We start from the raw sequence: 57375 nt of genomic DNA, 5'->3' as shown, positions 1-57375 counted from the left end.
TGGGTGCGGTGGTGCATCAGGCCGCCAAGCTGACCAAGGCGGGCGAGCGAGTCGAGTTCGTGCGCAATGAATTCCGCGCCGCGAATGTGCGCGTCTCGTCCGATGTCGTCCAGGCGATCATCGAATCGGTCGGTTCCGAACTGCGCGAATTGGCCGCGGCCACTTCCCAGTTGGCCGCCGATACCGGCGGCAAGATCGATGTGGCCGCCGTGCACCGCTACTACTCGGGCAAGGCCGAGGTGACCGGTTTCGACGTGGCCGACCTCGCCGTCTCCGGCGATCGTCCGGCCGCCATGGAGGCATTGCGCTGGGCCACCGACCGCGGTGTCCCCGCGGTCCTACTGGCGGATGCCCTGGCCGATTCCGTGCACACCATCGCCCGCGTCGGCTCCGCGGGCCGCGGTGATCCGTTCAAACTCGCGGGCGATCTCGGCATGGCGCCGTGGAAGGTCAAGAAGGCGCAGGCCCAGGCCCGCGGCTGGACCGGCGTCACCATCGGTGCGGCCCTGCAGATCGTCGCGGGCCTCAACGCTGACGTCAAAGGCGGTGCAGCCGACACCAACTACGCCCTCGAACACGCGCTGGCCCGCATTCTCGACCTTCGCGAATCCGCCTAGCTGTTCGGCGACCAGGTGATTTTGCCGCCGCTGAAGTCCTGGGCCTTGCCGCCCTTGTAGTCGTATTCGTCGCCGGTCGGGTAGCCGTAGCGGCCGTTCTCGGCGCCGTTGCGGACCCACTCGTCGCGGATGGCGCCCCAGGTGATGTGCGTGCCGGCCTTCTGCGAGGAGTAGATGGCGCCGCCCTCGAACATCATGTAGCGGGCATCGCCCTTATTGGTATTGGCCTCATCGGAGATGGGGAAGCCCAGCGGGCTGTTCTCCCAGCCGACGGCCGCGTACTTGTCGCGAATGGTGCCGTTGATCATGTGGGTGCCGGACCCGATCGACCAGTAGATCGACCCGCCCTGGAAGTGCTGGAAACGGCCGGGCTTACCGGTCGCGCCCTCATCGACGGTCGGGTACTTCAGCACCCCGGACTCGGAGCCCAGCGCGCGCCACTTGTCGCGGATCGCGCCGCCGATCGAATGCGCATCGGTTGCCGGTGTCCAGTAGATCGAGATGCTGTTGGTGAAGTCCTGCTTCTTGCCGCCGGCCGCGGCATCGCTCTCCGGACTCGTCGGATCGCCGAACATGCCCGGCCCCCCGGCCTGGTCGTACTCGACCTCGATCGCCCCGCCCACATCGAACGGCCCGATCGGCCGCGCGGCGGCCGTACCGCTCATACCGACAGCGGCAACCCCGAGCCCGGTCGTCAGCGCGACCGCGACCGCTCCGGCGGCCACAGCACCACGGTTCCAAGACGATTTCATGCGGCGTACCGATGACAAGAGAACTCCCAACGCAGGTGGTATCGAATGCCCCCGACAGTCGCAGCCATCCTCCCGGGAACCGCCCGGCTCAGCAAGTTCCCAGAGCAAATGTCACACATACAACAAAAACCGCCGTGGTCGTCAAAGCCACGGCGGCTGTTCGAAGCAATATTTACCCGATATGTATACCGGGGTTGTCAGCTGACCTTGTAGAAGGAAATCAGCCGAGCTTGTTGACGGCCAGCGACAGCGCCGACTTCTTGTTGGCGGCCTGGTTGGCGTGGATGACGCCCTTCGAGGCAGCCTTGTCGAGGCTCTTGCTCGCGGACTGCAGCAGCTCGATCGCCTTGTCCTTCTCGCCCGCAGCAGCGGCCTCGCGGAACTTGCGGATCGAGGTACGCAGCGCGGACTTGACCGACTGGTTACGCAGACGCGCATCCTCGTTGGTGCGGATCCGCTTCATCTGGGACTTGATGTTGGCCACGCGTGTTTCCTCGTGTTCCTTCGTTTGGTGGTTTATGCGGGAAGCAAAGTCTCCGGGCGCACTACGCAGTCGTAGCGCAGCACCGACGAACGAGGTTACCAGGCAACGACTCGGGCATGAAATCGACCCCGTTCGCAATGGGGCTGATGCGAGAAATTTACCCCGGTCCAACTGCGTGTCGCTCCTGCGTGATGGACCATTTTGGCATGACCCCCGCTGCAGCCGCACGATCGGCCGCGGCCGCTCACCATTCGAACGGCCGCGTCGAGACCGACGATGCGGCGGTGGGTGTCTTCGCGGGATACCGGCCCGGCCGCTACGCCGAGGCTTATGACGAAATGTTCGACCCCACGGGACGGGCACGCGCTCCCTACAAGGGCATCTATGCCGCCCTGGCCACCATCGACGCATCCGATCTGGCGGCCAGGGCCGAGGCGCTGGCCCGTGCCTTCGTGGACCAGGGCATCACCTTCTCGCTGTCCGGTCAGGAGCGGCCTTTCCCGCTCGATCTGGTACCTCGGGTAATAGCCGCCACCGAATGGACCAAACTCGAGCGCGGCATCAAACAGCGCGTGCGGGCGCTCGAGGCGTTTCTGGCCGATGTGTACGGCGAGCAGACCATCCTGCGCGATCAGGTCATCCCCAAGCGGCTCGTCACCTCGTGCGCGCATTTCCACCGCGAGGCCACCGGCCTGGTGCCGCCCAACGGTGTGCGCATTCACGTCGCCGGCATCGATGTGGTCCGCGATGAGCACGGCGATTTCCGTGTGCTGGAAGACAACCTGCGTTCCCCGTCCGGGGTGTCGTATGTGATGGAGAACCGCCGCACCATGGCGCGGGTGTTCCCCGATCTGTTCGCGTCCCACCGGGTGCGGGCCGTCGGCGACTATCCCAGCCATCTGCTGCGCGCCCTGCGCGCGGCCGCCGCGCCCAATGAGGCCGATCCGACCGTGGTGGTGCTCACCCCCGGCGTCTACAACTCCGCCTACTTCGAACATTCGCTGCTGGCCCGCCAGATGGGCGTGGAATTGGTCGAGGGCCGAGACCTGTTCTGCCGCGACAGCACCGTCTATATGCGCACCACGGCGGGGGAGCGGCAGGTCGATGTCATCTACCGCCGCATCGACGACACCTTCCTCGATCCCATGCAGTTCCGGCCGGATTCGATGCTGGGCGTCGCGGGCGTGCTGAATGCGGCGCGCGCGGGCACGGTGGTGCTGGCCAATGCGGTCGGCAACGGTGTCGGCGACGACAAACTCGTCTACACCTATGTGCCCGCGTTCATCGAGTACTACCTGGGCGAGAAACCGATTCTGCCCAATGTGGATTCATATCGCTGCTGGGAACCGGACGAGCGCGACGAGGTGCTCGACCGGGTCGCCGAACTGGTGGTGAAACCGGTGGAGGGCTCCGGCGGGTACGGCATTGTCATCGGTCCCGACGCCAGTCAGAAGGAATTGGATGCCGTGCGCCGCAAGGTGCGCGCCGATCCGCGCGGCTGGATCGCCCAGCCGGTGGTCCAATTGTCCACGGTGCCAAGCAAAATCGGTGGCCGACTGGCGCCCCGGCATGTGGATCTGCGCCCCTTCGCGGTCAATGACGGCGACGATATCTGGGTATTGCCGGGCGGTTTGACCCGTGTCGCGCTGCCCGACGGTTCCCTGGTGGTGAATTCCAGCCAGGGCGGCGGCAGTAAGGACACCTGGGTCCTGGCCCCGAGAACCTCCGTGGAAGAGCGCGAACTGGCCGGCACCCAGCTGGTGAGCGAACAGCACATCTCGCGTGATCGTGAGCAGTCGCGAGAACCCTCGCCCACTCGGGCAAGTCAACAACAGCAATAGCAACGGCGCTGCTGAGCAGGTGAAGTAATACGTTAGGCGGTCGAATTATGCTGGCGCGCAATGCCGAATCTCTTTTCTGGATCGGCCGTTACGTCGAACGCGCCGAGTACACGGCGCGCATCCTGGATGTGGCGGTGCATCAATTGCTCGAGGAGGCGACGGTCGACCCGGATCGAACATCCCGGGTGCTGTTGCGGGTACTCGGCATCGAATCTCCCGAAGAGGAACTCGATGTGTGGTCGGTGACCGAGCTGGTCGCCTTCGGCCGAGAGCATGACGGCTCCATTGTCGATTCCGTCAGCCGGGCCCGTGAGAATGCCCGGGGCGCAAGGGAAGTCGCCTCGACCGAAATGTGGGAATGTCTCAATTCCACCTATAACGGCCTGGCCGCGGCCGAACGAGCCGCGCGGGCGCTCGGCCCGCACGAGTTCTGCCACTACATCACCGACCGCGCGGCCATGTTCGCCGGACTCTCCGATTCGACGCTGAGCCGCGACGACGGCTACCGCTTCCTGCTCCTGGGCCGTTCCATCGAGCGCGTCGATATGACTGTGCGCCTGCTGCTTTCGCGCGCGGGAGATCGCACCTCCTCCCCGGCCTGGGTGACCGTGCTGCGGTCCGCGGGTGCGCACGATCCGTATCTGCGCACCCAGCGCGGTGTGCTCGACGCCAATCAGATCGCCGAATTCATTCTGCTGGACCGGCTTTTCCCGCGTTCAGTCTTCCATTCCCTGCGGGTCGCGGAAACCTGTCTGCAGGAACTGGATCAGCGCCCCAACAGCCGATTCGCGGCCCGGCAGGAAGCTCATCGACTACTCGGCCGGGCCCGCAGCGAACTGGAGTTCCTGCCGGCCGCCGTACTGCTCGAGGATCTGCCTGCCCGGCTGCTGTGGTTGCAGGAGACCTGCCGGGAGGTCGGGGAAGCGGTGGCGCTGCAGTACTTCCACGCTGAAACCTGGGTGGCCTGGACCGGTCTGCACGGCCGTAACGGCGTTCTGGTGGAGGAGACGATATGAGCTGGCGGATGCGAGTGGTGCACACCACCGGTTATGTGTACGACGCGCCGGTCTCCCGCTCGTTCAACGAGGCGCGGCTCACCCCGCGCGCGGACAGCCGGCAGAACGTGATCCTGAACCGGGTGGAGACCGTGCCCTCGACCCGCTCCTTCCGCTACGTCGATTACTGGGGCACCGCGGTGACCGCCTTCGATCTGCACGCTCCGCACAGCGAATTGGAGATCACCAGCGCGTCGGTGGTGGAGACCGAGCCGTTCGCGGGCCCCGCCGAGGAACTGTCGTGGGAGGAGCTGCGCGGCGACGACATCGTCGACCGATTCGACGAATTGCTCTCGCCCACCGAATATGTCCCGCGCGAGCGCCGGCTGTCCCCGATCGCGCGGCAGCTCTCGCGCGGCGTTCCGCCCGCCAAAGCCGTTGTGCGCGCGGCGGAATGGGTTCATCAGGAAATGACCTACCTGGCCGGGAGCACCTCCGTGCACACCTCGGCCGTACAGGCTTTCGCGGAAAGGCAAGGCGTATGCCAGGACTACGCGCACCTGACCCTGCTGCTGTTGCGGACCATGGGGATTCCCAGCCGATACGTCTCCGGCTATTTCCACCCCGATCCCGCTGCCGAAGTGGGCAATACCGTCGCCGGGCAGATGCACGCCTGGGTGGAGGCCTGGACGGGGCAGTGGTGGGGTTACGACCCGACCAACAATATCCCCGTCACGGAGCAACACGTTTCAGTTGGTGTCGGGCGTGATTACGCGGATGTGCCGCCTCTGAAAGGTATCTTCAGCGGGAGTGGCTCGACCGATCTCGAAGTCGTGGTGGAGATCACCAGGCTCGCATGACCGTAAGTCGGCAGGACACAGATGCTCTCCGCGGTAGGCGGGGACGATCCCGGAAGGTGGCTGATGTCTCCCACAGCTCAGGAAGTCGTCGAGGATCTCACCGAGTTACAAGAGGTATCGCTGGCGCGCAAGCTGCTCGCCGAGACGTTCGGCACCTTCGTGCTGGTACTCGGTGGTGTCGGCACCGCGGTCATCGCGGGTGACCGGGTGGGTGCGCTCGGAGTCGCGCTGGCCTTCGGTTTGACCCTGCTGTTCCTGGTGTACGCCATCGGCCCGATCTCCGGCTGCCATGTGAATCCGGCGGTCACCGTCGGCCAGCTGCTGCTGGGCCGGGTCACGGCGGGCGTCGCCGCGGCCTACTGGGTGGCGCAGGTGATCGGCGGTCTGATCGGCGGTGCGGTGATCTACGCCATCGCCAAGAATCTGCCGTCCTACGACCGCGCCACCAATGGCCTCGGCGCCAACGGCTGGGGCGCGCACAGTCCCTCGAAGGCGGAGCTCGGCGGCATCGTCACCAATGGTTACGGCCTGGCCGCGACCATCACCGTGGAGATCATCCTGACCGGCCTGCTGGTGTTCGTGGTGCTGGCCTCCACCGATCAGCTCTCGGATGTGCCGCTGGCGGGTCTGTCGATCGGCTTCACGCTGGCCGTCATCCACCTGATCTCGATCCCGATCGACAACACCTCCGTGAACCCGGCGCGCAGCCTCGGTGTCGCCTTCTATCAGGACGGTGCGCTCGCGCAGGTGTGGGTCTTCCTGGTCTTCCCGCTGGTCGGCGGTGTACTCGGCGCCCTCGTCTACAGCGGCATCTTCGGTCGCTCCCGCAACCTGGTGAGCTGACGGCTCTTTCGTGATTCGAGTGCCCCGTTCCCATGGAGCGGGGCACTCGCTCTGTTCGGTGCCGGTGGTATTTCAGTGCCAGTGGTATTCGGCGCACAGCCGGTGCGCGACCCGGTCGAAGATCTTGCGGGGGACGATGGCGCCCTCGCGGCGGATGCCGTCCTCGGGGACATCGAGCACCCGATCCAGGCGCACCCAGCTCGGCCGGCCCTCGTGATCCCAGGCGCCGGGCCCGATGCCGACCCAATTGTGGTGGTGCTCATGGTCTTCGTTGGAGGAGAGCATCAGCCCCAGCAGCGTCCCGCGCTCGCGGCCGACGACCAGCACCGGCCGGTCCTTGCCATTGCTGGGGTCCTCCTCGTACGGCACCCAGGTCCAGACGATTTCGCCCGGATCGGCACGACCGTCCAATTGCGGGCTGTAGACGATCATCCGGGCGCGTTCCCCCGACGGCACCCCGGCCGAGGAGGTCGGCCGGACCGAGACCGGCGGTGCGGGCCGCGCGGCCACCGCGCGCAGGGCCCGGCCCCACATCGAGGAGTTCTGCATCCGCCCGAACAATTTGGGCGCCTGCTGCTTGACGATATGCGTGCCCTGCTCTTTTGCCACGATCCCCAACTGCTTCCCCAGAGCGTTCCACCTGCCGGCCATCTCGGCAGCCTAGTGGCGGATGTCCGGTTTCTCATCCGGGCCGGATTCGCCTGTGCTGAGCGGCGGTTCGCCGTCCGGGTGCTCCACTGGCGAGAGCGGTCCGGCGCGCACCGTAGACTTCGGGGTTGACATGCCGCTGTTTCGCCATGCCGAGGAGTGACTCCGATTAGCAGTTTCGCCGATACGACGTTCACCGATCCGTCCCGGATCAGGAACTTCTGCATCATCGCGCACATCGACCACGGGAAATCGACCCTGGCCGATCGCATGCTGCAGCTCACCGGGGTGGTCGACCCGCGGCAGATGCGCGCCCAGTATCTGGACCGCATGGATATCGAGCGTGAACGCGGTATCACCATCAAGGCCCAGAACGTGCGCCTGCCGTGGGTGGTCGATGGTGAGGAATTCGTCCTGCACCTCATCGACACGCCCGGTCACGTGGACTTCACCTATGAGGTGTCGCGTGCGCTCGAGGCCTGTGAGGGCGCGATTCTGCTGGTCGATGCCGCACAGGGGATCGAGGCGCAGACGCTCGCCAACCTGTATCTGGCCATGGACAAGGACCTCACGGTCATCCCGGTGCTGAACAAGATCGACCTGCCCGCCGCGGATCCGGACCGCTATGCCGCCGAGATCGCGCACATCGTCGGCTGTGAGCCCGACGACGTGCTGCGCGTCTCCGGTAAGACCGGTGTCGGTGTTGCCGAGCTGCTGAACAAGGTCATCGCGGAGATTCCGGCGCCGGTCGGCAAGGACGACGCACCCGCTCGCGCACTGATTTTCGACTCGGTCTACGACACCTACCGCGGCGTCATCACGTATGTGCGTGTGGTCGACGGCAGGCTGACCCCGCGTCAGAAGATCAAGATGATGTCCACCGGCGCCACCCACGAACTGCTGGAGATCGGCATCGTCTCGCCCGAGCCGAAGCCCACCGTGGGTCTGGGCGTCGGCGAGGTCGGCTACCTGATCACCGGTGTGAAGGATGTGCGGCAGTCGAAGGTCGGTGACACCGTCACGACCATGCGCGACGGCGCGACCGAGCCGCTGACCGGTTACCGCGAACCGCGGCCGATGGTCTACTCCGGTCTGTACCCGGTCGACGGCTCCGATTACCCGGATCTGCGCGATGCCCTGGACAAATTGCAGCTCAACGATGCCGCGCTCACCTATGAGCCGGAAACGTCTGTGGCCCTTGGCTTCGGCTTCCGCTGCGGCTTCCTCGGACTGCTGCATATGGAGATCACCCGAGAGCGGCTCGAGCGCGAGTTCAATCTGGATCTGATCTCCACCGCGCCCAATGTGATCTACCGCGTGGTGCTGGAGGACGGTTCCGAACAGGTTGTCACCAACCCCTCGTACTGGCCCGAGGGCAAGGTCCGCGAGATCTACGAGCCCATCACCAAGTGCACGGTGATCGCGCCCAGCGAATTCATCGGCACCATCATGGAGCTGTGCCAGAACCGTCGCGGTGAGCTGCTCGGTATGGACTACCTGTCCGAGACCCGCGTCGAGATGCGGTACACGCTGCCGATGGCGGAGATCATCTTCGACTTCTTCGATTCGCTGAAGTCGCGCACCCGCGGTTACGCCTCGCTCGACTACGAGGAGGTCGGCGAGCAGGCGGCCGCTCTGGTCAAGGTCGACATCCTGCTGCAGGGTGAGGCGGTGGACGCGTTTTCGGCCATCATGCACAAGGATTCGGCCCAGGCATACGGCCACAAGATGACCAGCAAGCTGCGCGAGCTCATTCCGCGGCAGCAGTTCGAGGTGCCGATCCAGGCGGCCATCGGCTCGAAGGTCATCTCCCGCGAGAACATTCGCGCCATCCGCAAGGACGTGCTCGCCAAGTGCTACGGCGGTGACATCAGCCGTAAGCGCAAACTGCTGGAGAAGCAGAAGGAGGGCAAGAAGCGGATGAAGACCATCGGCCGCGTCGAGGTCCCGCAGGAAGCCTTCGTGGCGGCGCTGTCCACCGATTCGCCGTCGGACAGCAAGACCAAGAAGTAAAACTCCCCCGCGTCCCCGAACCTTCAGCGCACAGCTGAGAGCCGTGGACGGGTGATGCACGCGTGCCGGCGGTCGAGTGCCAACTCCATTTTGGACGTACCCGACGAGTTACCCGGCCCGCACGAAATCAGGAGTCCAGCTCGATTCACACAAAATCTGGGGCTTCCGTCCCGATATGTCGGATGACAAGCTATGTGTCGCACCACTGGCACACCAGCTTCTACCTGGTGGATGTGACAGACCGGGTATCCGGAAATAGGGTGTGAAACGAGTTGAGAACGGCGGTCCGCCACTGGCGGACCGCCGATCCTTGAGAGTGGAGCTTGTATGACGCGTGACCTGCCCTTCGGCGACGCACCGGGTGTCGGCGGCGATGATGCGGGTGACGCCGCGTATCGGATTGCCGACGGGGTCGCGCGCGTGGCGAGGGCGGGCGCGTATGTCACCGGCGGAGCTCTCATCGCCTCGGCCGGCACCCGCGGGGGCGCCACCCCGGCGATCGATCACGACAGCCGCAATGTGGGCTGGTCGCAGGTCGATGATCCGCAGCCGGACGTGCCCAGCCCGACCCTCACCTTCCCGGATCTGACCATCGATCGCATGCCGCCCGCCCACGGCGGTTACGGCGGCATCGCGCCGGTCGTTGCTCCGGACGATCACTTCGGCACCGATGCCGGGCTGCTGCCTTCGCATTTCGATGCCAGCTCGATGCCGGATCCGAGCATGGCGGGCTTCCACGGCGTGGGTCTGCCCGATACGGATCTGCCCGCGACCTTCACCTTGCCGTCCACCCACGACTACCAGCCGCAGTCCGGTTTCGAGCTACCCGGCGACGGACAGTCCGCGGGCCTGCCTTTCGGGGCGCAGCCCGGTCTGGCCGCCGAGGATCAGCAGTTCCAGATTCCGGGCGGCTTCCATCTGCCGGACTTCGATGGACTGCACCTACCCGGGCTGAGTGACGACGGCTTCGCCACACACGGTTTCGACGGCCTGCACCTACCCGGGCTGCCCGGTGGCGGTTTCGGTCAACCGGGTGGTGGGTTCGGCCGGCCCGGCGGTGGTTTCGGGCCGCACGGCAGCGGCGCAGGCTTCGGCGGTGGCGAAGGTTTCGGAGAGGGCTCGCACCCAAGCATTTTCGACGGTATCGGCAATGGTCCCGTCGGGGTGTACGTGAGCACCGACTGGGCCGTCGATATGCACGTCGGACTCGACGGTGTGCAGTTCGAATCGGATTTGAAGGTCGATGTCGCGGTCGGCAATGTCGGCCACCAGCTCGATCAGTTCACTCAGGATATGGGACAGGGGATTTCGCATATCCCCGCCGGTCTGCCGGGCACGCCCGTCGACCCGAACAACCCGTTCGCCTCCGCCGCGGGATTGACCGGCGGTCCGAGCTCGGCCGCGAATCCCTCAGGCCAGCAGGCTAATTCGCAGGCGACCGGCGCAGCCGGTCCGGCGAGTGGCCTGCCCGGTTCTCCGGTCGCTGGTGCTCCCGGCCTCGGCGCTGCCGGTACTCCCGGAGTCGCCGCCGGTGCCCCCGGACTCGCTGCTCCGGCCGGTGCTCCCGTGTACAGCGCCCCGAGCGCCCCCGCCTTCGCTCCGGCCCCGACTGCGCCGATGCCCGCCGCTGCCGCCCCGATCGCCATCGCCCCGATCGCGCCCGTCGCGGCCGCGCCGGTCTTCCTGCCGCCGGTGGCAGTCGCGCAGCCGGTGGTCACCACGCCGCTGCAGACCACGATTCAGCCGGATGCCGCGACGCATCCGATCGCGAATCTCTTGACCACGCCCGGCCAGTCGCCGTTGACCGCCTCGGCGGCGAATGCCCCGGCACTGTTCAACCACGCCGGTCCGGTGCTGCTCGCCTCGGGCGCGCACGGTGATTCCGAGCATCCGGTGAGCACGATCGCCAAGCCGCTGCCGCTGACCACCGCGCCCGGTGGGTCGGTGCCGCAGATCAGTGTGCCCGCGAAGCCCGACCCGATGCTCACCACGGCGCCCTCGGTCCCGCCGGTCACCAAGCTGCCCGGTATCGATCCGGTGACCAAGATGCCGGTGCTGACCACGGCTCCCTCCGTGCCGACGACACATGCGCCCGTCACGGTCGCCCCGGTCACGCCGGATCAGGACTCCGATACCACCACGCGCCCGCACTATCCGTCCGATGACAGCGACACCCACGGCACCGTCCCGCCGGTCACCGTGCCGAGCGATACCGATTCGGCGCCGACGCATCAGCCGCCGGTGACCAATCCGTCGCAGCCGACCACGCAACCGGATCTGCCGACACACGGTGGGCAGCCCAGCATTTCGCTGGATCCGGTGCCGGTCATGCCGAGCGTGGTGCAGCCGCCGACCACACAGCAGCATGTGCCGGATGTACCCAAACCGGTGAAACCCGCTGGGGACCCGATAGATTCGAGTCTGCACGTGATGCCGATCGCCGATGATTCCACGCTGCACTCGGTCTTCCTGATGCATGACGGCGGGCTCACGAGCGGGCTCATGCCGGCCGACACCTCCTTCGCCGACACCCACTATCAGGTACACGGCCCGTTCGACCACACGCTCCTGTGAGCGGTGTCGAACGCCTTGTCGCAGTGAAGAATCCGGATGCGATGGCGCCGCTGCTCGGGCTGCTCGACGAGCTGCTGGAGCCCATCCATGCGGCGGGTCGCGCGGATCTGGCCGGACGCCTCGGCATCGCGCGCGCCCGGCTCGCCGATCCCCGGGTGCGCCTGGTTGTGGTGGGCGAGTCCAAGAGCGGAATGAGCACGCTGGTCAACAGCCTGGTCGGGACGACGGTCAGCGCCACGGAGAATGCCGTCAGCGTGCCGGTGATCGCCGAGTACGGGCCGCAGTCCACGGCGACGCTGGTGCGGGTCGGTCCGGGCGGCACCACCGAACGCCTGCCGATCGATCCGGGTAACGCGGTGTCCGCCATGGATGCCGAGGGTGTGATCCGGGCCGAATTCACCGAACCCAGCCCACTGCTGGCGGAGGGTTTCGTGGTGCTGGACGCGCCCGGCTCGCCCGCCGACACCCCGGCCACCTGGTCGCTGCTGGCGGTCGCCGATGCGGTGCTCTATGTCGCGGACGCCGCCGCACCGTTCACCAGTGGGCAGATCGGGCAGCTGCAGCGCATTCAGCAGGTGTGCCCGACGGTGGTCTGCGTACTCAACAAGATCGATCAGTCGCCGCAGTGGCCGGAGGTGCAGCAGCACGATCGGCGGCTGCTGGACGCGGCCGGACTGGCCTTCGCCGTCGCGCCCGCTTCGGCGCGGCTGCACGAGCAGGCGATCGCCACCGGTGATCAGCAGGCGGATCTGGAATCCGGTGTGCCGCAACTGCTCGACCACCTGCGCAGCTATGTGCTCGGCAATGCCGATGCGGTGGCCGTCGATGCCGCGGTGCGCGATATCGGGCTGATCACCGACCATCTGGCGCTGGCCCTGCGGACCGAGGCCGAGACGCTGCGCGATCCGCGCCGCTACGGCGTGATCACCGAGCAGCTGCGGCGCACCCGCGAGGAGGCCGAGCAGCTGCGGCAGCGCAGCGCCAATTGGCAGGTCACCCTCGCCGACGGCGCGGGTGAGCTGATGGCCGATACCGAACACGATCTTCGGCACCGCCTGCGCAGTCTGATCCGTGATGCCGAGGCCGACATCATGAAGCGTGATCCGGTGCGGCGCTGGCACGATTTCGGCGCCGATCTGGATGCCAAGATCTGTGAGGCGGTGGAGGAGAACTTCGTCATCGCGCACTACCGCTCGGTCGAGCTGGCCGAGCAGGTGGCCGCGAAGTTCCCGGACCGCGGTATTCCGACACCTGAACTGCGCCTGGACAATCCGGGTGAGGTGGGGGCGGTGCTGGAGCCGGTGACCTCGCTGGAAACACTGGACAGCGCGAAAACGGCGGTGACGCAGACGGCGCTGAACACGCTGCGCGGGTCCTACGGTGGCATCCTGATGGTCGGTCTGGCCACCAGCCTGCTGGGCATGTCCCTGGTCAACTGGTATTCGGCCGGCGCGGGCGTGCTGCTCGGCATCAACGCCCTGTGGGACGACCGCAAGAACCGCCGCCAGCGCCGCCAGTCCGAGGCCAAGGTCGCGGTATCGCGCCTCATGGACGATGTGATCTTCCAGGTGAGCAAGGAATCGCGCTACCGCCTGCGGGCCGTGCAGCGCAATCTCCGCGACCATTTCACCGAAATCGCCAATGAGACACTGCGTTCGGTGGATGCCTCGCTGCGCGCCGCCGAGGAGGCCGCCGCCGTGCACTCGGGCCAGCGCCGCGAGCAGCGCCTCACCGAAATCGAAGCCGCTCTTGTCCGCCTGCACGACCTCCGCGAACGCGCCGACGCCCGCGGCGGAAACGCCGAGTACTAGTCGGGGCCTGTCCTCGTCGTTCCCGCGTAATCCGCTGGGCTGTAGTGGATCCCGGCCGAACAAGCGCCGGGACGACCGAGCCACGAGGTCGGCCGAATCGCGAGGTCCTGCAGCCGGCGGGGTGGTGCGCGCTGGACATCGGCAGGGGTGCGGCCTCGGCGGCGGGCGGGATGATGGCGAGCGGACCATCGGTTCGGGCGACGGTGTGGTCGCCCCGCGGTTTACGCGGGGCGACCTGAAATCGTTTGCGAGCGAACGACTTACCGACCGGGGTGGGCCGGGTGGAACTGGCCGGAGCTGTGTGATTCCTCGGCACGGATCACATGCATGACCGCATTGATCAGGGCCAGGTGGGTGAAAGCCTGGGGGAAATTGCCGAGGTGCCGGCCGGTGCGGGTGTCGATTTCCTCGGCGTAGAGCTTGAGCGGGCTGGCGTAGCCGAGCAGGCGCTGGCAGAGCTGTTGTGCGCGTTGCAGTTCGCCGATTTCGACGAGTGCCGATACCAGCCAGAACGAGCAGATGGTGAAGGAGCCCTCCACGCCGATCAAGCCGTCGTCGGTGGTTTCGGTGCGGTACCGCAGCACGAGCCCGTTCTCGGTGAGCCGGTCGGCGATGGCCAGCACGGTGGCGCGCACGCGGTGATCATCGGGCGGCAGGAAGCGCAGCAGCGGCACCAGCAGCAGCGAGGCGTCGAGGCTATCGCTGCCGTAGGTCTGGGTGAACACACCCTCGGCATTGACGCCGTTGTCGAGGATGTCCTGCCGGATCTCGTCGGCGATATCGTGCCACTTCTTGGCGTAGTCGAATTCGCTGTGCAGTTCGGCCAGTTTCGCACCGCGATCGAGCGCGACCCAGCACATCACCTTGGACGAGGTGAAATGCTGTGGCTCGCCGCGCACCTCCCAGATGCCGCGATCGGGATTGCGCCAGTTCTCGATGGCGGCCTGCACCTGCCGTTCCAGCATGGGCCACAGCGTCTCCGGCACCTGCTGGCGCGACTTCACGTGCAGGTAAACCGAATCCAGAATCGTGCCCCAGATATCGTGCTGATCCTGGTTGTACGCGCCGTTGCCGATGCGCACCGGTTGTGCGCCGTCATAGCCGGACAGGTGCGGGAGTTCGGTCTCGGTGATCTCGCGTTCCCCGCCGATGCCGTAAAGCACCTGCAGCGGAAGGGCTCTGCCGTTTCCGTCGGTGGCGACATCGTGCAGGAAGGCGAAGAAGTCGTCGGCCTCCCGATCCAGGCCGAGGGTGTACAGACCCCACAGCGCGAAGCTGGAGTCCCGCACCCAGGTGTAGCGGTAGTCCCAATTGCGTTCCCCGCCAGGTGTTTCCGGGAGCGAGGTGGTGGCCGCCGCCAGTAGCGCGCCGGTCGGCGCGTAGGTGAGCCCCTTCAGGGTGAGCGCACTGCGCTGCAGATATCCGCGCCACGGATGATCGGGGAAGCGCCCCAGGGTGATCCACTGCCGCCACGCCTCGGTGGTCTGCCACATCTTGTCCGCGGCGGCCTCGAAGGTCTTGGGCGGCGGCAGATCCGACCAGGACAGCGCCACGAAGATCTGATCGCCCTCCTTCATGCGGGTGCGGGCCCGAGCCTCCCGGCCTTCCAGCCCGAGGCGCAGATCGGTGGTGATGGTCAGCGTCGGGCAGCTCTCGATATCGCAGGTGGCCGAGGCCTGTTCGTACACATCGCCGCTGTATTCCCAATTGGCCGCCTGCTGGTGGTAGTCGAAGGCCGGTTCGCAGCTCATCTCCAGTTCGACGACGCCGTTCACGCACCGCACGGTGCGCAGCAGCATGTGCTCGGCATCCCAGTCCATCGGAGTGCGCCGATGACTGCGGCTGCGCGATCGATTGTTGTGCCAGGGCCCCATGACCAGCGCATCGCGCACGATGATCCAGCCGGTCTCGGTCTGCCAGGTGGTCTCGACGATCAGCCCGCCGGGCAGATACCGGCGGGCGGCGGGCACATTGCGGCCGTAGGGGCCGAGCCGGAAGTGCCCGGCGCTGCGGTCCAGCGCGGCGCCGAAAATGCTGGGGGAGTCCGGCCGCGGGATGCACATCCACTCCACCGAGCCGTTGCGGGCGATGAGGCAGTTGGTCTCGCAGTCGGAGAGGAATGCGTAATCGTCGATCGGCGGGAAGTTCGAATAGTGCGCCTCACCGATGGCGGCCGGAACGTAGCCGTCCGAAAGCTGGGCGTCGGGCCGGTCGAGCGCATCCCGGGGCGGGCCGAGCGTCTCGGACTCGATATCGGCCGCACCGCTACTCAGCGGGCGGTCGTACGACTCCGGTTCGTCATAGGACTCCATAGTCACCATCTTCTGTCCTGTCGGCCCGAATCGTCCACCCGCGGGCTTTCGGCCTAGGCTGGTGTCGTGCATGCGATCGCAGGATGGTGGGACGGCGTCGAACTATGGGTGGCCGGCCTGCCCTTCGTCCCTCAATTCGCCGTGGTGCTGGCCGCCATGGTGCCGGTCTGTTTCGCCATTGCCTATGTGCTGGATCGAGTGTTGCGAGTTGCGCTGCGTGCGCTGGGCCGTGATCGAGTGGTCGCCCAGGAGGCCGCGGCGCCCGCCGCGCAGCCGCGTCGCATGCGTAAGGAAGCCGCCTGATGCCTCGTTCCCGTGTTCAGCTCGCTCTGGTCGCGCTGCTCGTTCTCGTTGTCATCGCCTGGCTCTTCACGCGCTGAGTTCGCCTGCTATTCATCGGGCGAATCGGACTTCAGACCCGCACTGTCGGATGCTGCGCGTACGCTCCTGCACCATGTCAACCGATGAAGGCTTGGAACTGGTGACGTTGCTGTCCGAAGAGGATTTCGAAGAGGACGAGCCGCGTCTCATCGCGACTCACTACACGGGCCCCGAAGAGGCGCTCGACATGGTGAAGGCGGCGCAGCTGCTGGGCCTGGGCGTCCGGCTCAGCAACCGCATCCGCCCCGACGAGGATGATGCCGAGAGTGCCACGGAGGAGTGGGTTCTCGACATTCTGGAGAACCCGCCCGTGGTCGAAGGCGACGAATAACCGATCAGTACCGACGGCGAATAGCTACGCGGGCCGCACGCCGGTAGCTATTCGTCGTCCCGCTCCCGCCATTCGCTGAACCGCTTGCCGATCTTCGATACGGTCTCACCGACTTCCTGCCCCACGGTGCCCACCGCGGATCCCACATCGCTGCCGAGATTGCGCACCGCGCGAATGAGCGGGTCTTGCGACTGATCGAAGTTCTGCCGATAGGTGCGCGCCGCCTCCTTCACCTGATCGCTGATGCGGGCGTTCTTGTCCTGCTCCCGCAGCGGGTAGCGGCCGTCCAGAATCCGGTCGTATTCACCGCCGGCGATCCAGCGCCGCAGTTCGGCCGCCCGCAGTACCGAGAACGGGTGCGTCTGCAATTCCAGATTCAGCAGTTTCAGCACCCCGTCGCGCAGATCGCCCGCGCGGTCGTAGGCATCGGCCTGCTCCAGGAACGACGCATGGCTCATCTCGTCCACGCGGGAGCCGCCGGCGAGCTTCATATGCACCCGCACCGAGGCGTCCACGTCCTGCCCGCAGAGCAGCCCGGCCCGGTCGCCGGACAGTTCGGATTTGCGGCTCCATTCCATCAGCGCGGCGACAATGGCGCGTAATGCCCAGCCGCCCAGCGGAATCCAGCCGACGCCGTCGGCCAGTCGCATGAGATGCATGAGCATGGTCCGGTACACCGCATGCCCGGACAGGGCGTGCCCGAGCTCGTGCCCGACCACGAAGCGCAGCTCCTCGGGATCGAGCAGATCGAGCAGTCCGGTGGTCAGGACGATGAAGGGCCGATCCATGCCGATGGTGAGGGCATTCACTTCCGGGTCCTGCAGGACGAACATCTCGGGCGTGGTGCTCGCGTCCAGGATGCGCACGGCGTCCTCGCGCAGCTGGTGCACCTTCTTGAACTGCCGCTCGTCCACCCGCACCGCGGTCGCCAGATACATCAGCCGATACTGACGTTCGGCGAGCAGTCCGGAGAGCGCGCGCAGCAGCGTGTCGAAGCCCGACAGTGAGCGCAGGGTGACCAGTGCGGTGCGGTCGGCGGGATGTTCCCAGGTGCGAGTCGAAATGCCGGGAAAGGTCCGGCGGACCCGATCTGGAGCAGTCATTTATTTCCCCCGTGGGTATGTTCACAGTGATAGGCGGCCCGCTCCGTTTCCTGTGAGACGTTCCGCCCTGCTACAGTCTGCCCCGTGTCGTCGAGTGTTGTGCCCCAGGTCCGCCATGAATTGGCGTTGATCGCGGTGGGCTGCCTCGCGGTCGCGGACATTCTGTGTCGTTGATTGCCTCCCGGGCACTGCTGCACGTCTGAGTAGACTGGCGCGCGAACCTTTTCGCAGTCGTGTCCGATTCCCGACGGCCTTCGGGCTGTGGCGCCACCGTCGCCTTTTCGCCGTGACGGGTCTACGGCATTACCTCCTTCATCCGCCCACTTGTCCCCGGCGGGTTTCTCGAAAGGTCCACCCCGATGTCTCGCAGCTCCAGGCTCTCTCGTCGATCTATCGCCGTCGTGATGACTGCGGTCGCCGCGACCGTTCTCGCGGCGTGCAGCGGCGGTTCGAGCGACTCCACCGACAAGGGCGCGGTTGCCGACGGTAGCGGCGGCACCTTGAACCTCTACGCCTACTCGGTCCCGAAGCCCGGTTTCGACAATGAGATTTCGGCCTTCAACAAGACCGATGCCGGTAAGGGCGTGAAGTTCCAGCAGTCCTACGGCGCCTCGGGCGATCAGTCCCGCAAGGTGAAGGACGGCGCCGAGGCCGATATCGTCAACTTCTCCGTCGAGCCGGACATCACCCGCCTGGTGGACGCCGGTCTGGTCGACGCGAGCTGGAATGCGGACGCCGACAAGGGAACTCCGTTCGGCTCGGTCGTCGTGATCGCCACCCGCAAGGGCAACCCCAAGGGCATCAAGGACTGGGACGATCTGCTGAAGCCGGGCGTCGAGGTCGTGACCCCCAACCCGTTCTCCTCGGGTTCGGCCAAGTGGAACCTGCTGGCCCCGTACGCGGCCAAGAGCGACGGCGGCAAGAATCCGCAGGCAGGTCTGGACTACCTGTCGCAGCTGATCACCAAGGATCATGTGAAAGTGCAGCCGAAGTCAGGCCGCGAAGCCACCGAGACCTTCTTGCAGGGCACCGGTGACGTGCTGCTGAGCTATGAGAGCGAAGCCCTCTTCTCCGAGCGCAACGGCGATCCGATCGAGCACTTCATCCCGCCGACCACGTTCAAGATCGAAAACCCGGTTGCGGTGACCAAGAACAGCAAGAATCCGGCCAAGGCCGTGGCGTTCAAGGACTTCATGTTCACCCCGGACGGCCAGAAGGCGTTCGCGGCGGCCGGCCTGCGCCCGGTCGACCCGAAGGTGGCCGCAGACTTCGCCAAGGACTTCCCGGCCCCGCAGAAATTGTGGACCATCGCGGACCTGGGCGGCTGGAAGGCCGTGGACAAGGATCTGTTCACGCCCAACACCGGCAGCGTCGCGGTGATCTACGACAAGGCCACCAAGTAGCCGGGTGACCTGGGACACAAGAGATACTCGATACCGTGAGTGACAGCAGCACGACCGCCGGGACCACCTCGGGTCCCGGCGTTTCGGTAGACAAGCAACCCAAGCGGGCCCGGTCCTGGCTTCGGGTGACCGGGTCCGTGGGCCCGTTCGGCATCGCCACCGCGGCGCTGTGGCTCAGCATTATCGTGCTGCTGCCGTTGGCGGCGCTGACCTACAACTCCTTCGGGAACGGCTGGTCCGGATTCTGGGACGCGGTGAGCGCGCCCACCGCCGTGGATTCGCTGAAGGTGACCATTTTCGTCTCGGTCATCGTCGCGATCATCAATGTCTTCATGGGCACCCTCATCGCCTGGGTGCTGGTGCGTGACGAGTTCCCCGGCAAGTCGATCGTCAATGCGCTCATCGATCTGCCGTTCGCACTGCCCACCATCGTCGCCAGCATTGTGCTGCTGGCGCTGTACGGGCCAGAGAGTCCGATCGACATCCACCTCAATGCGACCCAGCCGGGTCTGATCGTGGCGCTGGCCTTCGTGACGCTGCCGTTCGTGGTGCGTTCGGTACAGCCGGTGCTCATGGAGGTCGACCGGGAGGTGGAGCAGGCGGCCGCCTCACTGGGCGCGGACAACTGGACCACCTTCCGCAGCATTGTGCTGCCGACGCTGGCGCCGGCCATCATCAGCGGTGGCGGGCTGGCGTTCGCGCGGGCCATCGGCGAGTACGGGTCGGTGGTGCTGATCGGCGGCAATATTCCGCGTGAGACCCAGATGACCTCGCAGTACATCCAGCAGCAGATCGAGGTGGATCGCCCGGTCAATGCGGCGGCGGTCTCGGTTGCGCTGCTGCTGATTTCGTTCGCGACCCTGCTGGTGCTGCGATTCATCGCGGACCGGTCCGCCCGGAAAGAGCAGGAGTCCCGATGAAACTTGCTCCCTGGACTCGGATTTCGCTGCGCACGGTGGCGCTGGTGTATTTGGCGGTGCTGCTGATTCTGCCGCTCGGCATCATCCTGTGGCGCACCTTCGGCCGCGGTGTCGGCGAGTTCATCACTTCGATCAGCACGCCGGCCGCGGTGTCGGCGTTCAATCTGTCGATTCTCATCGTGGCGATCGTGGTGCCGCTGAACGTGGTGTTCGGCGTGCTCACAGCCCTCGCGCTGGTACGCGGAAAGTTTCCCGGCCGCAACCTCATTCAGGGTCTGGTCGATCTGCCGTTCGCGGTGTCCCCGGTGGTGGTCGGTGTTTCGCTGATCATGCTGTGGGGTGTGAACGGCTGGTTCGGCGGGCTCGAAAACCACGGCCTGAAGGTGATTTTCAATCTGCCGGGCATGGTGCTGGCCACCATTTTCGTGACGCTTCCGTTCGTGGTGCGCGAGGTGGAGCCGGTACTGCACGAGATCGGCGACGATCAGGAGCAGGCGGCCGCCACCCTGGGCGCCTCGCGCTGGCAGACCTTCTGGCGGATCACGCTGCCCGCTATCCGGTGGGGTCTGACCTACGGCATTGTGCTGACCGTGGCGCGTGCGCTCGGCGAATTCGGTGCGGTCATCATGGTTTCCACGGCGCTGCCCGGTAAATCGCAGACGCTGACCCTGCTGGTGGAGGGCCGCTACACCAATGACCACAACACTTTCGGCGCGTACTGCGCGGCGACCCTGCTCATGGGTATCGCCCTCGTTGTCCTTCTGTTCATGACACTCCTCGAACGCAAGCGGGGCACAGCCAAATGATCACCGTGACCAATGCCAACAAGCGCTACGGCACCTTCGCCGCGCTCGACGACGTCACCCTGGACATCCCGTCCGGCGAACTGACCGCCCTGCTGGGTCCGTCCGGATCCGGTAAGTCGACGCTGCTGCGCTCGATCGCCGGTCTGGAATCGCTGGACGGCGGCATCGTCACCATCGCCGGCCGCGATGTCACCCGGGTGTCGCCGCAGAAGCGCGATATCGGGTTCGTGTTCCAGCATTACGCGGCGTTCAAGCACATGACGGTGCGCGATAATGTGGCCTTCGGGCTGAAGATCCGCAAGCGGCCGAAGCCGGAGATCAAGAAGAAGGTCGACGACCTGCTGGAGATCGTCGGATTGGACGGCTTCCAGCATCGGTATCCCACACAACTTTCCGGTGGTCAGCGGCAGCGCATGGCCCTGGCTCGCGCGCTGGCGGTCGATCCGCAGGTGCTGCTGCTGGATGAGCCGTTCGGCGCGCTGGATGCGAAGGTTCGCGCGGATCTGCGTACCTGGCTGCGCCGGCTGCACGACGAGGTGCACGTCACCACCGTCCTGGTCACCCATGATCAGGAGGAGGCGCTGGATGTGGCCGACCGGATCGCCGTGATGAACAAGGGGCGGATCGAGCAGGTCGGTACGCCCGAAGACGTATACGACCGTCCCGCAAACGATTTCGTCATGTCGTTCCTGGGTGCGGTGGCCAAGCTCAATGGGCATCTGGTGCGGCCGCACGATATTCGCGTGGGTCGCGATCCGAGCATGGCGCTGGCCGCGCACGAAGGGACGGCGTCCTCCGCCGGTGTCACCCGGGCCACGGTCGAGCGCATCGTCCACCTGGGCTTCGAGGTTCGGGTGGAACTGCGCAACGCGGCCACCGGCGATATTTTCACCGCCCAGGTGACCCGGGGCGATGCCGAGGCGTTGCATCTCGCCGAGGGTGAGACCGTCTACGCCCGCGCGACGCGAATTCCGGAGCTCCCGGTCTCCCGGGTTCCGGAAGTCACGGATTCGCCGGAACTTCCGGTCGCATAGGACCCGACACACCGCTGTCGGGGGTGCGAAGCTTTCGCATCGCTTTCCCTTTGCCCGCTGCTGGGCGAGGCTGGTATGGCACCGGCTACCGAGCCGGTCGCGCACCGCCCGCCCAGCAGAAGGCGCACCTCATGGCCTTGACCGAACCCGAAGCGAAAGTGCTTGCCGCCCTTTCCCTCCCGGACCTGCCCGCCGCCCGCACCGTCCGGCAGCTGTGCACCGCAACAGGTCTCACCACCGGGGCCGCCCGCCGCGCCCTGCACCACCTCTCCGGCGCGGGGCTGGCGCTCGCCACCCTGCACACCCCCGCCACCTGGCAGGCCACCCGTCGCGGCCGCCTCACCATCCACACCCCTGCCTACCGCGACTACCTGCCCCGTAATCTCACAGTGCCGGAACACCGTCCCCGCACCAGGAGGTCCTCGCCATGCTCGCAGCTTTCTCCATCACCCCGATCGGCGCAGGCGAAGACGTAGGCGAGCCGGTAGCCGCCGCCATCCGGGTAATCCGGGCCAGCGGCCTCCCGAACCGCACCTCGGCCAGCTTCACCGAAATAGAAGGCGACTGGGACGAAGTCTTCGCGGTGATCAAACAGGCCACCGACGCCGTCATGGCCATCTCCACCCGCTGCAGCGTCGTCATCAAGGCCGATATCCGCCCCGGCCACCCGGAAATGCTCACCGCAAAGGTGGAAACCGTCGAGCGCTACCTGGCCCAGGACTAGCCGATCGGTCGCCGGTGCGGGTGGTCCGCGACCTGGATGCCGGTGGGGTCCCTCCGGCATCCGCCCGGTGGTCTTGCTGAGTCGCTACGCGATCGGAGTGGAGTCGGCGACGTAGCGCCAGATGGGAAGTAGGGCTTGCTCGTTCAGAGGGGTGGGGGAGGTGTGGATGGTGGATTCGAGACGGGTGGTTATCGAGCCTGAGTCCAGGCCGGTGCCTATGAGGACCAGGTTGCTGGTGCGGGATTCGCCGCGGGACCAGGTGGTGGGCTCGATGGTGATGTGACGGCCGACCATGTGGAGGAGGAACTTTCGGGAGTCTTCGGGGACGGCGAAGGCCAGGACGCCCTTGGCTCGGAAGAGGCCGTTGGGTGGGTCTTCCAGGACTGCGATGAGTTCCCGGGGGTTGAGGTCGGTGGGGCTGGTGAACGAGACGCTTTCGTACGTGTCGTGCAGATGATGATGACGATGGCCGCTGCCGCAACGATGGTCGCCGTGGTTGCCGCCGCAGTGCTCGCTGTCGTCGCCCCCGCCGTCGCTGCCGCGGCACTCCTCATCGGATTCGTGATCGTCGAGGAGTAACTCGTCGAAGCTGAGTTGTTGGCCGACTCGGGGTTTGCTCGGGTCTCGGGTGGGGATGTCGAAGAGCAGGGCGGGGTCGATGTGGCCGTGGCTGGTGGCGTAGACGGGGACCTGGCCCACCAGGGCGCGGATTTCGGTGTGGAGTTTTTCGAGGGCGGCGGCTGGGACCCGATCGGCTTTGTTGAGGACGACGAGGTCGGCCATGCGCAGGTGGGTGTCGAGTTCCGGGTGCTGGGCGCGACTTTCGAGGAAGTGCTCGGCGTCGACCAGTTCGATCAGGCCGCCGTAGCGGATGCGCGGGTTGTCGCTGGCGGTCACCATGCGGATCAGATTGCGGGGTTCGGCGAGGCCGCTGGCCTCCACCACAATGACGTCGATGCGCTGTTTGGGCTGGGCCAGGCGGTCGAAGAGCTCATCCATTTCGGTGACATCCACCGCACAGCAGACACAGCCGTTGCCGAGCGAGACCATGGCGTCGACCTGACCGGCTACCAGCATGGCGTCGATATTCACCGCGCCGAAGTCGTTGACTACCACGCCTATGCGCAGGTCACGACTGCGCAGTAGGCGATTGAGGAGGGTGGTTTTGCCGGAACCCAGGAAACCGGCCACGATCAGAACGGGTATGCGCCGACTCACCCGGCCCACCCTACCGAGGGGCTGTGCGGAGGACGCAGCATGGCGGAAACGGGCCGGAAATACCAGCGTCCTACCGTGGCGGGCAATCGATCGATCCCGGAGGTGGCGCAGTGCTGGTGCGGGACATTCTCGACGCGCCGCAGTTGCGCATGCAGCTGCTGCACGGGGACGACGCCGAATTGGCGCGACCCGTGGCACGGGTGTGCGCAACCGATATGCCTGATCCGCGACCGTTCGTGACGCCGGGCGCGCTGGTCTGCACCGGCTTGATCTGGCGGCAGCAGGCGCAGGATTCGGATCGGTATGTGGGACTTCTCGCCGCGGCGGGAGTGGCGGGCATAGTCGCGGGTCAGGCACTGCACGGGCATGTTCCCGAAGATGTGGTGGCGGCATGTGAGCGCCACGGATTGCCGCTGCTGTCCGCGCCGCAGAGCGTGCCGTTCAGCCGAATCATCGAATACTTGGCCGAGCAAGCCGCCGAATTGCGCTGGCGGCGTGTGCAATCGAGGGTCGATCGGCAGCGCCGACTGCTGGCGGCCGTCGCGGGCGGGAGCAGTGTCGGTGATCTGATCGCCGATATTGCCGTGGAGCAGGAGATTTCGGCGTGGCTGGTGACCGCGACCGGTCACGTCGTCGCCGGAACCGCACCGCTCACCGAGGCCGACCGCGACCGGATCGTCGCGACCGCGCTCACCGCGCCCCGGCTGCCCGCCGTCACCGGGGGAGCCATGCGGGTACTGCAGGTCGGCGGCGGCGATCGAATCACCGCCTGGTACCTGGTGGTTCGCCCGGCGGCCGCGGAACCGGAGACATTCGCCGCCGATCTGGCCGCCGTCATCGAGTTCTATCGGCAGCGCAGCACCGACCGCCTGCACCTGGATTGGGAACTCGTCGACCGGTTCCCGGCCCCGGTGGTGGATCTGCCCGGCAGATCGGCCGTGGCGGTCGTCTGCGATATTCATCCGGCCGAGACCCCGTCATCGGTCGGGCTCCCCGAAGTGCGTGTGGCACTGCATGATGTGCTGTCCGGCGTCACCACCTCGGTGGACCGGGAGGGCAGGCTCGTCGCCGTGGTGCCGGGCACCCAGGATGACATCGCCGGCAAGCTGCGTCACCGCATGGGACGACTCGCGCCTGCGCTCAACGGTATTCGCCTCTCCTTCGGTGTCAGCGCTCAGCAGCGCGACGAATCCCTCTCGGGAGCCATCGCGGCCGCCGGGGCAGCCGCCACCGCGGCAGGTGACGACGATACCGCCGTGGCCGTCCGCATTGCCGATATCGACACGGCCGTAGGCCTTTTCACCGCAGTCCCCGGAGGACTGCAGCGCCGTTTCGCCGAACGCGTGCTCGGCCCCGTCGTCGACTACGACCGCAAGACCGGCGCGGGACTACTGGAAACCCTGGAGGTATTTCTCGGATGCGAGGGCTCCTGGCGACAGGCCGCCGACCGAATGCACCTGCACCTCAATACAGTTCGCTACCGTATCGGCCGCGTAGAGGAACTCACCGGCCGCGACCTCGGCCGCATAGACGACCGCCTCGACCTCTACCTCGCGATGCGCACCCTCACCAGTCACACCGCAGCCTGACCGCCTGCCTGCCCCGCCGCAGCGCCTGCCTATCCCGCCATCCCGGCGTGCTTTCGGCCGGAATCCATTGCGCTGAGGGAGAGCCCGGCCAACAGCCCGCCGGGATGACGAGTGGTGTCAGTGCCAAGAGGTCAGGTGGTGGTGCCAGTGCCGGTTTGACAGATGCCGGTGCCGGGATGACAGGTGGTGCCAGTGCCGGATCAGCAGATGCCAAAGCCTGGATGGCGGGTGGTGTCGGTGCCGGGAGGCAGTTTGGGTTTCGGTCGGCGGGCCCGGGTGGGTCAGACCGCGCCGGTGTAGGGGTCCCAGGAGGTTCCGGCGTCGGGGGCGTCTTCGCGCAGGACTGCGGCTTGGATCAGGCCGTAGGGCCGGTCGTCGGCGTAGAAGACCTCACCGTTGTTCTCGACGCCGAAGCGCGAGAGGTCGAAGTACCAGTGGTGCTTGTTCGGGGCGGACATACGGATCTCGGCGAGGCAGGGGTAGGCCTCCAGTGCCGCCTGTCCCATCTCGAAGAGTGTCTGCTGCAACGCCTTCGAATGCTGCGTGGCGAATTTGGCGACCATGACGGCGCGAATACCCGCATAGGTGGCGTCCCAGTCGTCCGGTGCGGTGGCGAAGCGCCAGCGAGCGGTGAGGCTGGTCGCGAGAATGCGGTCGTAGGCGGGCTCGAGCACGGTGAATTCGTCGGTGAGGAAGTCCGCGAACTCCGAACCGGTGGACTTCAGGATGACCAGATCCTTGACGCCGCCGATCACCCACTCCTGCTGGGCCGCACCGGTGCCGCTGACGGTGATGGCGGCAATGCGCACTTCCGGACCGACCCGGGTCCAGGTGTGATCATGCCCGGTCCCGTCGACCGGAACCCGTTGCCACGCATACTCTTCGATCTCGATGCGCGCCGAATCCACCGTCTCGATGTCATCGACGAAATGCCGGGCCAGCGCCTGCCCGTAGGTTTCGATGCTCCCGTCGCCGTGCGATTTGGCGTACGTGAAGATGGTCTGCTTCTGCGAGTCCGTCGGCAGCACCCCGCCCTGATCGCCGACGGTATGCGCCTCGTCGAAAGCCCCACGCAGGCAGGACGATACGTTCAGATCGCGAATCTCGTGCCGCGCGAGGTCGCGGTAGATGCGCACCACCCGGTTCTCGGCCTTGCCGTACTGGTGCGGGCCGAGCACGATCTTGCCGGTCAATTCGGTCATGGTCGCCTCCCGTGGTCGATGAACACCTTGCCCCACTGTGGCCTACCCGAGCCGCCGCACACGCTGGTTCGGCGGACAAAACATCGCCCGCGACACGCCCCGCGGTTGGCGAATCAGACAAACCCTCGGGTGGCCGCGGCTGCCTAGCCTGACCATCAACCGATGCGCCGCAAGGAGCTGCCATGACAACGCCTCATTCCGTCGACACCCGACTGCCCTGGCATCGGCTGTTGGCGTTCGGCATTCAGCATGTGCTGATCATGTACACGGGATGTGTGACCGTGCCGCTGGTCTTCGGTGCGGCGGCGGGTCTCGGCAAGTCCGCCGTCGGCCTGCTGATCAGCGCCGATCTGCTGGTGGCGGGCATTATCACGCTGGTGCAGAGTCTCGGGCTGGGCCGGTTCGCGGGCGCTCGGCTGCCGATCATCACCGGTGCGACCTTCGTGGCCATGAGTCCGATGATCTTGATCGCCAAACAGTACGGACTGCCCGCCGTTTACGGCTCCATGCTCATCGGCGGTCTGGTCGGTATCGCCCTGGCCTGGCCGTTCGCCATGGTGGTGCGCTTCTTCCCGCCGCTGGTCACCGGTACCGTCCTCACCGTCGTCGGTGTTTCGCTCATCGGTGTGGCGGGCGGGCTGATCGTGGGCAGCGATCCCAAGTCACCGTCGTTCGGTGCGATCTCGAATGTCGTGCTGGCCGCCGTGGTTCTCCTCATCGCGCTGGCGGGCACGGTGCTCGGGCGCGGGGTGTGGTCACAGCTCGGCATTCTCATCGCGCTCGTCGCGGGTGTGCTGATCTCCGTCCCGATGGGGCTGATCAAGCTCGACGGTGTGTCGAACGCGGCATGGCTCGGTGCGCCGCACGTATTCCACTTCGGCGCACCGCAGTTCCCCATCACCGCGGTGGTGGCCATGAGCATTGTGATGGTGGTGGTCTTCGCCGAGTCCACCGCCAGCATGCTGGCCATCGGCGAGATCACCGGAAAGCCTTTGGAGCGCGCCGATCTGGCGCGCGGCCTCATCGGTGACGGTCTGTCGGCCGTACTGGCCGGCGTCTTCAGCTCGTTCGTCGACACCGTGTTCAACCAGAATGTCGGCGCGGTCGCCAGCACCCGGGTGCACAGCCGCTATGTGACGGCCGTCAGCGGTGCGCTGCTGGTGATGCTCGGTCTGGTGCCGCGCTTCGGCGCGATCGTGGCCGCGGTGCCGCAACCCGTGGTCGGCGGCGTCGGCCTGGTGCTGTTCGCCACCATCGCGGTGATCGGCGTGGATACCCTGCGCCGGGCCGATCTCACCGACAGGGTGAATCTGTCGATCGTCGCGGTCGCCATCGGCGTGGGCCTGGTACCGGTGCTCACCAAGGGCATGTTCGACAAGTTCCCCACCTCGGCGCAGATCCTGCTCAACAGCGGAATCGCACTGGCCGCCGCCACGGCATTCCTGCTCAATCTGCTCTTCAACCACACCAAGCTGGGCGAAATCGCCCGCGGCGCAATCGAACCCGTTCCGGCCGTCCCGGAACCGCAGGACCCGATCGCCGCCTGAAACCCCGCCTCCTCATCGGGGACCGAGGCCGCGGCCTCCACCGACGCAACCAGCTGGGCGTCGAAGGAGCCCGCGGCCTCGGTGACATCTCCACCAGAGCAGTTTCGCCGAGAGGGCTCTCATGGTGGCGACACGACAACCGCCACCGTCGGAGCCCTCTCGATGGGGCTAGCCGCAGGCGTTGACCCATTCGGAGAGGCCGTCGGCGAAGAGCTGGCGCTTCCAGATGGGGACCTCGTGTTTGATGCGATCGACGAGAGTCGCGCAGGTGGTGAAGGCTTCGGCGCGATGGGGGGCCGCGACGGCGACCGCGATGGCGAGATCGCCGATGGCGAGCGGGCCGATCCGGTGCACAGCGGCGACCGGGAGGCCCGAGGATTCGGCCACCTCGGCGCATACCCGCCGCAGGAACTTCTCGGCCTCCGGATGCGCCGAATACTCCAGCGTCGAAACCGCTTGGCCGCCATCGTGATTGCGCACCATTCCGGTGAAGACCACGACCGCGCCGTGCTCCGGCCCGAGTACCGCCTTCTCGACCTCGGCCGGGTCGAGCGGCTGATCGCTGATCCAGGCGCGCAGTTCGCCGCCGTCACTCATGGCTGCCTCCTCCGGCCACCTGGGCCAGCAGATGTTCGAGAAGTGGTTCCAGCACCGCGATTCCGTCCTTCACCCCACCCGGCGAGCCCGGCAGATTGACGATCACCGTGCGCCGGGACAATCCGGCAACACCCCGGCTCAGTGCTGCGAGCGGGAATTTCGCGGTGCCACGCTGCCGGATCGCCTCGGCAATGCCGGGCAATTCCCGATCCAGCACCGCGAGAGTCGCTTCCGGCGTCGCATCGGTGGGCGACGCCCCGGTGCCGCCGGTACTGATCACCAGCGCGGGCTCGCCCGCCAGCGCGTCGGAGAGTCCGTCCGCGATATCGGCATCAGCGTAAATCAGCGGTCCTCGCACCGAGAATCCCTGCTCCTCGAGCCACTTCACGAGTACCGGCCCGGTGGTGTCCACCCGCGTGCCCGCCGCCGCACCGGTCGACGCGACGACCACGGCCGCCGTCCGCCCCGCACCCGCAGCGCCCGCCGAGATGACCGTCGAGTTCGCAGCCCCGCCCGCAGCCGTTGTCACCGCGGTCACGGTGTCCACCGGATCGGTCGCAGAGTTCGCGGTGGTGCTGGAACTTCCCGGCTGGGTGGTGTCGGCGTGATGGTCGTGCCCGGCCTGGTCGGCGGACTGTGAAACTTCGTCCGTCCGTACCCAATGTCCGTGCTTACCACCATCTTTGGTGAGCACCCGCACCCCGTGCAGGGAGGCGGACGGATCGACCGCCTTGATCATGTCGTGCAGCGTGAGCCCGGCGACCGCGACCGCGGTGAGCGCTTCCATCTCGACCCCGGTGGGCCCCTTGGTCTTAGCGACGGCTTCGATGGTGATCGTGGTGTCGGTGAACCCGAAGCTCACATTCACCGAGGAGAGCGCCAGCTGATGGCACAGCGGAATCAGCTCGGATGTCTTCTTCGCGCCATTGATGCCCGCCAGCCGGGCGGTGGTCAGCACATCGGCCTTGGGCATCCCGTCGGCGCGCACCAGCCGCACCACCTCCGCGGTGGTGTGCAGCTCACCGGCCGCAACCGCGACCCGTGCCGTGTCCGTCTTCGTACTCACATCGACCATGCGAGCGCGACCTTCCCGGTCGACGTGGGACAACTCACTCATAACTCCAGCCTGGCACAGCCGTCCCCGCGAGGTCGCGCGGGGGATCCCGGGGCAGGATCACTGAGTGCGCGGGCCGCCCGCACCTCCGCCGGTCGTCATGGCGACGGCGGTCGTATGGCCGGCGGCCGGATAGGGCGCTACCACGCGCAGGGAGGGATCGGTGCAGGTCTCATCCCCAGCTGCGCAGGAATGACCGCTTCCGCGCGGGCCGAGGTGCGGTGTGGACAATGCCGACGCCGACTTGATGTCGCCTCGGCCGGGTGCGTGGGTGGTGCTAGAGCGGCCAGGTGCGGACGAGGGAGCCGGGGGGCAGGTCGGTGGTGGCGGCCGGGATGTCGATCAGGACGTTGGCATGGGCCATGGCGGCAATGAGGTGCGAGCCTTGGCCGGAGGTGAGCTCTACGCCGTGGTCGGTGGTGCGGCCGCGCAGGAACTGGCGTTTGCCGGCAGGGGAGTGGACCGGATCACGCAGGGGCAGTGCGGAACTGGTGATTTCGGGTAGGCCGGTCAGGGCGCGCAGGATCGGGCGGGCGAAGACCTCGAAGGACACCATGGTGCTCACCGGATTGCCGGGGAAGCTCAGCACCGGGATGCCGTCGATCACGCTCAGACCCTGCGGACCGCCGGGTTGCATGGCGACATGGCCGAACTCGCCGCCGAGTGGGGTGAGCACATCCTTGACGACCTCGAAGTCGCCCATGGACACACCGCCGGAGGTGAACACCACGTCAGCGGCGGTGACGGCCTCGTCGAGGCGGCGGCGGAACTCCTCCGGATCATCGGTGGAGTGCGTCAGCGATACGACCTCGGCGCCATTGTCTTCCAGCGCCGCGGCCAGCGCGATGCCATTGGAGTTGTAGATCTGGCCCGGCAGCAGGCGCAGCCCGGCCTGCACCAGTTCGTCACCGGTGGTGATCACGGCCGCCCGCACCTTCCGGCGCACCGGCAGTTCGGCCAGGCCGACCGCCGCCAATGCCGCGATATGCCGGGGCCGCAGTACGGTTCCGGCCGCGGCCAGCAGCTGCCCGGCCCGGACATCGGTCCCGGGTTCGCGCACGAAATCCCCTGTGGCGCGGCCTCGTTCGATGGTGACCGTATCCCCGTGGGACCGCGTGTGCTCCACCGGCACCACACAATCCGCGCCCTGCGGAATCGGCGCTCCCGTCATCACTTTCATGGCCGCGCCCGCGGGAAGCACCGGCGCACCGGTGTTTCCGGCCGCCACCACACCCGCCAGCGGCAGCGTGGCAGGCACGATCGCCACCGAATCCGCCAGCACCGCGTACCCGTCCATCGACGAATTGCGGAACATCGGCAGATCCAGGGGAGAGTACACATCCTGGGTCAGCCGCCGCCCGAGCGCATGCGCCATCGGAACCGGCTCCGTCTCGCGTCCGGCGAGCGGTCGCAGCAAATCCTCGATGCGTTGCCGGTGGTCTTCGACGGAGCGGGCCGGGGTCAGAGTGTGCCGGGAACTCATGCCGGTGAGCCTATACGCGCGCGCCGAGAGCGGAACCTTGCCGCCGGACCGGGCAGGGGGTTGCGCGGGCGGACATAATGGTCCCATGACTGTGGTCGCTATGGGGATGCCCGCCGTACGCAGCGGGCGACCTTCGATGGACGGCCGCCCCGACACTCCATACCTGGTGGATCGTTTCGGCCGCACCGCACGCGACCTGCGAGTTTCCATTACTGAGAAGTGCTCGCTGCGGTGTACCTACTGCATGCCGGAAGAGGGTTTACCGCCCATTCCGGCCGATGAGCTGCTCACCAGCGCCGAGATCGTGCGCCTGGTCGTGCTCGCGGTGCGTGAGATGGGTGTTCACGAGGTCCGCTTCACCGGCGGGGAACCGCTCATGCGCCATGACCTGGAGAAGATCATCGCGGGCTGCCGGGCCGAACTGCCGGATACGCCCCTGGCCATGACCACCAATGGCATCGGCCTCGAGCATCGCGCCCGGAAACTCGTCGCGGCCGGGCTGAACCGCATCAATGTCTCCCTCGACACCGTCGATCGCGAGGGGTTCGCGCGCCTCACCCGGCGGGACCGGCTCGATTCGGTATTCGCCGGTATCCGCGCTGCCCGGGCGGCCGGTCTGACGCCGATCAAGGTCAATGCCGTGCTCATGCGGGAGAACCTTCCCGGTGCCGCCGACCTGCTGCAATGGTGTATCCAGGAGGGCTGCGAACTCCGCTTCATCGAGGAGATGCCGCTCGATGCCGATCACGAGTGGGCGCGCGCGAACATGATCACCGCGGCCGAACTGCTCGAGGTGCTCGGCACTCGCTTCACGCTGACCGAGGCCGGCCGTGAGGACCCCTCCGCGCCCGCCGAACGCTGGGAGGTCGACGGCGGCCCGGCAACCGTCGGCATCATCGCCTCGGTGACGCGCAGCTTCTGCGGTGACTGCGATCGCACCCGCCTCACCGCGGACGGCCGAATTCGCTCCTGTCTGTTCAGCGATCAGGAGTACGACGTCCGCGCGGCCCTGCGCTCGGAGGCGACCGACGACGATATCGCTGCGCTGTGGCGCGGTGCCATGTGGAACAAGTGGGCCGGCCACGGCATTGCCGAGGCCGGTTTCGTCCCGCCCGAGCGAACGATGGGAGCCATCGGTGGTTGAGGTCCGCTATTTCGCCGCCATTGCCGATGCGGTCGGCAAACCCGGCGAACTCCTGGATCTCCCCGCCGGATCCACCATCGCCGATCTGCGTGCCACCATCACCGCGACCTACGGCCCGAAACTCGAACCGATGCTCGCCGTCTGCGCCTACCTGATCGGCGACGAGCTCACCCGGGACACCACGACCCCCCTGACCCCCCGCGTCGACGTCCTACCCCCATTTGCGGGCGGCTGACCCCTCCAGGTCATCTGACCAGCAAATATGTAGGTAACGCCCCGTGGGCCGCCCCGATATCCGGACTGTCCAGTCCGACGATTCGGGAGGTTTCGCTGTGGCGCGACTGTTGCCCGCTCTACTCATCGGCGTATTCATCATCGCCGCCGTCGCTCTAGCCAATGACGTTTCACTGACAACCCTCCACTGCGGAATTGCCCGCCTCCCCGCACCTTCAACACACGGCTGAGAGCTGATCCGCCTCGACTTGTCTTGGATGCTCGCCCGTTTCGCACGTGCGGCGTCGGTCGAGTGCAGCACCGATTTCGGCCCTCACGAGATCGTGACAACTGATCTCGTGAGGGCCGGGTAACTCATCGGGTACATCCACAATCGGTGTCGCGCCTAACCGCCGGCACACGTGCGGTACGGGATACGGCTTTCAGCTGTGCGCTGAAGGTGCGGAGCGGCGGACCAGCGTTACTTCCACCAGGTGTCGTGCGGGGTGACCGGGACGGTGCGCTTGTGGCGGGTGTTCTGGAAGATCGATTCGACGCGGTCGGCGACTTCCTGGTCGACGTCCTTGCCTTCGAGGTAGTCGTCGATCTGGGAGTACTTGAGGCCCAGGGCTTCCTCGTCCGGGAGGGCGGGGCGGTCGTCCTCGAGGTCGGCGGTGGGGACCTTCTGCCAGACGCTCGGCGGGGCGCCGAGTTCCTGGAGCAGGGCGGCGCCCTGGCGCTTGGTGAGTCCGGTGAGCGGGGTGATATCGACTGCGCCGTCACCGAATTTGGTGAAGAAGCCGGTGACGGCCTCGGCGGCGTGGTCGGTGCCGACAACGAGCAGGTTCAGCTGACCGGCGATCGCGTACTGCAGCACCATGCGCTCGCGAGCCTTGATATTGCCGCGCACGAAATCACGCAGTCGTGTTGCGCCGCCGAGCAATTCGTCGATGCCATAGGCGGATTCCTCGGCGGCGGCGTCGGCGCTCGGCTTGACGTTCACCGTGATGGACCGGTCGGGCTTGATGAAGCGTAGCGCGATCTGCGCATCCTTCTCATCGGCCTGCTTGCCGTAGGGCAGTCGCACGGCGACGAAGGTCGTCTCGCGGCCTTCCGCGCGCAGTTCCTCGGAGGCGATCTGGCACAGCCGCCCGGCCAGTGTGGAGTCCTGGCCGCCGCTGATGCCGAGCACAAAACCTGTCGCCGGTGTCGATCGTAGATAGTCCTTGAGGAAGTCGATGCGCCGCCGCACTTCGGTTTTCGGTTCGATGGCCGGCAGTACGCCTAATTCGGCGATGATCGCTTCGCGCAGGTTGCCCATGAGGGGACACTCTACTGCGCGGTCGCCGGGACGACGCGGCGGACGAGGGCCTCCCAATTGTCGCCGACCTGCCGCAGAGTGAAGCCGAGTACTCGAATCTGATGCAGCACCAGTGCGGCGTCGAGCGGAGCCAGCAGCGCGTCCGCGAGCAGCGAGATCTCACCGGGCGCCCCGGCCTGCCGCAACAGGATCGAGACGTGCGTTTTTGTCAGCTGATAGGGCGCATTGCCGAAGCGTTCGGGCCGGTCGGTGGCCGCGCGCAGCACATCGCCCTCGATCTCGGTGAAGGACAGTCGCGCTCGTCCGTAGGCGAGCAGCCGATCCAGCGGCGGCGCTCCGGGGCCCAGCGGCGGCGGCCCGAACATGTAGGCGCCCTGTAGGTTTCGATCCGATTCGTCGAGCAGCGCGTACATCAGCCCGGCCCGATTGCCGAAGCGCCGGAATACCGTGCCCTTGCCGACTCCGGCGTGTTTGGCGACCGCGTCCATGGTGACCGCATCCGCGCCGAACTCCCGGACGAGCTCGGCGGCCGCGTCCAGCAGTAGCTTTCGATTGCGTGCGGCATCGGCGCGCTCGGTGGGTCCGCCATCGGCGAGCGTCACCGGCGGTCCGACGCCCAGCCCCGGACCGCTGATACTGATGCCCGTCGTCCCGGGAGGGATGCCCGTTGTCACTGTGCCGACCCCTTTGTCGCGTGGGTGAATGGATATCGCGTGGGTAAATGGACCGTGGTCCGTTTAATGCTACCGCACCGCATTCTTTCGGCAGGGTATGACGCAGGTCATGTCGCGACGCCCGCACCTCCGGGAATGCAAACGGACCGCAGTCCGGTTAACCTGTGATGAATCAGCCGCCACCGGCAGCGCCAATCCAGTACGCAGGAGTGATCACCATGTCGCAGACTCGCCTTCTCGCCCTCGTCGGCAGCCTCCGCGCCGCCTCGATCAATCGCCGCCTCGCCGAGGCCGCCGCCCAGACCGCCCCCGAGGGTGTCGAGATCACCCTTTACGAGGGCCTCGGCGATATTCCTTTCTACAACGAGGATCTCGATGTAGAGGGTCGGGTCCCGGCCGCCGCGGCCGCGCTGCGCGCCGCTGTCGCAGCCGCCGACGGTCTGCTGCTGCTGACCCCCGAATACAACGGCACGCTGCCCGCCGTCCTCAAGAACGCCATCGACTGGGCCTCCCGCCCGTACGGCGCCGGTGCGCTGAAGGGTAAGCCGACCGCCGTGGTCAGCGCGTCCATCAGTTCGAACGCCGCCAAGTGGTCGCACGGCGATGCGGTCAAGGCGCTGGGTGTCGCGGGCGCGACCGTGGTCGAGGAGGCTTCGCTGCACTTCGGCACCATCGGCCAGCGTTTCGTCGAGACGCATCCGTCCGACGACGCCGAGGCGCTGACCCAGCTGGCCGCCTCCGTGCGCCTGCTGGTGGAGTCGGTGAGGGCGAAGTCGAACGCCTGACGGTAAATATTTGGCAACCATTCCGATCGCTCACTGAATACAGCGCGATGCCACGGGTTTTCGGCCGTGGCATGCCGCTATTTCGGACACTTCTGAGCTAACTTCAGTTGATGAAGCTACCGAGTGGCAATTCTGCCTGGAGTCGGTGTTGCTTGGCTGCCGCGCTCGCTGTCTCGGCCGTCACGGTGGCGGTCACCGCGGCCGATGCCGGTGCGCAATCGAATGTGCGCCTCTATCTGGGCAATTGGGCCGGATACGTGGTGAAGGGCGATTTCCGAGAGGTCAGCGCGACCTGGACGCAGCCGGAGATCGACTGTCGCAATCCGGGCACGCTGCAGCGTGTGGTGCCGTGGGTGGGCCTGAACGGCGCGACCGGACTCGACGGGCATGTGGCGCTGCCGCTCATGCAGACCGGCGTCGAATCGCTCTGTGCCAGTGACGCGGCCTTCTATGCGGCGCTGCCCGGTCTGCAATTGGAGGACGCGGCGGCGAGTCTGTCCTACGCCGACCCGCACCTGTCGGGTCTGGTGATGCGGGCCGGCGATCAGGTGTCGAACGCGCTCAGCGGTGTGATGGACGGCGTCTGCGCCCTCCCGCTGCTCGGCGGATTGTGTACTCCCGAAAGGGATGTGGACGCCTGGTGGGAGGGGTACCCCGCACCGCCGGTCAGTTATGACGATGTCACGACACAACCCGGCGATGTCATGCACTCCACGGTCGGCTGGGACGGGCACAACTACACCATGACGCTGGAGAACCGCACCAAGAATTGGGTGCGCAGTACGGTGCAGCCCTCGGACACGCCCGCGCGCACGGCCGAGATCGTGGTGGAGGGTCACCTCGACGCGGCCCTGCCGGGTTTCGCGCCGATCACCTTCGCCGATGTCGAGATCGACGGCAAACCGCTGTCGGCCTACGACGCGCAGACCTACGGCATTGCCGCCACCAACCGGCTGCTCGCTCCCGGTCCGGTCGATGGTTCGCGCTTCGCGATCGGCTGACGCCGCCGTGTTCAGCACTGCCGCACAGCGCATATCTGTACCGGACAGGGTTCATGCGGGCTGTTCGGTACAGACACGGGCTGTGCGGTTCGGTTCGGGGTGCGACACGCCGGGGCGGACGCGATCTTCCGGATTTTTCGGGCGCGGGATCGGTGCTGTGGTCACTCCCGGAGCCACCGGCGCTCGAGTCGCGTGTGGCTCGCGTGAAGGCTGTTGATCAGGGTGAATGGCGTGTTTGCTGGGAATGTGCTGAAGGCTGAAAATGTGATCTGCGCCTCAGTTGTGTCAGCTTGCGAATCGAGCGTCCTGGCACTTCGTTCATATGAATTTCACCTTTGTGAGTCGCAACATGTCGTGTCGGAAGATTCTGTCGGCCACTAGGTGTAGTGTCTTGGGAGCTGGAAGGGCATGCGGCGGGACCCTGGAGGGGAGCTGCACGACCTGGGATTTCGGTTCCGCTTCCAGGGGTTTGCGCACTTACAACATGGTTCTTGTTTCAGCCGTGCACAGCATCGGATCTAAGGCAAGGAGAAGGGGATACCAATGACCATCACCGTTTACACCAAGCCCGCTTGTGTCCAGTGCAACGCCACCTACCGCGCGCTCGACAAGGCCGGTGTCCCCTACGACATCATCGATATTTCCGAGAACCCCGAGGCGCGCGATTACGTGATGGCCCTGGGCTACCTGCAGGCCCCCGTCGTCGTCGCCGGTGACAATCACTGGTCGGGCTTCCGCCCGGATCGCATCAAGGCGCTCGCCGACGCTGTCGCCGTCGCCTAGCGGGCCCGGGACCGCCGATCGGGGTCGGCGGCCTCCGCGGGTTCCTTCGGACGAGAGGAGGGGGACATGGCCGAGTTGTCCACGCAGACAGCGAATCTGGTCTACTTCTCCAGCGCATCGGAGAACACGCACCGCTTCGTGGAACGGCTGGGAGTCCCCGCCGTCCGCATACCGCTACATACCGCCGACTCTCTGCGTGTCGACGAACCCTATGTGCTGATCGTTCCGACGTATGGCGGCGGTCGGCACGTACTGGGTGGTGCGCGATCCGATAAGGAATTCGTCCCCCGTCAGGTGGCCAAGTTTCTCAACGATCCGCACAACCGCGCGCTCCTGCGCGGCGTCATCGCAGCCGGCAATACGAACTTCGGCGATACGTACTGCTTTGCGGGCGAAGTGATTTCGCGTAAATGCGCAGTGGAGTACCTGTACCGCTTCGAACTCATGGGAACTGCTGAGGACGTCGAGCGCGTCCGAGAGGGATTGGGATTGTTTTGGCAACGACAACCGCACCGGTCGGAAAGACTGCCCGCGTAGAACGCACCGTGAGTGGCGAGCCCACCGCGGGCATGGACTACCACGCGCTCAACGCGATGCTGAACCTGTACGGCCCGAACGGCGAGATCCAGTTCGAGAAGGATCGCGAGGCCGCGAACCAGTACTTCCTGCAGCACGTCAATCAGAACACTGTCTTCTTCCACAACCTGGACGAGAAGCTCGACTACCTCGTCAAGGAGAACTATTACGAGACAGAGGTTTTGGACCAGTACAGCCGCGACTACATCAAGCGACTGTTCCAGCAGGCGTACGCCAAGAAGTTCCGCTTCCCGACCTTCCTGGGCGCGTTCAAGTACTACACCTCGTACACGCTGAAGACCTTCGACGGTAAGCGCTATCTGGAGCGTTTCGAAGATCGCGTGTGCATGGTGGCGCTGACGCTGGCCGCCGGTGACGAGGTGCTCGCCGCCGAACTGGTCGAGGAGATCATGTCCGGCCGTTTCCAGCCGGCCACCCCGACCTTCCTCAATTCGGGCAAGAAGCAGCGCGGTGAACCGGTGTCCTGCTTCCTGCTGCGCATCGAGGACAATATGGAGTCCATCGGGCGCTCCATCAACTCCGCGCTGCAGCTGTCCAAGCGCGGCGGCGGTGTTGCCCTGCTGCTGAGCAATATTCGTGAGACCGGCGCGCCGATCAAGAAGATCGAGAACCAGTCCTCGGGTGTCATCCCGATCATGAAGCTGCTCGAGGATTCCTTCTCCTACGCCAACCAGCTCGGTGCGCGTCAGGGTGCGGGCGCGGTCTACCTGCAGGCCCACCACCCGGACATCTACCGCTTCCTGGACACCAAGCGCGAGAACGCGGACGAGAAGATCCGCATCAAGACGCTCTCGCTGGGTGTGGTCATTCCGGACATCACGTTCGAGCTGGCGAAGAAGAACGAGGACATGTACCTGTTCTCGCCGTACGACGTGGAGCGCATCTACGGCGTGCCGTTCGCCGATATCAATATCACCGAGAAGTACTACGAGATGGTCGACGACAAGCGGATTCGCAAGTCGAAGATCAAGGCGCGCGAGTTCTTCCAGACCATCGCGGAGCTGCAGTTCGAGTCGGGTTACCCGTACATCATGTACGAGGACACCGTGAACCGGGCGAACCCCATCAAGGGCAAGATCACCCACTCGAACCTGTGCTCGGAGATCCTGCAGGTCTCGACGCCGTCGCTGTACAACGACGACCTGACCTACTCCAAGGTGGGCAAGGACATTTCGTGCAATCTGGGTTCGCTGAACATCGCGAAGACCATGGATTCGCCGGACCTGGCCAAATCGATCGAGACCGCGATTCGCGCGCTGACCGCTGTTTCGGATCAGACGCACATCTTCTCGGTGCCCTCGATCGAACAGGGCAACAACGAATCGCATGCCATCGGCCTCGGGCAGATGAACCTGCACGGGTACCTGGCGCGGGAGCACGTGCACTACGGGTCCGAAGAGGGCGTCGATTTCACCAACATCTACTTCTATACCGTTGCGTACCACGCGGTCCGGGCGTCGAACCTGATCGCCAAGGAGCGCGGGCAGTACTTCGGCGGGTTCCCGGAGTCCAAGTACGCCACCGGTGAGTACTTCGACAAGTACACCGACAAGGCGTGGGAGCCTGCCACCGACCGCGTCCGCGAGATCTTCGCCGACGCCGGCGTGCACGTCCCCACCCAGGACGATTGGCGCGAGCTCAAGGCGTCGGTCATGGAGTACGGCATCTACAACCAGAACCTGCAGGCCGTCCCGCCGACCGGTTCCATCTCCTACATCAACCACTCGACCAGCTCGATCCACCCGGTCGCCTCGAAGATCGAGATCCGCAAGGAAGGCAAGATCGGCCGCGTCTACTACCCGGCCCCCTACCTGACCAACGAGAACCTCGAATACTTCCAGGACGCCTACGAAATCGGCTTCGAGAAGGTCATCGACACCTACGCCGCCGCCACCCAGCACGTGGACCAGGGCCTGTCGCTGACACTGTTCTTCAAGGACAGCGCCACCACCCGCGACGTCAACCGCGCCCAGATCTACGCCTGGCGCAAGGGCATCAAGACCCTCTACTACATCCGCATCCGCCAAATGGCTTTGGAGGGAACCGAAGTCGAGGGCTGCGTGAGCTGCATGCTGTAACCCCAGCAACATCAAGGGCGCCACCAGTGAAAACTGGTGGCGCCCTTCGCTTATCGACAGCTATTGGTATCAGCTCTACTCGGTCTGCTTGGGATGGCCGCAACCTGCTTTCGTAATCCAGACTATGCGCTTGTCGGGATCGGGGCAGTACCAGATCCGGCCACTCGCTGTAACCTCGTACTGCCATTGTTCGAATGTGTTTCCGCCTATCGCGCGGGAGCCGAATACATTGTGGAGCTTGTGCTGCCGGTGCGGGTTGGCTGGAGTCGTCGGCTGCTCGGTGAGCACAATCCATGCCTCCCAAGTGTTCGATCGGGCGCTCCGGCACAGGTCTTCCCAGCCCTGTGCGGCATCTGATGTCGCAAAGCGTGCTTCCCATGCGCCTGGTCGGCCCGGTGGCGCAACGCGATCACCCCTCTTGGCTGTCATCCGCCGCCTCTCCCACAGGTTCGGGTACCGGCCCGAAGTCTCCCTCTATCGGGCCGGTCAGGCTGGCTGCGAGCACGGGGTCGGCGAAAATGGCTGCAGTGCTGCGCCATTCGATGACGGTCTGGGTGAGAATGGACCACTCGCCGAGTTCCGCCGACGCTTGGAATGCCCTCGCGAAGTCCTTCACGAATTCTGCCTGGGCGTCCGCCGGCATGACATCAACCCACGGAAACTCATCCAGCAATGCGGCGGCCGCAATGTCGTGCGGCAGATGGGAGAGGACGTTCCTGAGTGCGCGCGCGGCGGTAATAGATCCCTCGGAGGTAGCCTCCGCACGGTCCTCGCGGATCAGCAGCAGGGGTGCCCCGTCGCGGCGGCGAACCCGCACCGTCCCCTGATCGGCTAGTTGTGCGACCTGCTTGGGATCACGCTGTAGCTCGCTCCACTGAACCTCGGTAACCACGACGACCCCTTCGGATTGTGGGTGTGACCTCGATGCCTGCCCAGCCCCCTCATCGTAGCGACACTTCTGAACTTTTTCAGAACTCTTTCACTCCGGGTCTCATCCTCGTGCCGCTGGATCACCAATGAAGGCCCTGCAGTTCTCGACTTCGAGTCGGCCGCACTGCCGCCCGCTCCCACCGGTATTCGGATGATCACCGCGCTCGACGGCGATCCGGTGGCCTATGCCGCGCCGCACGGGCAGACCCTGGAGTGGTTCGGCTCAGTGGGGTAGGGGTGCGGACCGGCCGGTTCGTACAGTGCTGTGGCCGGTCCCGGCCCTGGTGGACCGCATTTGTGAAGTGTCCAAGAGGTGTCGCGCATGGTTTCGGAGGTGGCGTGCCGTCGCTACGCTCGACCTGGTCACGGCATCGAACATCAGGTGCTGCGCGGTCGATACCGTGGCTGGAAACCGAATCGGGACAAGAGCTTCGGAGGTGAGGCCGGGTCCTTCCCTGCCCCCGCAACGAAGGACTGCTGCGAATTCGACACCTCCGGTGCGGCACTGCCGCATTCCCAGCCGGAGGAGTGCCCGCCGAGTGGACGCCCTCGCATCTGCTCGGTGGGTTTCCGCATGTCGCAATGGGTTTCCGGGCATTCCTGAAGTTTGTGACCGGCAACAGCGCGTGAGGTCGAAAACCGTGGGTACCCCAAGTCTTATCCGGAACCGAATGTGCAGCAGCGTGATCGGGCCTACATTCGGTCCCCTCACGCCGGGACCAGCATCAGGAGCCACCGTGCCGTACGAACCGATCGATATCAGCCACCGACCCACCCGGGCGGCGGCGTGACGCGGCGGGCGGCGCTGGCCGGGACCGCGGTCGCGCTGGCCCTGGTGGCGGGCCTGCCGGGCGCCACGCTGGGCAGCGGTGTGGTGCCTACGCGAATCGTCCTGCAGTCGGTGGCATTTCCCGTGGACGCGATCGGACCGCACTGGGAGCAGGTGGATGTCCCCTCCGCGGCCATGGGCCGCACCGTTACCGTGGATGTCCTGCGCGGCGCGGGCGCCGGACCCCGCCCGACCCTCTATCTCCTGGACGGCGTTGACGCCAGCAAGGTTTCGGACTGGCTGACCAAGGGCAGCGTGGCGGACTTCTTCGCCGACAAGCCCGTCGACGTGGTGCTGCCGACCGGCGGCACCGGCAGCATGTACAGCGATTGGGACAGCCCGGATCCCGCCCTGGGCTGGAACCGCTGGGAGACCTTCCTGACCGCGGAGCTGCCGGGCGTCATCGAGCCCTACCTGCACTCGAACGGTCAGCGCGCCGTCGCGGGCGTGTCGATGGGCGCGCAGGGCGCGATGATGCTCGCGCACCGGCATCCCGGCTTCTACCGGGCCGTAGCGGGTTTGAGCGGCTGCTACTCCACCATGGATGTCATCGGTGCGGCGGTCACCACCATCACCGTGGCCTCGCGCGGCGGCAATGTGACCAATATGTGGGGGCCGCCCGGTACGCCGGAATGGCGTGAGCACGACAGCACCGTGGGTGCGGAAGCCCTGCGCGGCACGGTGATCTACCTCTCGGCCGGATCCGGTATGCCCACTCCCAGTGATCTGTCCGATATCGCGGCCGCCCGGGACGTCATGGGGGCGCTGAAGGAGGCGGGCGGCGGTGTCGCCTTGGAGGCGGGGGCCCGGGCCTGTACCGAACAATTCGCACAGCACCTGAGCGACTTGGGAATTCCCGCCACCGTGCATTACGAGGATGCGGGAATTCACGATTGGGAGGACTTCGCGGCCCAAATCGGCCCGGCGTGGCAGACCCTGGAAACGGCGTTCGAGTCAGTGCCGCAGGCCGTTCCGAGGTAGCCGGCGCAGGCCCGGCCGAATGCGGCCGTCCACGGTGACGATCAGTCCCGCGCGCACGGCCGCCGCGGTGAAGTCGGAGGCCTCGGGCCAGGTGGCCGCGTACTCCATGGCGAGTTCGGCGCCGTCGTCCGGCCCGCCGAGATAGACGGTGACCCGGTGGGTGAGGGCTTCTCCGGAGCTGTCGAACACGGTTTTATTCGCAGCAGTGCTGGTCATAGCGGTGCTCCTCGTCAATGGTGCGGTGGAGATCCGCTGCCGGAACGGCGGCTGAACTCTCTGTAACCGACCGTAACTGGAACCTGTTGCTGCTGAACGCGATCCGAGTTCGGCTTGGAAACCTCACAACATTCAGCCCGCCTGATATGTGCGCGCGACCAGCGCGGATCGCAGATACCAGAGTCCGGCCGCCTGGGTCGGATCGAATCCGGTCAGCTGACCGATGCGCTTGAGCCGGTAGTCCACGGTATTGGTGTGCACGTGCAGAATTCGCGCGGTGCGCTGCCGGTTGAGGTTATTGCTGATGTGCGTCCGCAGCGTCTCCAGCAGTTCCGGATGCGCGTCGAGCGAATCGAGCAGTGAGCCGAGATGATCGCGGCCCGGCCCCGGCCGGGTGAGCTGATACTCGAGCGCCAGTTCGTCGAAACGGAACAGCCCGCGGGTCAGGCGCAGCCGGTGCACGATATCGAGCAGTTCGTGCGCCTGGTCGGCGGCGTCCGGAATCTGTTGCGGCGTAGCCGAAACCATGGTCGCGGCAATCGGCACCCGCGCCGCCCGCGAGAGCCGCTCGATCAATTCGTCGAGCTGCTCATCGGGAAGTTCGTTGGAGGGCACCAGAATCGTGCCGCCGTCCACACTCAGCAGCGACAGCACCTTGCCGGCGTACTTGGTGGCGAGTTCGGCCTGCAGCCGGCGCAGCTTCCGCCGCGCCACCACCGCACCCTCCACGGTCGGCGAATGCTCCTCCGGATGCTCCGGAATCGATACGGCCAGTACGTGATACGAGTCGGCGATCTCGATACCGCATTCGCGAACCATGGTGGAGGTGCTGTGCCCGCCCAGCAGTGCCGAGGTGAGCGTGTGCACGGCGGTGTGGTGTTCGCTGACCACCGAGCGCAGTTCGCGCACATAGGCCCGCGAGACCGCGGAGGTCATCCGGTCCAGCAGTTCCATCACCATTTTCGCGCCGCCCATGATGTTGTCCACATCGGCGACGGCGATGACGAATTCGGCATCCCCGTCGGGCCCGCTGCGCTGCAGATGCCGCGGCATGGCACCGGTGATCACCAGATCGGAGCCGATCTTGAAGCCCTCGTGGATGGCATGGTGAATGGTGTCGATGGGTATGCCCTCGCGCGCCCACTGGGCCGCGGCCTCCTCCAGCCGCTTGGTCTTCTCCGGCAGGTCCTGCCCATCGAGCATGCCCACCGCCAGTTCCAGGCACACGCGGGTGATGGTGGTGACATCACCGTGAATGGCGTCGCCCGGCAGTGTCCCGCACGGTGCGACGGTTTCGACGAAGTGCCCGACCATATGCCGTGCCAGTCCGCGCACATCCTGCAGTGGCGACGACATCGGCGTACCCGAGATAATGAGCCCGGTGCGGGCCGGATTGTCGACGGACATCGGCGACTCCTCCAACCTCCGGAGGCAGTGCCTCCGGTCACGGAACGATAACGCATACCGGGCGGCCCGTGGTGAGGTTGCTTTCGCATTGTGATCGACCGCAGCGGCAAGCCCCGACTTCCGTGACTTCTCACAACGGCCCCGGTCCGCTACTGGAGATGTCCGACGTCGTTGTACTTGAGCAGGCGTAATCCCGAATGGTCCCGCTCCCACCGGCTGATCGAGGCATTGGCGAGCTGATTGCTCTCGATCTTCAGAATGGTGGATTCGTCCAGGTCGTCCAGGATATAGCGGACCATGACGATCACCAGATCGTGCGCGAAAACCAGGACGTGCCCCTCCAACTCGGGCAGTAGCGTCCGCAGCCGCAGCGCCACATCGGTCCACGCCTCACCGCCCGGCGGCCGATAGTAGAAGCGGCCCATCAGTTCCCGCGCGGCCGCCTCCGCCGGATACCGGCGCTGCACGCCCAGTTCGGTCAGCCCGCCCAGCAGGCCCTGCTCTCGATCCCGCAACCGCTCATCGACCCGCACCGCGGGAGCCCGCCCGGCCCGCAAGGCGATCTCGGCGGTTTCGAGTGCCCGCACGTACGGCGAACACAGCACCGCATCCACCGAGTCCCACTGCCGCGCCAGCCACTTCCCGACCGCGCCCGCCTGCGCCCGGCCCAGATCGGAGAGCGGAATGTCGGAATCTCGTAGTCCTGGACCGGATTCCTCCGCCCCCGCCGTTATCGCCTCCGCCAGCGCCGCATTCCCGGCACTCTCCCCGTGCCGAACCATCGTGAGCGACTCCAACATCAGTACTCTCTCCGTTCCGCCGATACCGCACTCCATGTTGCGCCGAATCCGATCCAGCTGGGGTGATTCGACGTGCACACATTGGGGCCATACCCGGCTACGGCGTTTCAGCGTCCGGATCGCCGCGAAGTGATAGAGCTCGCCTTCACCGATCCGGGGGGATCAGATACGCACTGCGGCCGGGACGCCGACGGTGATGTCGGCGGGAGGGAGCCAGAGGGTGGCGATCGTGCCGCCGCCCACGGCGGGTTCGATGGAGGCATTGCCGCCGTGGGCCTGGGCCACCCAGGCGACGAGGGCGAGGCCGATGCCATTGCGGCCGGAGCGGCCGGCGGTCCCGCGGTCGAAGGGGCTGGCGGACATGACCGGGTCGACGCCGGGGCCGTGGTCGCGGACGCTGACCCGGCCCTCGGCGATATGGACTTCCACGGGGGCGGAACGGTTTACGGCGCCGTGGGTCAGGCCGTTCTCCAGCATGTTCCGGATGGCGAGGCCGAGGAGCTGGGGGTCGCCCACCACGACGGTAGGGGTGGGCGGTGACGGTGATGCGGTCATCGGCCGCTTCCTCGGCGACCGCCTCGGCCAGCTGGTCCAGGCGCAGCAGGGTGCGCTCGAGTTCGGCTATGCCGGTTTGCATTCGGGCGCGCGCGAGCAGGCCGGTGACCAGGCGGGCCATGCGGTCGGCCAGTTTGCGGGCCTCGGCCAGAGTCTGTTGCACCTCTTCGGGTTTGGGGCGCGATTCGGTGAGCAGCTTCAAAGTGGTCAGGGGGGTGCGCAATTCGTGTGCGGCATCACCGAGGAACTGCTCGTGCTCGTCGAGCAGGCGCAGCGCCTGGCGGAGACTGCGCCCGGAGAGCAGATAGGCGGCCGCGGTGGACAGCAGCACCAGCAGGCTGCCACCGATTGTCAATGCCCACAACAGCATTCGATGCTGACCGGGATTGTCCATGGACTCGCTGCTGGCCAGGATGACCACGAAGTTGTCCCAGTCCGTCCAGTACACCGGCGTTCCCGCCACCCGCACCTTCCGCCCGGTGATATCGGTGGCGGTATTGAGCATGGAGGCATAGAGGTCGCCGTTGGAATGGTCCTCGGTTTGCGTGGCGAGAGTGGTGATCTCGGTATCGCTGGGCATGAGCGAGCGCAGATAGGTGTGCTCCTGCTTCCACGACTCACCCTGCTTGCGCACCAGCACGACCACCGCCGTCGGCCCCTTGGCCAGATCGTCGTCGATCACCGTCGACAGGTCCAGCACATTCTTGTCATCGTGCTGAATGGCGCGTGCCAGTCCGCCCGCCACCTTCTCCACCTGCCGGTCGGCTTCGATTGCGCGCGAATGTGAATCGATGGTCGATGCCACGAATCCGAGCGCCAGCACCGCCGTCGCGGTAATCGCGGTGACCAGTCCGGTCATCAGCCAGCGCGCCCGCCGCAGCCGGTCCACGGCGGGCAATCTATGCGAACTCATGCTGTCACCACGCGGCATGAGCGGGGGCCCTGCGTGGTTACGCGGGCTGGCGCCTCCGGGCCCTGACCGTTCATGCCGGCCCGCCGATGAGAAACCCGGTCCCGCGCACGGTTTCGATCACACAGGGCTCACCGAGCTTGCGCCGCAACTTCGCAACGACGGCATCCACCACATTCGATGCGGGCTCGGCCATTTCGTCCCAGCAGCATTCGATGAGATCGGTGCGGGTCACCACGCTGCCGAGGCGGGTCGCCATGAGTTCGAGCACGGCGAATTCCTTGGGCGTCAGGGTCAGCATGATCCCGCCGCGCGTCACTCGCCGGCGCATGAGATCGATATCGATGTCCGCCACCGCGATTCGCGAGGCGGTGGGCTGCTCCCGCCGCCGGCACAGGGCGCGCACCCGCATCACCAGTTCGGGCAGTGCGAACGGTTTGGTCAGATAGTCATCGGCGCCCTGCTCGAAACCGGCGAGCCGATCATCGAGTCCGTCGCGGCCGGTCAGCATGAGCGCGGGCATGGTGTGCCCCGCGGTCCGGGCCCCGGCGACCAGGTCCAGGCCGTCACCGTCGGGCAGGCCGCGATCGACGACCAGGCAGTCATAGCGATTGATGGCGATCTTGAAATCGGCGTCGGCGATGTCGTACGCGAAGTCGACAGCGAACCCCGCCGATCGCAATCCGGCGGTTACCTCATGACTGAGTTGCTGATCGTCCTCCAACACCAAAACACGCACAGGGCCAGACAGTAAGGCATCCAGAACAGGTGCCCAACGCATAGAACGCAGGTGGTCGCCGCGAAATGATCGGAAAATGATGGGTAAAGTCGTGAGGACGAGTCGGACGCCTCCTTGCCGAGTCCGAAATCAGCGCCGGGCATCTGGTTGGCAAACCGATTCCGGACAGGCCGGCACGACCACTGCGACCTGCTGTGACCGATTGCACGACTGCGGTTTTGCGGTCACCGGAGTGCCCGGCCACACCCTTTTCGGCATTCCCGCAGGACAGTAAGAAGACACAAGGTCTTGTGCTGGCGGATGATCTCCGCCACCAGTAGTAGTGTTCAGGTGAAGGACTTCTGGAACGGGCCGGTGTGCTGGGAAGGGTGAGTGAACAGGCGTGAAACTGATCGATCGGGTATCCGCGATCAACTGGAACCGCGTGCTTGATGAGAAGGATGCGGAGGTCTGGGATCGACTCACCGGCAACTTCTGGTTGCCGGAAAAGGTGCCGGTGTCCAACGACATTCCGTCCTGGGCGACGCTGACTCCCAGCGAGAAGCAGCTGACCATGCGGGTCTTCACCGGCCTCACCCTGCTGGACACCATCCAGGGCACCGTCGGCGCGGTCAGCCTCATCCCGGATGCGCTGACCCCGCACGAAGAAGCGGTCTACACCAATATCGCCTTCATGGAGTCGGTGCACGCCAAGAGCTACAGCCAGATCTTCTCGACGCTGTGCTCCTCCAAGGAGATCGACGAAGCCTTCCGCTGGTCCGAGGAGAATCGGAACCTGCAGCGCAAGGCCGAGATCGTGCTCGGGTACTACAACGGCGAGGATCCGCTCAAGCGCAAGGTGGCCTCCACCCTGCTGGAGAGCTTCCTGTTCTACTCCGGCTTCTATCTGCCGATGCACTGGTCCTCGCGGGCCAAGCTCACCAATACCGCCGATATGATCCGCCTGATCATTCGCGATGAGGCCGTGCACGGCTACTACATCGGCTACAAGTACCAGAAGGGCCTCGAGCTTCGGACCGAGGCCGAGCGCGACGAGCTCAAGTCCTACACCTTCGAGCTGCTGTTCGAGCTGTACGAGAACGAGGTCGAGTACACCCAGGATCTCTACGACGAGGTCGGCCTGACCGAGGACGTCAAGAAGTTCCTGCGCTACAACGCCAACAAGGCGCTGATGAACCTCGGCTACGAGGGCCTGTTCCCGAAGGACGAGTGCGACGTCAACCCGGCGATCCTGTCGGCGCTCTCACCCAATGCCGATGAGAATCACGACTTCTTTTCCGGCTCGGGCTCCAGCTACGTCATCGGCAAGGCCGTGAACACCGAAGACGAAGACTGGGAATTCTAGTCGCGGAGCTGATTTCGCTTCGCAAGTCATGAAAAACGAAGCCCGGCACTCCGATTCGCGGAGGCCGGGCTTTCGTATATCGGCTGCTCAGGGCGCCACATGCCCTCCGTTGCTCCGCACCGGGGGCGGAGCGGGTTTCGCCGGCGGCGCGGCCGGGGCCGGGGGCGGATTCAGGGCCAACTTCTGCCCCGGGTCGATTTCGTTGGGGTCGGCTCCGATGAGTTTGCGGTTGGCCGCGTACAGCTGCTCCCAGGTCTCACCGTGTGCGGCGCCGATAGCGGTGAGGTTGTCGCCGGGCTTGACGGTATAACTGTTCGCCAGGTCCGCCGCCGCTTTCGCGACTTCTGTGATGTACCCCTGATAGCTCTGATACACCTTGCCCATTGCCGTGGTAACAGACAACAGAATTGGGTCCGTGTTAGTGGCGTCGAATTTTCCGGAGTTGGGATCCGGCGGTATCAGGGGGCGCAAGAGGCTGTTCAAATCATTGATCGCGACCATAATTTCGTTGTAGTACTGGTCGTTCGCCCCCGCCATTCTTGCAGAGGCGGCGATCGCATCCTTGTCGCTGGAGGGAAATGTTGCCTCCTGAGCGGTAATCAAGCCCAGAGTCGTGTTGTACGCGCTGGCGGCGTCACCCGTGTTGCTGTCCAGGCTGGCGTAGTTCGTCGCCGTCAGTGGGTATGGGGTCACCGGTATCGGCTTCTTGGACCCGAACTGCCCGAGAATTCTCTGTGTCAGTCGCTGTGCATCGGTAATGGCGGCATTTACCTGCGGAGGCAGCAGCGACGAATTGACGATGGTGCATTCACCCGGCTGCGGTTTCGATGTCGTAGAGGCAATGGACTGAACGGGTTTGCCCGTGCCCGCAGTGGAGTACAGGGTGAGTTTTCCATCGTTGCCGATATCGATGTGCCCACCCTTACCCGTCGGCGGAGTGAGTAAGCCGAGGCCCGTCTGCGTGCCGTCCGGTCCCAAAATCTTATAGACGTCGGGCACGCCCGGGGTTTCCGCCGAATCGGCTACAACGGCATACAAGCCATTCGGCGACACCATGTAGTTGGAGTGTGCGGCGCCGCCGATCAGCTTTGTGAAGCCCGAGGCGCTGTCGTCCGTGGCAAGTGAACTGCCGAGGTTGCCCGTCGTATCATCGGGCGGCACCCGTGTCGGCGTCATCGGGTCACCGGTCGAGTATGCCCCGCAGCATTGATCCGGCCGCCGCCTTCCACGTCCGTTTCAAGGAAGTTCGGCATCACCTGGTGGCGCAGGGTGTCTCGAATCGCGCCATGTGTGGCCGCGATATCGTTCAACTGCTGCTGGCGATAGTTGACGTGATAGTCCACCAGGGCTTGCGCGCCGACCGCGCCGGCAACCCCCAATTCATCGCCCAGATTGTTCAAGTGATCGACCGGCGGGATCGCTGCCTGACCGACTTCGGCCGACCGCTGGTCGTGCAAGTTGCTGTGATGCTGCAGTTCATGCTGATCGACCACAAGCTTCTTGTTCTCGTCCGACATTTCAACTACCTGCCATCAGCCCTCGGTGTCGTGGTCACGATCAATTATCACTCGACCACGACGGCCGATATCACCAACGATGGGAACACCCGGGCGAGCCCGAATCAGCCCTTCGCGCTTGGTCTTTCGCCTTCAGCGGAAGGACCTAGCCCGTCACGTAGCCATTGAGGGACTTGCGCATATCGTCGAGCAGGGCCCGTGCGGCGGTGATGCCGGAGCCGTGCCAGATGGTGTCCTCGACGACGAAATCGCGGTTGTCGCCCACCACGCTCAGGGATTTCCAATTGTCGCTGTGCATTACCGATTCGCCGTACTTCTGGCCGTCGGCGCCGTCGAACATGACGTAGATGATGTCGCCCTCGACCTTGTTGCGGTCCGCCTCGGCGCTCAGGTTCGGGACATCGTACGAATCACCGCGCTGCGACTGCGGGCGCTGCACACCGGCATCGCCGAGCACCTGCCCGGCGAAACTGTTACCGCCTTGCACCTGAATGGATTTCACGCCGAAGCGCACGATGGACGCCTGAGAAAGGTTGGCGGCCTGCGAGTTTCCGGCGTCGCGGGCCGCAGTGCGGTAGTCGTCGAGTGCCTTGGCGGCGGCGGTCTTGCGATCGAGCGCCTCGCCGATCGCGCTGAACTGCGCCTGCCAGCCATTGTCGGCGCCGACCAGCACGGTGGGTGCGATGGCCTTCATGGCGTCGTATTCGGGGCCGTCCGAGGCCGCGCCGATAATCAGATCCGGCTTCAGCTCAGCGATTTTCGCGGTATCGGGGCTGCCGACCGCGCCGACTCCGGGAATGGCGGAGATGCCCGTGCCCAGATAGGCGGGCTGCGACGTCGGGCCGGAAATCGTTGCGGCGCCGACCACTCGCTCCCACAGACCCAGCGCGCACACGCCGTCCAGTGCGGCGGTGGAGAGCACCACCACGCGTTTCGCATCGGCCGGAACCTCGGAGGTGCCCGCCGCATGCGTGACCGTCCGGGTGCCGGAGGTCGCATCGGGGGAGCTCGGCAGTGCGCACGCCGTCCGGGTATCGCGCTCCAGCCCCACCACGCCCGCGCCCGCGATGCTGGTGGTGGTCTTCACGATCGCGCTCTCGGCGTCGTCGGAGCCTTTACTGCAGCCCGCGAGCAACCCCGCCGGTAGCACCGCCGCCGCGGCCAGAACCGCGCCCCAGGTGCGCAAACGCCGCGCGGGGGTAGGGGTGGAGGCGAACATGTTTCGGGTGGAAGCGGACTCGCGCACCGGCATGGCAGGCAGCGTACATCCGGCGACCGCGACACCCAATTACGACACAGAGTAGGAGCTGCCCGCGACCGGTGTGAGAGCACGGTTTACGATCCTTGGAGCGCTACGCCCCCCGTCGTTCGTCATGCGTCGAACCGGACGCCGGAGCACCGCGTACGAACGACCAGAAGGCACCTGTTCAGGAGGAAGAGTGACTGCCGTAGAGCCACAGCCAGTCCGTGAAGTGGAAGCGGCTCGGCCATACCCGCAACGTGTGGGTCCGAAGGGTTCGTTTATCTACAAGATGGTCACCACGACGGACCCGAAGGTTCTCGGCGTCATGTACCTCGTGACCGCCATGTCCTTCTTCCTCATCGGTGGCCTCATGGCCCTGCTGATGCGCGCCGAGCTCGCCCGACCGGGCATGCAGTTCCTGTCGCCGGAACAGTTCAACCAGCTGTTCACCATGCACGGCACGATCATGCTGCTCTTCTACGCCACCGCGATCGTGTTCGGCTTCGCCAATATCGTGCTGCCGCTGCAGATCGGCGCACCGGACGTGGCATTCCCGCGACTGAACGCATTCAGCTACTGGCTGTACCTGTTCGGCGGCACCATGGCCACCGCGGGCTTCGTGACCCCCGGCGGCGCGGCCGACTTCGGCTGGACCGCGTACACCCCGCTGTCAGACATCGTCCACAGCCCGGGCGTCGGCGCCGACCTGTGGATCCTGGGCCTGGCCGTCTCCGGTCTGGGCACCATCCTCGGTGGCGTGAACATGCTGACGACCGTGGTCTGCCTGCGCTGCCCCGGTATGACCATGTTCCGCATGCCCATCTTCACCTGGAACATCGCCGTCACCAGTGTGCTTGTGCTGCTGGCCTTCCCGCTGCTCACCGCGGCGCTGTTCGGCCTGGCGTACGACCGTCACCTGGGTGGTCACATCTATGACCCGGCGAACGGCGGTGCGCTGCTCTACCAGCACTTGTTCTGGTACTTCGGTCATCCGGAGGTGTACATCATCGCCTTGCCGTTCTTCGGCATCGTGTCCGAGATCTTCCCGGTGTTCTCGCGTAAGCCGATCTTCGGTTACACCACGCTGGTGTACGCGACGCTGGGTATCGCGGCGCTGTCCATCGCCGTGTGGGCGCACCACATGTACGCCACCGGCGCCGTGCTGCTGCCGTACTTCTCGTTCATGACGTTCCTCATCGCGGTTCCGACCGGTGTGAAGTTCTTCAACTGGATCGGCACCATGTGGCGCGGTCAGCTGACCTTCGAAACGCCCATGCTGTGGTCCATCGGCTTCCTGGTGACGTTCCTCTTCGGTGGTCTGTCGGGTGTCATCCTGGCCGCCCCGCCGATCGACTTCCACGTCTCCGATACGTACTTCGTGGTCGCGCACTTCCACTACGTGCTCTTCGGCACCATCGTGTTCGCCACCTTCGCGGGCATCTACTTCTGGTTCCCGAAGATCACCGGCCGCATGATGGACGAGCGCCTGGGCAAGTGGCACTTCTGGGCCACCTTCATCGGCTTCCACACCACCTTCCTCGTCCAGCACTGGCTGGGTAACGAAGGTATGCCGCGCCGCTACGCCGACTACCTCCCGACCGACGGCTTCACGACCCTGAACACCATCTCCACCATCGGTGCCTTCATCCTGGGTTCGTCGATGCTGCCGTTCATCTGGAACGTCTTCAAGTCCTACCGCTACGGCGAGGTCGTGACCGTGGACGATCCGTGGGGCTACGGCAACTCCCTGGAGTGGGCGACGTCCTGCCCGCCGCCGCGGCACAACTTCTACGAGCTGCCGCGCATCCGCTCCGAGCGCCCCGCGTTCGAGCTGCACTACCCGCACATGGTCGAGCGCATGCGCGCCGAGGCCCATGTCGGCTGGGGCACCAAGTCCCACAATGTGACCGAGCTGGAGAAGGCTTCCCACTAGCCTGAACTGAGCGATACGAACGGCGGCTGTCCTACGACAGCCGCCGTTCGCGTATTCGGAGATCGCCGGGTCGGTGGCCGCGCTGGAATGGGAGCCGCCGTATCCGAAGGGGCCGCGGTCCTCCTGTGACGCCCGTGACGATGGGTGGCGCGAACCGGGGCCGATTCGCCTGACAGAATGAGCACCGCCCCCATGCGCGGGTGGTTGGTGTTGCGAGGAACGGAGTCATGGATTGAGTACGTCTGACACGACGGTTCTGGTCACGGTCACTGGACCCGACAAACCGGGCGTGACGTCGGTACTCCTCGCGGCACTGTCCAATAATGCCGTCAGCCTGCTGGATGTCGAGCAGGTCGTCATTCGCGGCCGCCTCACCCTGGGCGTACTGGTGTCGTGTCCCACCGATCCCGAAGCGCTGCAGGATCAGCTCGAGGACGCCATGGCGAGCGTCGGCATGAATGTCGATGTGGAGATCGGCGCGGACTCGGTCGCGGGCGCACGGCTGTCCACGCATGCGATCGTGGTGCTGGGCAGTCCGGTCACCGCACGCGCCTTCAGCGTCATGTCGCGCAAGCTCGCCGCGCAGCGGGTCAATATCGACTCCATCCGCGGTATCGCCGATTATCCGGTGACCGGTCTGGAGCTCATGGTCACCGTGCCGGACGCGGAGGTGGATACCGAGACCTCGCTGCGCACCATGCTGGCCGTGGTAGCCGCCAAGGAGAGCGTGGATATCGCGGTCGAGCGCGCGGGCCTGGCGCGCCGGTCCAAGCGGCTCATCGTGTTCGACGTGGACTCCACCCTCATTCAGGGCGAGGTCATCGAAATGCTGGCCGCGCACGCCGGTGTCGAGGACGAGGTGCGCGCCGTCACCGAGGCCGCCATGCGCGGTGAGATCGACTTCGCGGAATCGCTGCGCCAGCGCGTGGCCACCCTCGCCGGGCTGGACGCCTCCGTCATCGACGAGGTCGCCGAGCAGATCGAGCTGACCCCGGGCGCCCGCACCACCATTCGCACCCTGCGCCGCATCGGTTTCCGGTGCGGTGTGGTGTCCGGCGGCTTCCGCCAGGTCATCGAACCTCTCGCGCACGAACTGGAATTGGATTTCGTTCAGGCCAACACCCTCGAGGTGATCGACGGCAAACTCACCGGCCGCGTGGTCGGGGAGATCGTGGACCGGGCCGCGAAAGCCGTTGCGCTGCGCCGCTTCGCCGCCGAGACCGGGGTCGCCATGGAGCAGACCGTCGCGGTCGGCGACGGCGCGAACGATATCGACATGCTCAATGCCGCGGGACTGGGCATCGCGTTCAATGCCAAGCCCGCCCTGCGCGAAGTCGCCGATACCGCACTCTCGCACCCGTTCCTGGACGCGGTGCTGTTCATCCTCGGCGTCACCCGTGCCGAACTCGAAGCCGCCGACGCCCGCGACGGTGGCATCCGCCGCGTCCCGCTGCCCCGCTAGTTCGGCTGCGTCAGGCCGGGATTCGCCGCATGCCGTTGCCCGTTGGTTCGGCTGCGTCAGGCCGGGATTCGCCGCATGCCGTTGCCCGTTGGTTCGGCTGCGTCAGGCCGGGATTCGCCGCGTGCTGCTTGACCCGCTGGTTCGGCAGGCGCGAGACCTGGTTGCGCCGCGTGCTGCTGCGGCTGGTTCGGCGGCGTGCGGCCAGGCTTTATCGCGTGCTGCCCGGCGCGCGGGCCGGGCGCCTGCACCGTCCGCGGCACTGCCCTCGGTAGCGTGGTCGGATACTTCGGCCACGACGATGGGAGGCTGTCCGTGCGGGTGCGCACACCACTGGCGGTAGTGATGCTGGGTCTGGCGCTGGCAGGCTGCGGCAACAGCAATCCGAACGAGGTCGCCGCGACCACCACCAGCTCCGCCGCCGACCCGGCGCCCGCCCCCGTCACCGTGGGTAAGGACGCGGACGGCAAGGACATCCCGCTGAGGGTCGGCCAGGGCCTCGAGGTGCGGCTCGCCGCCAACCCCACCACCGGATTCGCCTGGCAGCTGGCCGAATTGGACCAGAACACCGTCAAGGAGAACGGCGGCGCGGAGTACCAGCAGGACCCGAGCCCCGGCGGCATGGCCGGCGTCGGCGGCCAGACCACCTGGAAATTCACCGCCACCGCCCCGGGCGCCACCCACCTGCTCCTCGAATACCGGCGCTCCTGGGAACAGGGCGTACCCGCGGCCGAAACCTTCGCCCTGAACCTCACCGTCAGCTGAGGCGCCGCACCCGTCGGTCACCTCGCTGTGCGCGGCCTGTCGTCCCGCCGCGCGGGCCCGTTGCCTCGTAGTGAGTGGCGCCCGTCATCGCCTCGTGTGCGGCCTCATCGTCTCGCGTCGTGTGCGGCGCTGTCATCCCGCTGTCGGCGAGCCCGTCATTCCGGGATGCTTCGGCCGAGTTTCACACGGTCGCAGCCAAAGGCGCGCCGGAATGCCGGAGCCGCCGACATCGCTACTCTGGCTGAGAGTTGTCGGGTGTGAGGAGTGCTGACGGTGTCAAGCGTTGAATCGACGATCGATGCCGGCTTCGCGGCGCGGCATGCGGAGTTGGCGCGCGGGTACGGGGGCGGGGGAGACCCGGCGGATCCGGCGCTCGTGCAGGCCATGCAGATGGTGTTGCACATTCCGAAAGCCGGTCCGCCGCAGCGCAATGCGCTGCTCGCCGCGGCGGCGACCGCCGTGGTCGCGCTGTGCCTGGACGAGCGGGTCGGACCGGACGGGGAGTGGGAGGAGCGATATCTCACCTGGAAGCGTTCGCGAATTCGCAAGGTGGCGCGGCGGGCTCGCGGCGCGCAGTGGCTGGCCGCCCAGGAGGTCGACGGGGTGACCGTCGAATTCGCGGGTGCGCAGGCGCGGGCACTGGTGCCGGGCCCGGTCGGAGATATCGATCCGCGGATAAAACGCCTGCAGATCAGCGGCACCGAATTAGCTTCCGAGGAACCGGAATTGATCACCCCCGGATTTCCGACGCTATGGGTGGATTCGAAATTGGGTATGACTGTAGGTAAGGCCGCCGCGCAGGTCGGGCATGCCAGCATGCTGTTGGCCGGTGCTATGCCGGTGCAACAGGCGTATGCCTGGGCCGAACGCGGTTTCCGATGCGGCGTAGCCGAAGCCGATCGCGATCTCTGGGCAGAGCTACAGCAGCAGGTGGCCGGGGGAACGGCGGTCGCGGTCCGAGATGCCGGGTTCACCGAGGTTGCGCCCGGTTCGATGACAGTGATTGCGGTTCCGGCGCGTTGAAGGCCCAATGGATGGTGATGGGCTGCTGAACTAGGAGGGTGTCCACGCCGTGGACCGTTCGGTCGGTGCTGGCATATGTGTGCTGCGGGTATCGACTTCATCGGGCGGCAGGAGAAGGATTCGGTGCACGAGTTTCCGCGGGAGGAAACACGGATATGACAACAGTGCTGGTAATTCTCATCGTGTGGGTTGTGCTGTCGGTTCCGGCGGCGCTGCTGTTGGCGCGCATGTTCCGATCGGGCGGCGCCGCGAAACGCGGCCGCAAGGACCCGGAGCTATCCCCGGGCGCGACGGAATTCGACCGTCACGCCGAGGAATTCACGCACGGACCGCGCGCCGGAGAAGGTGACACGCATCGCGTTTTTCCACCACGTTGACGCGTGAGTGGGGCGGTGGTCCAAGATGGACCCCGTGCCGCAACCGGATCCCGATCTGCTCATCGACTTCAACGATGTGACCGTCCGACGCTCGGGCCATACGCTCGTCGGCCCGGTCACCTGGCAGGTGGAACTCGACGAACGCTGGGTTGTGCTCGGCCCCAACGGCGCCGGCAAGACCTCACTGCTGCGTATGGCCGCCGCGGAGATGTATCCGACGTCGGGTCAGGCCAATCTGCTCGGCGAGACGCTCGGCAAGGTCGATGTCAACGAGCTGCGCCCGCGCATCGGAATCTCTTCCGCCGCGGTGGCCGGCCGCGTCCCGATCGACGAGAAGGTCGCCGATCTGGTGGTGTCGGCCGGCTATGCGGTCATGGGCCGCTGGCGCGAGCAGTACGACGAGATCGATACCGACCGTGCCGTGGACATTCTGGAAAGCCTGGGCGCCGAACATCTTTCCGATCGCACGTACGGCACGCTGTCGGAGGGCGAGCGTAAACGGGTGCTGATCGCGCGGGCGCTCATGACCGATCCGGAACTGCTGCTGC

55 protein-coding genes and 1 pseudogene (2 of these 56 running past the window's edge) are annotated in these 57375 nt (G+C 66.0%); 34 read left to right on the top strand and 22 right to left on the bottom strand.

Translation table 11 applies throughout. The features are described 5' to 3' along the window. Positions 1 to 617 carry the 3' portion of a DNA polymerase III subunit delta gene (gene holA, locus OG716_RS22165; RefSeq protein WP_355123448.1) on the top strand. Its footprint begins 355 nt before the window's first position, so 617 of the gene's 972 nt are visible here — the last part of the coding sequence; its start codon lies beyond the left edge, outside the window; it ends in the stop codon at positions 615 to 617. Here the strand turns inward: holA and OG716_RS22160 are convergent. Beyond that, positions 614 to 1369 (bottom strand): LGFP repeat-containing protein, encoded by a 756-nt coding sequence (locus OG716_RS22160; protein ID WP_405132693.1) that lies wholly within the window; start codon positions 1367 to 1369, stop codon positions 614 to 616. The two genes, holA and OG716_RS22160, sit on opposite strands and share 4 nt — an antisense overlap. Before the next feature lie 220 nt (positions 1370 to 1589). Beyond that, a complete protein-coding gene (rpsT, locus tag OG716_RS22155) occupies positions 1590 to 1853 on the bottom strand; it encodes a 30S ribosomal protein S20 (RefSeq protein WP_327144554.1) in 264 nt (87 codons plus the stop codon). Between the two features lie 206 nt (positions 1854 to 2059). Here rpsT and OG716_RS22150 point away from each other — a divergent pair, with 206 nt between their 5' ends. The 4 genes from OG716_RS22150 to OG716_RS22135 all read left to right on the top strand — a co-directional run bounded on the left by OG716_RS22150 (position 2060) and on the right by OG716_RS22135 (position 6392). Next, a complete protein-coding gene (locus OG716_RS22150) occupies positions 2060 to 3694 on the top strand; it encodes a circularly permuted type 2 ATP-grasp protein (RefSeq protein ID WP_405132692.1) in 1635 nt (544 codons plus the stop codon). Positions 3695 to 3741: 47 nt separating this feature from the next. Further along, positions 3742 to 4710 (top strand): alpha-E domain-containing protein, encoded by a 969-nt coding sequence (locus OG716_RS22145; protein WP_405132691.1) that lies wholly within the window; start codon positions 3742 to 3744, stop codon positions 4708 to 4710. After that, positions 4707 to 5549 (top strand): transglutaminase domain-containing protein, encoded by an 843-nt coding sequence (locus tag OG716_RS22140; RefSeq protein WP_405132690.1) that lies wholly within the window; start codon positions 4707 to 4709, stop codon positions 5547 to 5549. Before OG716_RS22145 ends, OG716_RS22140 begins: the two co-directional genes overlap by 4 nt. Before the next feature lie 63 nt (positions 5550 to 5612). Next, positions 5613 to 6392, top strand: a complete 780-nt coding sequence (locus tag OG716_RS22135; RefSeq protein ID WP_405132689.1) for an aquaporin — start codon at positions 5613 to 5615, stop codon at positions 6390 to 6392. 72 nt (positions 6393 to 6464) lie between these two features. Here OG716_RS22135 and OG716_RS22130 read toward each other — a convergent pair whose 3' ends face one another. Then, positions 6465 to 7043, bottom strand: coding sequence for a type II toxin-antitoxin system PemK/MazF family toxin (locus OG716_RS22130; protein ID WP_355123458.1), 579 nt, complete (start codon positions 7041 to 7043; stop codon positions 6465 to 6467). A 156-nt stretch (positions 7044 to 7199) separates the two neighbouring features. On the opposite strand from OG716_RS22130, the gene lepA reads away from it, so the two are divergent. From lepA to OG716_RS22115, 3 genes are all read left to right on the top strand, one after another. After that, complete coding sequence (gene lepA, locus OG716_RS22125) at positions 7200 to 9053, top strand: translation elongation factor 4 (protein WP_327144561.1); 1854 nt, start codon at positions 7200 to 7202, stop codon at positions 9051 to 9053. Between the two features lie 327 nt (positions 9054 to 9380). Continuing rightward, a complete protein-coding gene (locus OG716_RS22120) occupies positions 9381 to 11627 on the top strand; it encodes a hypothetical protein (RefSeq protein WP_405132688.1) in 2247 nt (748 codons plus the stop codon). Continuing rightward, positions 11624 to 13438 (top strand): hypothetical protein, encoded by a 1815-nt coding sequence (locus OG716_RS22115; RefSeq protein WP_405132687.1) that lies wholly within the window; start codon positions 11624 to 11626, stop codon positions 13436 to 13438. The genes OG716_RS22120 and OG716_RS22115 overlap by 4 nt, the downstream gene beginning before the upstream one ends. Positions 13439 to 13698: 260 nt before the next feature. On the opposite strand, the gene OG716_RS22110 is transcribed toward OG716_RS22115, so the two are convergent. Continuing rightward, positions 13699 to 15750: a glycoside hydrolase family 15 protein gene (locus OG716_RS22110; protein WP_405139833.1), complete on the bottom strand. Its 2052-nt coding sequence runs from the start codon at positions 15748 to 15750 to the stop codon at positions 13699 to 13701. A gap of 66 nt (positions 15751 to 15816) precedes the next feature. On the opposite strand from OG716_RS22110, the gene OG716_RS22105 reads away from it, so the two are divergent. Both OG716_RS22105 and OG716_RS22100 read left to right on the top strand, forming a co-directional pair. After that, the gene (locus OG716_RS22105; RefSeq protein ID WP_327144565.1) at positions 15817 to 16053 is read left to right on the top strand and encodes a hypothetical protein; all 237 of its coding nucleotides are present in this window, start codon (positions 15817 to 15819) and stop codon (positions 16051 to 16053) included. A gap of 151 nt (positions 16054 to 16204) precedes the next feature. After that, complete coding sequence (locus OG716_RS22100) at positions 16205 to 16462, top strand: hypothetical protein (protein ID WP_405132686.1); 258 nt, start codon at positions 16205 to 16207, stop codon at positions 16460 to 16462. A 47-nt stretch (positions 16463 to 16509) separates the two neighbouring features. Here OG716_RS22100 and OG716_RS22095 read toward each other — a convergent pair whose 3' ends face one another. Next, positions 16510 to 17565 carry a M48 family metallopeptidase gene (locus OG716_RS22095; RefSeq protein WP_405132685.1) on the bottom strand — a complete coding sequence of 352 codons (1056 nt, stop codon included), beginning with the start codon at positions 17563 to 17565 and terminating at the stop codon, positions 16510 to 16512. 84 nt (positions 17566 to 17649) lie between these two features. Here OG716_RS22095 and OG716_RS22090 point away from each other — a divergent pair, with 84 nt between their 5' ends. The 7 genes from OG716_RS22090 (at position 17650) to OG716_RS22060 (ending at position 22452) form a co-directional block, all read left to right on the top strand. After that, positions 17650 to 17739: an Ms4533A family Cys-rich leader peptide gene (locus tag OG716_RS22090; protein ID WP_327144567.1), complete on the top strand. Its 90-nt coding sequence runs from the start codon at positions 17650 to 17652 to the stop codon at positions 17737 to 17739. 230 nt (positions 17740 to 17969) lie between these two features. After that, positions 17970 to 18968 (top strand): sulfate ABC transporter substrate-binding protein, encoded by a 999-nt coding sequence (locus OG716_RS22085; protein ID WP_405132684.1) that lies wholly within the window; start codon positions 17970 to 17972, stop codon positions 18966 to 18968. Between the two features lie 125 nt (positions 18969 to 19093). Next, positions 19094 to 19888: a sulfate ABC transporter permease subunit CysT gene (gene cysT, locus OG716_RS22080; protein WP_405139831.1), complete on the top strand. Its 795-nt coding sequence runs from the start codon at positions 19094 to 19096 to the stop codon at positions 19886 to 19888. Next, positions 19885 to 20694: a sulfate ABC transporter permease subunit CysW gene (gene cysW / locus OG716_RS22075; RefSeq protein WP_297627510.1), complete on the top strand. Its 810-nt coding sequence runs from the start codon at positions 19885 to 19887 to the stop codon at positions 20692 to 20694. The genes cysT and cysW overlap by 4 nt, the downstream gene beginning before the upstream one ends. Beyond that, entirely contained in the window at positions 20691 to 21728 is a 1038-nt protein-coding gene (locus OG716_RS22070; RefSeq protein ID WP_405132683.1) for a sulfate/molybdate ABC transporter ATP-binding protein, read from the top strand. Before cysW ends, OG716_RS22070 begins: the two co-directional genes overlap by 4 nt. A 131-nt stretch (positions 21729 to 21859) precedes the next feature. Continuing rightward, positions 21860 to 22204: a hypothetical protein gene (locus OG716_RS22065; protein WP_405132682.1), complete on the top strand. Its 345-nt coding sequence runs from the start codon at positions 21860 to 21862 to the stop codon at positions 22202 to 22204. After that, complete coding sequence (locus OG716_RS22060) at positions 22156 to 22452, top strand: MTH1187 family thiamine-binding protein (protein WP_405132681.1); 297 nt, start codon at positions 22156 to 22158, stop codon at positions 22450 to 22452. The genes OG716_RS22065 and OG716_RS22060 overlap by 49 nt, the downstream gene beginning before the upstream one ends. An 84-nt stretch (positions 22453 to 22536) precedes the next feature. Here the strand turns inward: OG716_RS22060 and OG716_RS22055 are convergent, their stop codons facing one another. Next, positions 22537 to 23670 (bottom strand): CobW family GTP-binding protein, encoded by a 1134-nt coding sequence (locus OG716_RS22055; RefSeq protein ID WP_405132680.1) that lies wholly within the window; start codon positions 23668 to 23670, stop codon positions 22537 to 22539. Positions 23671 to 23780: 110 nt separating this feature from the next. On the opposite strand from OG716_RS22055, the gene OG716_RS22050 reads away from it, so the two are divergent. Further along, positions 23781 to 25259, top strand: coding sequence for a helix-turn-helix domain-containing protein (locus OG716_RS22050; protein WP_405132679.1), 1479 nt, complete (start codon positions 23781 to 23783; stop codon positions 25257 to 25259). Positions 25260 to 25540: 281 nt separating this feature from the next. On the opposite strand, the gene pucL is transcribed toward OG716_RS22050, so the two are convergent. Next, positions 25541 to 26461 (bottom strand): factor-independent urate hydroxylase, encoded by a 921-nt coding sequence (gene pucL, locus OG716_RS22045; protein ID WP_405132678.1) that lies wholly within the window; start codon positions 26459 to 26461, stop codon positions 25541 to 25543. Positions 26462 to 26643: 182 nt separating this feature from the next. Between pucL and OG716_RS22040 the strand changes: the two genes are divergently transcribed. Beyond that, positions 26644 to 28008: a uracil-xanthine permease family protein gene (locus OG716_RS22040; RefSeq protein WP_405132677.1), complete on the top strand. Its 1365-nt coding sequence runs from the start codon at positions 26644 to 26646 to the stop codon at positions 28006 to 28008. Between the two features lie 168 nt (positions 28009 to 28176). On the opposite strand, the gene OG716_RS22035 is transcribed toward OG716_RS22040, so the two are convergent. From OG716_RS22035 to glp, 3 genes are all read right to left on the bottom strand, one after another. Further along, a complete protein-coding gene (locus tag OG716_RS22035) occupies positions 28177 to 28605 on the bottom strand; it encodes a molybdenum cofactor biosynthesis protein MoaE (RefSeq protein ID WP_405132676.1) in 429 nt (142 codons plus the stop codon). Continuing rightward, the gene (moaCB, locus tag OG716_RS22030; RefSeq protein ID WP_405132675.1) at positions 28598 to 29722 is read right to left on the bottom strand and encodes a bifunctional molybdenum cofactor biosynthesis protein MoaC/MoaB; all 1125 of its coding nucleotides are present in this window, start codon (positions 29720 to 29722) and stop codon (positions 28598 to 28600) included. Before moaCB ends, OG716_RS22035 begins: the two co-directional genes overlap by 8 nt. A 274-nt stretch (positions 29723 to 29996) precedes the next feature. Continuing rightward, complete coding sequence (gene glp / locus OG716_RS22025; RefSeq protein ID WP_405132674.1) at positions 29997 to 31202, bottom strand: gephyrin-like molybdotransferase Glp; 1206 nt, start codon at positions 31200 to 31202, stop codon at positions 29997 to 29999. Between the two features lie 85 nt (positions 31203 to 31287). Here glp and moaA point away from each other — a divergent pair, with 85 nt between their 5' ends. Further along, entirely contained in the window at positions 31288 to 32346 is a 1059-nt protein-coding gene (moaA, locus tag OG716_RS22020) for a GTP 3',8-cyclase MoaA (protein WP_405132673.1), read from the top strand. Next, on the top strand, positions 32339 to 32581 hold the full coding sequence (locus OG716_RS22015; RefSeq protein WP_355123496.1) for a MoaD/ThiS family protein: 243 nt from the start codon (positions 32339 to 32341) through the stop codon (positions 32579 to 32581). Before moaA ends, OG716_RS22015 begins: the two co-directional genes overlap by 8 nt. Positions 32582 to 33040: 459 nt before the next feature. Here OG716_RS22015 and nadE read toward each other — a convergent pair whose 3' ends face one another. Further along, positions 33041 to 33880, bottom strand: a complete 840-nt coding sequence (gene nadE / locus OG716_RS22010) for an ammonia-dependent NAD(+) synthetase (RefSeq protein ID WP_405132672.1) — start codon at positions 33878 to 33880, stop codon at positions 33041 to 33043. 11 nt (positions 33881 to 33891) lie between these two features. Next, entirely contained in the window at positions 33892 to 34515 is a 624-nt protein-coding gene (locus OG716_RS22005) for a TetR/AcrR family transcriptional regulator (RefSeq protein WP_405139829.1), read from the bottom strand. A 257-nt stretch (positions 34516 to 34772) separates the two neighbouring features. Between OG716_RS22005 and OG716_RS22000 the strand changes: the two genes are divergently transcribed. From OG716_RS22000 to nrdE, 5 genes are all read left to right on the top strand, one after another. Beyond that, on the top strand, positions 34773 to 35339 hold the full coding sequence (locus OG716_RS22000; RefSeq protein ID WP_405132671.1) for an NAD(P)H-dependent oxidoreductase: 567 nt from the start codon (positions 34773 to 34775) through the stop codon (positions 35337 to 35339). A 152-nt stretch (positions 35340 to 35491) separates the two neighbouring features. After that, complete coding sequence (locus OG716_RS21995; RefSeq protein ID WP_405132670.1) at positions 35492 to 36340, top strand: G1 family glutamic endopeptidase; 849 nt, start codon at positions 35492 to 35494, stop codon at positions 36338 to 36340. A gap of 543 nt (positions 36341 to 36883) precedes the next feature. Beyond that, positions 36884 to 37123: a redoxin NrdH gene (locus OG716_RS21990; RefSeq protein ID WP_297627556.1), complete on the top strand. Its 240-nt coding sequence runs from the start codon at positions 36884 to 36886 to the stop codon at positions 37121 to 37123. A 66-nt stretch (positions 37124 to 37189) separates the two neighbouring features. Then, on the top strand, positions 37190 to 37660 hold the full coding sequence (nrdI, locus tag OG716_RS21985) for a class Ib ribonucleoside-diphosphate reductase assembly flavoprotein NrdI (protein WP_327144586.1): 471 nt from the start codon (positions 37190 to 37192) through the stop codon (positions 37658 to 37660). 32 nt (positions 37661 to 37692) lie between these two features. Further along, positions 37693 to 39798, top strand: coding sequence for a class 1b ribonucleoside-diphosphate reductase subunit alpha (nrdE, locus tag OG716_RS21980; protein WP_405139827.1), 2106 nt, complete (start codon positions 37693 to 37695; stop codon positions 39796 to 39798). A 409-nt stretch (positions 39799 to 40207) separates the two neighbouring features. Here the strand turns inward: nrdE and OG716_RS21975 are convergent, their stop codons facing one another. Next, positions 40208 to 40690: a hypothetical protein gene (locus tag OG716_RS21975; protein ID WP_405132669.1), complete on the bottom strand. Its 483-nt coding sequence runs from the start codon at positions 40688 to 40690 to the stop codon at positions 40208 to 40210. Positions 40691 to 41515: 825 nt separating this feature from the next. Here OG716_RS21975 and OG716_RS21970 point away from each other — a divergent pair. After that, complete coding sequence (locus OG716_RS21970; protein ID WP_405132668.1) at positions 41516 to 42538, top strand: alpha/beta hydrolase; 1023 nt, start codon at positions 41516 to 41518, stop codon at positions 42536 to 42538. Here OG716_RS21970 and OG716_RS21965 read toward each other — a convergent pair. The 6 genes and pseudogenes from OG716_RS21965 to OG716_RS21940 all read right to left on the bottom strand — a co-directional run bounded on the left by OG716_RS21965 (position 42512) and on the right by OG716_RS21940 (position 47165). Further along, positions 42512 to 42754, bottom strand: a complete 243-nt coding sequence (locus OG716_RS21965; RefSeq protein WP_327144589.1) for a hypothetical protein — start codon at positions 42752 to 42754, stop codon at positions 42512 to 42514. The two genes, OG716_RS21970 and OG716_RS21965, sit on opposite strands and share 27 nt — an antisense overlap. A 132-nt stretch (positions 42755 to 42886) precedes the next feature. Next, entirely contained in the window at positions 42887 to 44161 is a 1275-nt protein-coding gene (locus OG716_RS21960; RefSeq protein WP_405132667.1) for a PucR family transcriptional regulator, read from the bottom strand. A gap of 149 nt (positions 44162 to 44310) precedes the next feature. Then, entirely contained in the window at positions 44311 to 44961 is a 651-nt protein-coding gene (locus OG716_RS21955; RefSeq protein WP_405132666.1) for a histidine phosphatase family protein, read from the bottom strand. Positions 44962 to 45123: 162 nt separating this feature from the next. Further along, on the bottom strand, positions 45124 to 45438 hold the full coding sequence (locus tag OG716_RS21950) for a sensor histidine kinase (protein ID WP_405139825.1): 315 nt from the start codon (positions 45436 to 45438) through the stop codon (positions 45124 to 45126). Positions 45439 to 45598: 160 nt separating this feature from the next. Further along, positions 45599 to 45886: pseudogene (locus tag OG716_RS21945) on the bottom strand (histidine kinase dimerization/phospho-acceptor domain-containing protein); the annotation flags it as partial. A gap of 613 nt (positions 45887 to 46499) precedes the next feature. Next, positions 46500 to 47165 (bottom strand): response regulator transcription factor, encoded by a 666-nt coding sequence (locus OG716_RS21940; protein ID WP_405132665.1) that lies wholly within the window; start codon positions 47163 to 47165, stop codon positions 46500 to 46502. Between the two features lie 382 nt (positions 47166 to 47547). Between OG716_RS21940 and nrdF the strand changes: the two genes are divergently transcribed. Continuing rightward, the gene (gene nrdF / locus OG716_RS21935) at positions 47548 to 48510 is read left to right on the top strand and encodes a class 1b ribonucleoside-diphosphate reductase subunit beta (RefSeq protein ID WP_355123517.1); all 963 of its coding nucleotides are present in this window, start codon (positions 47548 to 47550) and stop codon (positions 48508 to 48510) included. Positions 48511 to 48597: 87 nt separating this feature from the next. On the opposite strand, the gene OG716_RS21930 is transcribed toward nrdF, so the two are convergent. The 3 genes from OG716_RS21930 to OG716_RS21920 all read right to left on the bottom strand — a co-directional run bounded on the left by OG716_RS21930 (position 48598) and on the right by OG716_RS21920 (position 51279). After that, on the bottom strand, positions 48598 to 49686 hold the full coding sequence (locus OG716_RS21930; RefSeq protein ID WP_405132664.1) for a LysM peptidoglycan-binding domain-containing protein: 1089 nt from the start codon (positions 49684 to 49686) through the stop codon (positions 48598 to 48600). Then, a complete protein-coding gene (locus tag OG716_RS21925) occupies positions 49683 to 50027 on the bottom strand; it encodes a hypothetical protein (RefSeq protein WP_405132663.1) in 345 nt (114 codons plus the stop codon). The genes OG716_RS21930 and OG716_RS21925 overlap by 4 nt, the downstream gene beginning before the upstream one ends. 145 nt (positions 50028 to 50172) lie before the next feature. After that, entirely contained in the window at positions 50173 to 51279 is a 1107-nt protein-coding gene (locus tag OG716_RS21920; protein ID WP_405132662.1) for an ABC transporter substrate-binding protein, read from the bottom strand. A gap of 187 nt (positions 51280 to 51466) precedes the next feature. On the opposite strand from OG716_RS21920, the gene ctaD reads away from it, so the two are divergent. From ctaD to OG716_RS21890, 6 genes are all read left to right on the top strand, one after another. Next, entirely contained in the window at positions 51467 to 53203 is a 1737-nt protein-coding gene (gene ctaD / locus OG716_RS21915; RefSeq protein ID WP_327144596.1) for a cytochrome c oxidase subunit I, read from the top strand. Between the two features lie 232 nt (positions 53204 to 53435). After that, positions 53436 to 54665 (top strand): phosphoserine phosphatase SerB, encoded by a 1230-nt coding sequence (serB, locus tag OG716_RS21910; RefSeq protein WP_405132661.1) that lies wholly within the window; start codon positions 53436 to 53438, stop codon positions 54663 to 54665. Between the two features lie 273 nt (positions 54666 to 54938). Next, on the top strand, positions 54939 to 55427 hold the full coding sequence (locus tag OG716_RS21905) for a protease inhibitor I42 family protein (protein WP_405132660.1): 489 nt from the start codon (positions 54939 to 54941) through the stop codon (positions 55425 to 55427). A gap of 267 nt (positions 55428 to 55694) precedes the next feature. Further along, positions 55695 to 56450 carry a peptidyl-tRNA hydrolase gene (locus tag OG716_RS21900; RefSeq protein WP_405139823.1) on the top strand — a complete coding sequence of 252 codons (756 nt, stop codon included), beginning with the start codon at positions 55695 to 55697 and terminating at the stop codon, positions 56448 to 56450. 155 nt (positions 56451 to 56605) lie between these two features. Then, positions 56606 to 56827 (top strand): hypothetical protein, encoded by a 222-nt coding sequence (locus OG716_RS21895; RefSeq protein ID WP_405132659.1) that lies wholly within the window; start codon positions 56606 to 56608, stop codon positions 56825 to 56827. A 25-nt stretch (positions 56828 to 56852) separates the two neighbouring features. Beyond that, positions 56853 to 57375 carry the 5' portion of an ABC transporter ATP-binding protein gene (locus OG716_RS21890; RefSeq protein ID WP_405132658.1) on the top strand. Its footprint extends 311 nt past the window's final position, so only the first 523 of its 834 coding nucleotides appear in the window; its start codon is at positions 56853 to 56855; its stop codon lies beyond the right edge, outside the window.

The organism is Nocardia sp. NBC_01388, from assembly GCF_045040085.1.
Taxonomy (GTDB): Bacteria; Actinomycetota; Actinomycetes; order Mycobacteriales; family Mycobacteriaceae; genus Nocardia.
Note: the sequence above shows the minus strand (reverse complement) of the source record. Positions and strands in the feature narration are given on the sequence as shown.

Bases quoted from the DNA above. Each gene is read 5' to 3' on its own strand.
- glp (WP_405132674.1), bottom strand. From the start codon at position 31,202: ATGAGTTCCCGGCACACTCTGACCCCGGCCCGCTCCGTCGAAGACCAC.
- OG716_RS22140 (WP_405132690.1), top strand. From the start codon at position 4,707: ATGAGCTGGCGGATGCGAGTGGTGCACACCACCGGTTATGTGTACGAC.
- OG716_RS22110 (WP_405139833.1), bottom strand. From the start codon at position 15,750: ATGGAGTCCTATGACGAACCGGAGTCGTACGACCGCCCGCTGAGTAGC.
- OG716_RS21955 (WP_405132666.1), bottom strand. From the start codon at position 44,961: ATGTTGGAGTCGCTCACGATGGTTCGGCACGGGGAGAGTGCCGGGAAT.
- OG716_RS22065 (WP_405132682.1), top strand. From the start codon at position 21,860: ATGGCCTTGACCGAACCCGAAGCGAAAGTGCTTGCCGCCCTTTCCCTC.
- OG716_RS21965 (WP_327144589.1), bottom strand. From the start codon at position 42,754: ATGACCAGCACTGCTGCGAATAAAACCGTGTTCGACAGCTCCGGAGAA.
- OG716_RS22150 (WP_405132692.1), top strand. From the start codon at position 2,060: ATGACCCCCGCTGCAGCCGCACGATCGGCCGCGGCCGCTCACCATTCG.
- OG716_RS22100 (WP_405132686.1), top strand. From the start codon at position 16,205: ATGTCAACCGATGAAGGCTTGGAACTGGTGACGTTGCTGTCCGAAGAG.
- OG716_RS22135 (WP_405132689.1), top strand. From the start codon at position 5,613: ATGTCTCCCACAGCTCAGGAAGTCGTCGAGGATCTCACCGAGTTACAA.
- OG716_RS21925 (WP_405132663.1), bottom strand. From the start codon at position 50,027: ATGTCGGACGAGAACAAGAAGCTTGTGGTCGATCAGCATGAACTGCAG.
- nadE (WP_405132672.1), bottom strand. From the start codon at position 33,880: ATGGGCAACCTGCGCGAAGCGATCATCGCCGAATTAGGCGTACTGCCG.
- nrdI (WP_327144586.1), top strand. From the start codon at position 37,190: ATGGCCGAGTTGTCCACGCAGACAGCGAATCTGGTCTACTTCTCCAGC.
- OG716_RS22160 (WP_405132693.1), bottom strand. From the start codon at position 1,369: ATGAAATCGTCTTGGAACCGTGGTGCTGTGGCCGCCGGAGCGGTCGCG.
- OG716_RS21960 (WP_405132667.1), bottom strand. From the start codon at position 44,161: ATGTCCGTCGACAATCCGGCCCGCACCGGGCTCATTATCTCGGGTACG.
- moaA (WP_405132673.1), top strand. From the start codon at position 31,288: ATGACTGTGGTCGCTATGGGGATGCCCGCCGTACGCAGCGGGCGACCT.
- OG716_RS22085 (WP_405132684.1), top strand. From the start codon at position 17,970: ATGACTGCGGTCGCCGCGACCGTTCTCGCGGCGTGCAGCGGCGGTTCG.
- OG716_RS22060 (WP_405132681.1), top strand. From the start codon at position 22,156: ATGCTCGCAGCTTTCTCCATCACCCCGATCGGCGCAGGCGAAGACGTA.
- OG716_RS21950 (WP_405139825.1), bottom strand. From the start codon at position 45,438: ATGCTGGAGAACGGCCTGACCCACGGCGCCGTAAACCGTTCCGCCCCC.
- OG716_RS21930 (WP_405132664.1), bottom strand. From the start codon at position 49,686: ATGACGCCGACACGGGTGCCGCCCGATGATACGACGGGCAACCTCGGC.
- moaCB (WP_405132675.1), bottom strand. From the start codon at position 29,722: ATGAGTGAGTTGTCCCACGTCGACCGGGAAGGTCGCGCTCGCATGGTC.
- OG716_RS22070 (WP_405132683.1), top strand. From the start codon at position 20,691: ATGATCACCGTGACCAATGCCAACAAGCGCTACGGCACCTTCGCCGCG.
- OG716_RS22130 (WP_355123458.1), bottom strand. From the start codon at position 7,043: ATGGCCGGCAGGTGGAACGCTCTGGGGAAGCAGTTGGGGATCGTGGCA.
- OG716_RS21990 (WP_297627556.1), top strand. From the start codon at position 36,884: ATGACCATCACCGTTTACACCAAGCCCGCTTGTGTCCAGTGCAACGCC.
- OG716_RS22095 (WP_405132685.1), bottom strand. From the start codon at position 17,565: ATGACTGCTCCAGATCGGGTCCGCCGGACCTTTCCCGGCATTTCGACT.
- cysW (WP_297627510.1), top strand. From the start codon at position 19,885: ATGAAACTTGCTCCCTGGACTCGGATTTCGCTGCGCACGGTGGCGCTG.
- OG716_RS22035 (WP_405132676.1), bottom strand. From the start codon at position 28,605: ATGAGTGACGGCGGCGAACTGCGCGCCTGGATCAGCGATCAGCCGCTC.
- OG716_RS21920 (WP_405132662.1), bottom strand. From the start codon at position 51,279: ATGCCGGTGCGCGAGTCCGCTTCCACCCGAAACATGTTCGCCTCCACC.
- OG716_RS22000 (WP_405132671.1), top strand. From the start codon at position 34,773: ATGTCGCAGACTCGCCTTCTCGCCCTCGTCGGCAGCCTCCGCGCCGCC.
- OG716_RS22120 (WP_405132688.1), top strand. From the start codon at position 9,381: ATGACGCGTGACCTGCCCTTCGGCGACGCACCGGGTGTCGGCGGCGAT.
- nrdE (WP_405139827.1), top strand. From the start codon at position 37,693: ATGGACTACCACGCGCTCAACGCGATGCTGAACCTGTACGGCCCGAAC.
- OG716_RS22145 (WP_405132691.1), top strand. From the start codon at position 3,742: ATGCTGGCGCGCAATGCCGAATCTCTTTTCTGGATCGGCCGTTACGTC.
- OG716_RS21895 (WP_405132659.1), top strand. From the start codon at position 56,606: ATGACAACAGTGCTGGTAATTCTCATCGTGTGGGTTGTGCTGTCGGTT.
- pucL (WP_405132678.1), bottom strand. From the start codon at position 26,461: ATGACCGAATTGACCGGCAAGATCGTGCTCGGCCCGCACCAGTACGGC.
- OG716_RS22040 (WP_405132677.1), top strand. From the start codon at position 26,644: ATGACAACGCCTCATTCCGTCGACACCCGACTGCCCTGGCATCGGCTG.